56 protein-coding genes and 4 pseudogenes (1 of these 60 cut by a window edge) are annotated in these 55,283 nt (G+C 69.5%); 29 read left to right on the top strand and 31 right to left on the bottom strand.

What is annotated here, in order from left to right; all coding sequences use genetic code 11:
- A protein-coding gene (locus G3I60_RS04345; RefSeq protein WP_343240740.1) for a class I SAM-dependent methyltransferase crosses the window boundary here: on the top strand, positions 1-844 show its 3' portion. 8 nt of this gene lie to the left of the window's left edge; 844 of the gene's 852 nt are visible here — the last part of the coding sequence; its start codon lies off the left edge, out of view; it ends in the stop codon at positions 842-844.
- A gap of 512 nt (positions 845-1,356) precedes the next feature.
- A complete protein-coding gene (locus G3I60_RS04340; protein ID WP_164292156.1) occupies positions 1,357-1,668 on the top strand; it encodes a hypothetical protein in 312 nt (103 codons plus the stop codon).
- A gap of 131 nt (positions 1,669-1,799) precedes the next feature.
- Here the strand turns inward: G3I60_RS04340 and G3I60_RS04335 are convergent, their stop codons facing one another.
- Together G3I60_RS04335 and G3I60_RS04330 are read right to left on the bottom strand one after the other, a co-directional pair.
- Positions 1,800-2,018 (bottom strand): restriction endonuclease, encoded by a 219-nt coding sequence (locus G3I60_RS04335; protein ID WP_164292157.1) that lies wholly within the window; start codon positions 2,016-2,018, stop codon positions 1,800-1,802.
- 18 nt (positions 2,019-2,036) lie between these two features.
- Positions 2,037-2,564, bottom strand: coding sequence for a helix-turn-helix domain-containing protein (locus G3I60_RS04330; RefSeq protein WP_164292158.1), 528 nt, complete (start codon positions 2,562-2,564; stop codon positions 2,037-2,039).
- A gap of 101 nt (positions 2,565-2,665) precedes the next feature.
- Between G3I60_RS04330 and G3I60_RS04325 the strand changes: the two genes are divergently transcribed.
- Positions 2,666-4,072 carry an MFS transporter gene (locus G3I60_RS04325; RefSeq protein WP_343240741.1) on the top strand — a complete coding sequence of 469 codons (1,407 nt, stop codon included), beginning with the start codon at positions 2,666-2,668 and terminating at the stop codon, positions 4,070-4,072.
- Between the two features lie 320 nt (positions 4,073-4,392).
- On the opposite strand, the gene G3I60_RS04320 is transcribed toward G3I60_RS04325, so the two are convergent.
- The 6 genes and pseudogenes from G3I60_RS04320 to G3I60_RS04295 all read right to left on the bottom strand — a co-directional run bounded on the left by G3I60_RS04320 (position 4,393) and on the right by G3I60_RS04295 (position 10,077).
- Positions 4,393-5,085, bottom strand: coding sequence for a hypothetical protein (locus G3I60_RS04320; RefSeq protein WP_164292160.1), 693 nt, complete (start codon positions 5,083-5,085; stop codon positions 4,393-4,395).
- A 516-nt stretch (positions 5,086-5,601) separates the two neighbouring features.
- The gene (locus tag G3I60_RS04315) at positions 5,602-6,069 is read right to left on the bottom strand and encodes a hypothetical protein (protein WP_164292161.1); all 468 of its coding nucleotides are present in this window, start codon (positions 6,067-6,069) and stop codon (positions 5,602-5,604) included.
- A gap of 262 nt (positions 6,070-6,331) precedes the next feature.
- Entirely contained in the window at positions 6,332-7,390 is a 1,059-nt protein-coding gene (locus tag G3I60_RS04310) for a serine/threonine protein kinase (RefSeq protein ID WP_164292823.1), read from the bottom strand.
- 252 nt (positions 7,391-7,642) lie between these two features.
- Positions 7,643-7,873 (bottom strand): annotated as a pseudogene (locus G3I60_RS45070) (ATP-binding protein); the annotation flags it as partial.
- Complete coding sequence (locus G3I60_RS04300; protein ID WP_164292163.1) at positions 7,827-8,246, bottom strand: hypothetical protein; 420 nt, start codon at positions 8,244-8,246, stop codon at positions 7,827-7,829. The gene G3I60_RS04300 and the pseudogene G3I60_RS45070, both read right to left, overlap by 47 nt.
- 358 nt (positions 8,247-8,604) lie before the next feature.
- Positions 8,605-10,077, bottom strand: a complete 1,473-nt coding sequence (locus tag G3I60_RS04295) for a hypothetical protein (RefSeq protein ID WP_164292164.1) — start codon at positions 10,075-10,077, stop codon at positions 8,605-8,607.
- A 1,598-nt stretch (positions 10,078-11,675) separates the two neighbouring features.
- On the opposite strand from G3I60_RS04295, the gene G3I60_RS04290 reads away from it, so the two are divergent.
- The 6 genes and pseudogenes from G3I60_RS04290 (at position 11,676) to G3I60_RS04265 (ending at position 16,068) form a co-directional block, all read left to right on the top strand.
- Complete coding sequence (locus tag G3I60_RS04290; protein WP_138351664.1) at positions 11,676-11,873, top strand: hypothetical protein; 198 nt, start codon at positions 11,676-11,678, stop codon at positions 11,871-11,873.
- Positions 11,874-12,170: 297 nt separating this feature from the next.
- On the top strand, positions 12,171-12,386 hold the full coding sequence (locus tag G3I60_RS04285; protein WP_164292165.1) for a hypothetical protein: 216 nt from the start codon (positions 12,171-12,173) through the stop codon (positions 12,384-12,386).
- A 254-nt stretch (positions 12,387-12,640) separates the two neighbouring features.
- Entirely contained in the window at positions 12,641-13,603 is a 963-nt protein-coding gene (locus G3I60_RS04280) for a hypothetical protein (RefSeq protein ID WP_164606499.1), read from the top strand.
- A 63-nt stretch (positions 13,604-13,666) separates the two neighbouring features.
- Positions 13,667-14,004: pseudogene (locus G3I60_RS04275) on the top strand (transposase family protein); the annotation flags it as partial.
- Between the two features lie 307 nt (positions 14,005-14,311).
- Complete coding sequence (locus tag G3I60_RS04270) at positions 14,312-14,956, top strand: dihydrofolate reductase family protein (RefSeq protein WP_138351666.1); 645 nt, start codon at positions 14,312-14,314, stop codon at positions 14,954-14,956.
- A gap of 419 nt (positions 14,957-15,375) precedes the next feature.
- On the top strand, positions 15,376-16,068 hold the full coding sequence (locus G3I60_RS04265; protein ID WP_138351667.1) for a DUF899 family protein: 693 nt from the start codon (positions 15,376-15,378) through the stop codon (positions 16,066-16,068).
- A gap of 140 nt (positions 16,069-16,208) precedes the next feature.
- On the opposite strand, the gene G3I60_RS04260 is transcribed toward G3I60_RS04265, so the two are convergent.
- Entirely contained in the window at positions 16,209-16,706 is a 498-nt protein-coding gene (locus G3I60_RS04260; protein ID WP_164292167.1) for an NADAR family protein, read from the bottom strand.
- A 54-nt stretch (positions 16,707-16,760) separates the two neighbouring features.
- Between G3I60_RS04260 and G3I60_RS04255 the strand changes: the two genes are divergently transcribed.
- The gene (locus tag G3I60_RS04255; protein ID WP_164292168.1) at positions 16,761-17,792 is read left to right on the top strand and encodes a helix-turn-helix domain-containing protein; all 1,032 of its coding nucleotides are present in this window, start codon (positions 16,761-16,763) and stop codon (positions 17,790-17,792) included.
- A 253-nt stretch (positions 17,793-18,045) separates the two neighbouring features.
- Positions 18,046-18,591: a hypothetical protein gene (locus G3I60_RS04250; protein ID WP_138351670.1), complete on the top strand. Its 546-nt coding sequence runs from the start codon at positions 18,046-18,048 to the stop codon at positions 18,589-18,591.
- A 127-nt stretch (positions 18,592-18,718) separates the two neighbouring features.
- Here G3I60_RS04250 and G3I60_RS04245 read toward each other — a convergent pair whose 3' ends face one another.
- On the bottom strand, positions 18,719-19,114 hold the full coding sequence (locus G3I60_RS04245) for a hypothetical protein (protein WP_164292169.1): 396 nt from the start codon (positions 19,112-19,114) through the stop codon (positions 18,719-18,721).
- Positions 19,115-19,726: 612 nt separating this feature from the next.
- Between G3I60_RS04245 and G3I60_RS04240 the strand changes: the two genes are divergently transcribed.
- Both G3I60_RS04240 and G3I60_RS04235 read left to right on the top strand, forming a co-directional pair.
- A complete protein-coding gene (locus G3I60_RS04240; protein WP_164292170.1) occupies positions 19,727-21,082 on the top strand; it encodes a hypothetical protein in 1,356 nt (451 codons plus the stop codon).
- Positions 21,000-21,869: an amidohydrolase family protein gene (locus G3I60_RS04235; RefSeq protein WP_343241912.1), complete on the top strand. Its 870-nt coding sequence runs from the start codon at positions 21,000-21,002 to the stop codon at positions 21,867-21,869. Before G3I60_RS04240 ends, G3I60_RS04235 begins: the two co-directional genes overlap by 83 nt.
- A 219-nt stretch (positions 21,870-22,088) precedes the next feature.
- Here the strand turns inward: G3I60_RS04235 and G3I60_RS04230 are convergent, their stop codons facing one another.
- Positions 22,089-23,411: a lipase family protein gene (locus G3I60_RS04230; RefSeq protein ID WP_164292172.1), complete on the bottom strand. Its 1,323-nt coding sequence runs from the start codon at positions 23,409-23,411 to the stop codon at positions 22,089-22,091.
- Between the two features lie 531 nt (positions 23,412-23,942).
- Here G3I60_RS04230 and G3I60_RS04225 point away from each other — a divergent pair.
- Positions 23,943-24,245, top strand: coding sequence for a hypothetical protein (locus tag G3I60_RS04225; protein WP_138351674.1), 303 nt, complete (start codon positions 23,943-23,945; stop codon positions 24,243-24,245).
- Positions 24,246-24,400: 155 nt separating this feature from the next.
- Here the strand turns inward: G3I60_RS04225 and G3I60_RS04220 are convergent, their stop codons facing one another.
- The 9 genes from G3I60_RS04220 to G3I60_RS04180 form a co-directional block, all read right to left on the bottom strand.
- On the bottom strand, positions 24,401-25,225 hold the full coding sequence (locus G3I60_RS04220) for an alpha/beta fold hydrolase (RefSeq protein ID WP_138351675.1): 825 nt from the start codon (positions 25,223-25,225) through the stop codon (positions 24,401-24,403).
- A gap of 255 nt (positions 25,226-25,480) precedes the next feature.
- Positions 25,481-26,419: a hypothetical protein gene (locus tag G3I60_RS04215; RefSeq protein WP_239069470.1), complete on the bottom strand. Its 939-nt coding sequence runs from the start codon at positions 26,417-26,419 to the stop codon at positions 25,481-25,483.
- A gap of 37 nt (positions 26,420-26,456) precedes the next feature.
- The gene (locus tag G3I60_RS04210; protein ID WP_164292173.1) at positions 26,457-27,182 is read right to left on the bottom strand and encodes a DUF6882 domain-containing protein; all 726 of its coding nucleotides are present in this window, start codon (positions 27,180-27,182) and stop codon (positions 26,457-26,459) included.
- A gap of 612 nt (positions 27,183-27,794) precedes the next feature.
- A complete protein-coding gene (locus tag G3I60_RS04205) occupies positions 27,795-27,965 on the bottom strand; it encodes a hypothetical protein (RefSeq protein ID WP_164292174.1) in 171 nt (56 codons plus the stop codon).
- Between the two features lie 43 nt (positions 27,966-28,008).
- A complete protein-coding gene (locus tag G3I60_RS04200) occupies positions 28,009-28,503 on the bottom strand; it encodes an OsmC family protein (RefSeq protein WP_164292175.1) in 495 nt (164 codons plus the stop codon).
- A gap of 177 nt (positions 28,504-28,680) precedes the next feature.
- Positions 28,681-29,793 (bottom strand): alpha/beta fold hydrolase, encoded by a 1,113-nt coding sequence (locus G3I60_RS04195; RefSeq protein WP_164292176.1) that lies wholly within the window; start codon positions 29,791-29,793, stop codon positions 28,681-28,683.
- Between the two features lie 139 nt (positions 29,794-29,932).
- On the bottom strand, positions 29,933-30,505 hold the full coding sequence (locus G3I60_RS04190) for an RICIN domain-containing protein (protein ID WP_164292177.1): 573 nt from the start codon (positions 30,503-30,505) through the stop codon (positions 29,933-29,935).
- A gap of 308 nt (positions 30,506-30,813) precedes the next feature.
- Positions 30,814-31,803, bottom strand: coding sequence for a hypothetical protein (locus G3I60_RS04185; RefSeq protein ID WP_164292178.1), 990 nt, complete (start codon positions 31,801-31,803; stop codon positions 30,814-30,816).
- A gap of 7 nt (positions 31,804-31,810) precedes the next feature.
- Entirely contained in the window at positions 31,811-32,839 is a 1,029-nt protein-coding gene (locus G3I60_RS04180; protein WP_164292179.1) for a hypothetical protein, read from the bottom strand.
- Between the two features lie 584 nt (positions 32,840-33,423).
- On the opposite strand from G3I60_RS04180, the gene G3I60_RS04175 reads away from it, so the two are divergent.
- Positions 33,424-33,909, top strand: coding sequence for a hypothetical protein (locus G3I60_RS04175; protein ID WP_138351683.1), 486 nt, complete (start codon positions 33,424-33,426; stop codon positions 33,907-33,909).
- A 191-nt stretch (positions 33,910-34,100) separates the two neighbouring features.
- On the opposite strand, the gene G3I60_RS04170 is transcribed toward G3I60_RS04175, so the two are convergent.
- Positions 34,101-35,501: a PLP-dependent aminotransferase family protein gene (locus tag G3I60_RS04170; protein WP_164292180.1), complete on the bottom strand. Its 1,401-nt coding sequence runs from the start codon at positions 35,499-35,501 to the stop codon at positions 34,101-34,103.
- Positions 35,502-35,548: 47 nt separating this feature from the next.
- Here G3I60_RS04170 and G3I60_RS04165 point away from each other — a divergent pair, with 47 nt between their 5' ends.
- Positions 35,549-36,703 carry an MFS transporter gene (locus tag G3I60_RS04165; protein ID WP_164292181.1) on the top strand — a complete coding sequence of 385 codons (1,155 nt, stop codon included), beginning with the start codon at positions 35,549-35,551 and terminating at the stop codon, positions 36,701-36,703.
- A 110-nt stretch (positions 36,704-36,813) separates the two neighbouring features.
- Here G3I60_RS04165 and G3I60_RS04160 read toward each other — a convergent pair whose 3' ends face one another.
- Positions 36,814-37,416: an RICIN domain-containing protein gene (locus G3I60_RS04160; protein ID WP_138351686.1), complete on the bottom strand. Its 603-nt coding sequence runs from the start codon at positions 37,414-37,416 to the stop codon at positions 36,814-36,816.
- 261 nt (positions 37,417-37,677) lie between these two features.
- Positions 37,678-37,926: a MarR family winged helix-turn-helix transcriptional regulator gene (locus tag G3I60_RS45065; protein WP_239069469.1), complete on the bottom strand. Its 249-nt coding sequence runs from the start codon at positions 37,924-37,926 to the stop codon at positions 37,678-37,680.
- 7 nt (positions 37,927-37,933) lie between these two features.
- On the opposite strand from G3I60_RS45065, the gene G3I60_RS45060 reads away from it, so the two are divergent.
- Complete coding sequence (locus G3I60_RS45060) at positions 37,934-38,422, top strand: hypothetical protein (protein WP_239069468.1); 489 nt, start codon at positions 37,934-37,936, stop codon at positions 38,420-38,422.
- Between the two features lie 136 nt (positions 38,423-38,558).
- On the opposite strand, the gene G3I60_RS04145 is transcribed toward G3I60_RS45060, so the two are convergent.
- Positions 38,559-39,377 carry a MarR family transcriptional regulator gene (locus tag G3I60_RS04145; protein WP_164292183.1) on the bottom strand — a complete coding sequence of 273 codons (819 nt, stop codon included), beginning with the start codon at positions 39,375-39,377 and terminating at the stop codon, positions 38,559-38,561.
- Between the two features lie 129 nt (positions 39,378-39,506).
- Positions 39,507-40,457, bottom strand: a complete 951-nt coding sequence (locus G3I60_RS04140) for an aldo/keto reductase family oxidoreductase (RefSeq protein ID WP_239069543.1) — start codon at positions 40,455-40,457, stop codon at positions 39,507-39,509.
- Between the two features lie 234 nt (positions 40,458-40,691).
- Here G3I60_RS04140 and G3I60_RS04135 point away from each other — a divergent pair, with 234 nt between their 5' ends.
- The 5 genes from G3I60_RS04135 (at position 40,692) to G3I60_RS04115 (ending at position 45,664) form a co-directional block, all read left to right on the top strand.
- On the top strand, positions 40,692-41,969 hold the full coding sequence (locus G3I60_RS04135) for an ABC transporter substrate-binding protein (protein WP_138351688.1): 1,278 nt from the start codon (positions 40,692-40,694) through the stop codon (positions 41,967-41,969).
- Positions 41,966-42,892, top strand: a complete 927-nt coding sequence (locus G3I60_RS04130) for a carbohydrate ABC transporter permease (protein ID WP_164292184.1) — start codon at positions 41,966-41,968, stop codon at positions 42,890-42,892. Before G3I60_RS04135 ends, G3I60_RS04130 begins: the two co-directional genes overlap by 4 nt.
- Positions 42,892-43,722 (top strand): carbohydrate ABC transporter permease, encoded by an 831-nt coding sequence (locus G3I60_RS04125; RefSeq protein WP_164292826.1) that lies wholly within the window; start codon positions 42,892-42,894, stop codon positions 43,720-43,722. Before G3I60_RS04130 ends, G3I60_RS04125 begins: the two co-directional genes overlap by 1 nt.
- Before the next feature lie 34 nt (positions 43,723-43,756).
- The gene (locus tag G3I60_RS04120) at positions 43,757-44,944 is read left to right on the top strand and encodes an ABC transporter ATP-binding protein (protein WP_138351691.1); all 1,188 of its coding nucleotides are present in this window, start codon (positions 43,757-43,759) and stop codon (positions 44,942-44,944) included.
- A gap of 441 nt (positions 44,945-45,385) precedes the next feature.
- The gene (locus G3I60_RS04115) at positions 45,386-45,664 is read left to right on the top strand and encodes an antibiotic biosynthesis monooxygenase (protein ID WP_203672259.1); all 279 of its coding nucleotides are present in this window, start codon (positions 45,386-45,388) and stop codon (positions 45,662-45,664) included.
- 462 nt (positions 45,665-46,126) lie between these two features.
- Here the strand turns inward: G3I60_RS04115 and G3I60_RS46245 are convergent, their stop codons facing one another.
- Positions 46,127-46,249: a hypothetical protein gene (locus G3I60_RS46245; RefSeq protein WP_275405844.1), complete on the bottom strand. Its 123-nt coding sequence runs from the start codon at positions 46,247-46,249 to the stop codon at positions 46,127-46,129.
- 37 nt (positions 46,250-46,286) lie between these two features.
- On the opposite strand from G3I60_RS46245, the gene G3I60_RS46690 reads away from it, so the two are divergent.
- The 5 genes from G3I60_RS46690 to G3I60_RS04095 all read left to right on the top strand — a co-directional run bounded on the left by G3I60_RS46690 (position 46,287) and on the right by G3I60_RS04095 (position 51,309).
- Positions 46,287-46,625 carry a hypothetical protein gene (locus G3I60_RS46690; protein ID WP_164292079.1) on the top strand — a complete coding sequence of 113 codons (339 nt, stop codon included), beginning with the start codon at positions 46,287-46,289 and terminating at the stop codon, positions 46,623-46,625.
- Between the two features lie 104 nt (positions 46,626-46,729).
- Positions 46,730-48,730 carry a LuxR C-terminal-related transcriptional regulator gene (locus G3I60_RS45055; protein WP_343240743.1) on the top strand — a complete coding sequence of 667 codons (2,001 nt, stop codon included), beginning with the start codon at positions 46,730-46,732 and terminating at the stop codon, positions 48,728-48,730.
- Between the two features lie 9 nt (positions 48,731-48,739).
- Positions 48,740-49,693 (top strand): hypothetical protein, encoded by a 954-nt coding sequence (locus G3I60_RS45050; protein WP_239069466.1) that lies wholly within the window; start codon positions 48,740-48,742, stop codon positions 49,691-49,693.
- A 308-nt stretch (positions 49,694-50,001) separates the two neighbouring features.
- The gene (locus G3I60_RS04100) at positions 50,002-50,673 is read left to right on the top strand and encodes an IclR family transcriptional regulator (protein ID WP_164292827.1); all 672 of its coding nucleotides are present in this window, start codon (positions 50,002-50,004) and stop codon (positions 50,671-50,673) included.
- 87 nt (positions 50,674-50,760) lie between these two features.
- Positions 50,761-51,309, top strand: a complete 549-nt coding sequence (locus tag G3I60_RS04095) for a GNAT family N-acetyltransferase (RefSeq protein ID WP_164292186.1) — start codon at positions 50,761-50,763, stop codon at positions 51,307-51,309.
- 108 nt (positions 51,310-51,417) lie between these two features.
- Here G3I60_RS04095 and G3I60_RS45045 read toward each other — a convergent pair.
- The 4 genes and pseudogenes from G3I60_RS45045 to G3I60_RS04080 form a co-directional block, all read right to left on the bottom strand.
- Positions 51,418-51,639 (bottom strand): annotated as a pseudogene (locus tag G3I60_RS45045) (maleylpyruvate isomerase N-terminal domain-containing protein); the annotation flags it as partial.
- Positions 51,640-51,765: 126 nt separating this feature from the next.
- Positions 51,766-52,335: a PhzF family phenazine biosynthesis protein gene (locus G3I60_RS46240; protein ID WP_343240745.1), complete on the bottom strand. Its 570-nt coding sequence runs from the start codon at positions 52,333-52,335 to the stop codon at positions 51,766-51,768.
- Positions 52,336-52,451: 116 nt separating this feature from the next.
- A pseudogene (locus G3I60_RS46685) lies at positions 52,452-52,685 on the bottom strand (hypothetical protein); the annotation flags it as partial.
- 44 nt (positions 52,686-52,729) lie between these two features.
- The gene (locus G3I60_RS04080) at positions 52,730-53,302 is read right to left on the bottom strand and encodes a carboxymuconolactone decarboxylase family protein (RefSeq protein WP_239069465.1); all 573 of its coding nucleotides are present in this window, start codon (positions 53,300-53,302) and stop codon (positions 52,730-52,732) included.
- A gap of 140 nt (positions 53,303-53,442) precedes the next feature.
- On the opposite strand from G3I60_RS04080, the gene G3I60_RS04075 reads away from it, so the two are divergent.
- Positions 53,443-53,799 carry a helix-turn-helix domain-containing protein gene (locus G3I60_RS04075; protein ID WP_164292829.1) on the top strand — a complete coding sequence of 119 codons (357 nt, stop codon included), beginning with the start codon at positions 53,443-53,445 and terminating at the stop codon, positions 53,797-53,799.
- A 130-nt stretch (positions 53,800-53,929) separates the two neighbouring features.
- Entirely contained in the window at positions 53,930-54,412 is a 483-nt protein-coding gene (locus G3I60_RS04070; RefSeq protein WP_138351709.1) for a hypothetical protein, read from the top strand.
- 73 nt (positions 54,413-54,485) lie between these two features.
- Here G3I60_RS04070 and G3I60_RS04065 read toward each other — a convergent pair whose 3' ends face one another.
- Positions 54,486-55,226, bottom strand: coding sequence for a DUF5701 family protein (locus G3I60_RS04065; RefSeq protein ID WP_164292188.1), 741 nt, complete (start codon positions 55,224-55,226; stop codon positions 54,486-54,488).
- Positions 55,227-55,283 lie beyond the last annotated feature (57 nt).

The raw sequence follows: 55,283 nt of genomic DNA, 5'->3' as shown, positions 1-55,283 counted from the left end.
TGAGCAGGAGCGGGTGCAGCCGTCGGGAGTGTGGGCCACGGCGGTGGGGGTGGCCAGGGTCCGGGCGCTGGAGACCGAGCGGGAGAACGCTCTGTTCCGCGACCCACTGGCACAGGCCTTCGCCAGCGCCGGCGCCTTGTGGCCCTCCTCGCCGCCGCTGTCCGATGACGAGGCCGCGCGACGCCGCCGACTGGCCGTGTCGTTCTCCATCGTCATCAGGACGAAGTTCCTCGACGACCTGTTGCAGCAAGCCTCCGCGTCCGGCGTCCGGCAGGTCGTGCTGCTCGGCGCCGGCATGGACAGCCGAGCCTTCCGGATGGACTGGCCCGAGGGCACCCGGCTGTTCGAGGTCGACACCGCCGCACCACTGGACTTCAAGGCCTCGGTGCTGCGCCAGGAGCGGGCCGTCGCACGCTGCGAACGGATCACCGTCGCGGTGGATCTACGTGAGGACTGGCCAGGCGCGCTGGCCGCCGCAGGGCACGAACCGGCCGTGCCGACCGCGTGGATCGCCGAAGGGCTGCTGATCTATCTGCCCGAGGATGCCGTGGAGCTACTGCTGGCCCGGATCAGCACGCAGTCGGCGGCCGGCAGTCGGATGGGGCTGACCTTGGGCTCGCGCGGCGTGATCGAGCGCTTCGGCGCGGACGCCGCGCCGGGATCGGCGGCGTCCATGTGGGTCTCGGAGATGCCCGACGACCCGGTGGGCTGGCTGGCCGCGCACGGCTGGGAGGCCGACAGCCACACCCTGCGCGAGCGCGCTGCCGCCTACGGCCGCCCGATCAGTACCCCGCCGCAGCGCGAGGAGCGGCCCGGCGGACTGATCTCAGCGGTCCGCCGGTAGAGCGCCTCCCGGTTCCCTGGATGAATCGATTCCAAGGGGGGCCTGACGAGTGGGGTCCCGGCCAGGAACCAGCGACATCACGCTGGCGTGCGTTGCCGGGCACCGCGCGGCCGGGGCGCGGCGCCCGTGAAAGAGCCGGTAGCGCCTCCGCGGTTGCCATGCCAACGGCTGGTTCAGAAACCCACCGCACTCGAGCAGCGAAGAGGGACGGCCTTCACCAACGGCAGCTGCCAACTCCCCCTGCCGGGGCCCTCCCGGGGACTTCCCGACGCCCAGGAAGGGCGGCCCGTCGAGGAGTCCAGCCGAGGCTTGTTCATCGTCGCCGCCTCCTCCCGTGCCTGGGGGCACCGGCCGGTGTAGCGCGAGTCGCTCCACGGCACCGCGGTGTGGGCTCGTATCGAAGAGGCCTCACAGGTGCCTACGGAGCCAGTGCTGGGCTGGTCGTCTGGCCGTCTGGGGTCTGCCGGCACTTCCTTGAACCGACGGGAGGGCGGCACGGTACGCTGCGCTGTGTGACGAGCGCCGGTACAGGTAGGGCCCGAGCGAACCGGCGGTGGGGAGACCTGTGCGGCTTCTTCGGGGTTTTCTTCGTGCTGTGGGGGCTGTCCTGGGTCCATGCCAATGTGATCAACGGCAAGTTGGCGAATCACTGCGACGACCTTCACGCGGCCAGTTTCCCCTTCGAGAACTCATGCACGCGTGAGGACGGCACCGTGGAGGGCGCGAACAGCGTGATCTTCGAAGGGATCTTCTTCGTGTCGCTGGCTGCCGCAGTGGTTTCCGTGGGGGCTGTGGTCATGGCCGAGACCGGCCGGCGGAAGTAGTTCATCGCCGCACGGCGTAGCACGGCGTACGACTGGTGTTCCGCGAGAAACCGTGGCATGCCCCCGGCACCCGCCGGGTGGGGCATCCGGGCGCGGACTTGGGCCGGTTGTGGGTGCCGGAGCGGGCGACATCAGCGAAGAACGACGACAGCCGTGATCCCATGCTTCCACCGGCCCAACCTGTCCAGCTCGAGGAGGACCAGCACATCTTTGGCGGCGAATTCACGCCCCGGCTCGGTGAACGGACAGGTCGCGACGAACACCGGGACGTCCGCGCCGTGCTCCTGAGGGGCGGTGCCGTTGAACGTCTGGATGTGCTGCGCATACCGGCGTCGCGGCAACCCCTTCACACCTCATCGCGGCCGAGTTCAGGAGCCTTCGATCGGCCCGGCCCGATCCCATCCTGGCGCCCGCACGTCGATCGTGAGTCGTCCCGACCCGGCCTCCTCACCGCAGGTCCGGCACGTCGACGTGAGATCGAGGTCGTGCTCGGCGTCGTGCTCGGAGCCGGGGCCGCTGCGATGCCGGAAGGCGACCGGTGGTGTGTCCACCGCCCAGCGATCGCCCCAGGCCAACAGCGCGTGCATCACCGGTGCGAGATCGCGGCCGGCTTCCGTGAGGTGGTATTCGAAGCGCAAGGGGCGCTCGCTGTAGGCGCGGCGCTCGACCACGCCCGCCTCTGCCAGTGCGCGCAGTCTGGCGGCGAGGCGGTCGCGGGGGGCGCCGGTGTTGCGGACGATCTGGTCGAAGCGCCGGTTGCCGTAGAAGATCTCGCGGATCGCCAGGAGGGCCCAGCGTTCGCCGACGAGTTGTAGCGCGGCGGCCGCGGAGCACGGCCGGCCGGGCACCTCGGGGTGCGGAACCGAACTCTCGCCCTGCTTTGTGTCGGCGGTCATGTCCCCATCCTCTCCTGCGTCCGTTGCGTTTTCAAACCTACACGGCTAGCCTCCGATCCATGATAGTTGGACTTTCAAACCCACTAAGGGCGTCCCGAGCCGTGTTCGCGACGGTCGCGGCCGCGGTCTTCATGTCGAACCTCGACCTCTTCATTGTCAACGTGGCCCTCCCGGCGATCGGCCGCTCGTTCGACGGCAACGGCCTCGGCTCCCTCTCCTGGGTCCTCAACGGCTACGCGATCGTCTTCGCGGCGCTCCTCGTGGTCGCCGGCCGCGTCGCCGACCGCTCCGGCCACAAGCCGGTCTTCCTGACCGGCTTGGCGGTGTTCACCCTCGCCTCGGTCGGCTGCGCACTCGCTCCCAACGTCGGGACGCTGGTCGCGACACGGCTCGTGCAGGCCGCCGGCGCTGCGCTGCTGATGCCGACGTCACTCGCGCTGCTGCTCGACACGACGGCGCCCGAGAAGCGCGCCGGGGCGGTGCGGGCCTGGGCGTCGATCGGCGGGATCGCCGCCGGACTCGGACCGGTGGCCGGCGGGCTGCTGGTCGAGGCCGGCTGGCGCTGGGTGTTCATCGTCAACGTGCCAGTGGGGATCGCGGCGTTCGCGCTCGGCGTCAAGGTGCTGCCGTCGCCCGCACGCGCCGGGGCGAAGAAGAGTCCGCTGCCGGACCTGTTCGGCGCCGCCCTTCTCACAGGATCGATCGCAACGCTCGCGCTCGGCCTGGTCAAGGCGCCCGACTGGGGTTGGACGAGCGCCGGCACCCTCGGCAGCCTGGCTGCCGCGGTACTGCTCGGCGTTTGCTTCGTCCTGCGCTCGGCCCGCCATCCCGTGCCGATCGTCGAGCTGCCGCTGCTCCGGGTTCCGGCGTTCGCATCCGCCGCGGCCGCCCTGACACTGTTCAGCGTCGCGTTCGCCGGAATGCTGCTCGGCGCGGTGCTGTGGTGCCAGGGTGTGTGGGGCTACTCGGCTCTGGCAACCGGCTTCGCCATCGCTCCGGGTCCCTTGCTGGTCCCACCGGTCGCGTTGCGGATCGGGCCCGCCGTCGCCAGATTCGGTGCGGGCCGCATCGCGCTGGCGGGAAGTGTCCTGTTCGCGGCCGGCATCCTGTGGTGGGCCGCGACGCTCGACACCGGCTCGGCCTACGCGGCCTCGCTCCTGCCCGGCATGATGCTGACCGGCCTCGGCGTCGGCATGACCATCCCGGTCCTGACCGGAGCGTCGGCGGCCGCCCTGCCGCCGGCCCGCTTCGCCACCGGCTCGGCCATCACCTCGATGGGCCGCCAGATCGGCGCGGTCCTCGGCGTCGCGATCCTGATCGGCATTCTCGGCACCCCGGCCCCCGGACACGCTGTCGCCGCGTTCCAGCACGGCTGGTACGCGATCGCCGCGGCGTCCCTGCTCGCCGCGTGCGCGACGCTCCCGCTCGTCCGCAAGCCGCGACCGGCCGCCGCCCAGGCGGCCGATGTCGCAGAGGCCGCGAAAGCCACGAAGGCCGGCGCCGCCTGAGGAGCAAGTCCCGTCCGTCGATGGACGGACGGGACTCGCACTCGCCCGAAGGCCGCCAATGGGGTCCCGAAAGGGGCCGCCGCTGGTAGGCGGTGTGGCGGCAGGGGCGTAGCAGGTGGAGTCGCGCGAGGTGGCCCGGCTCCGCCCGGATCGCCCCGGTTGGCTCCCGACCCTGCTCGACTTGGTCCATGGCGTGGAAAACCGATCCGTTATGGCGGCCGGATGTCCAGGTGGCGTTCAACCGAACTGGGCAGGACGGACGCGCTGGCGCGGTTGTGCAGAACCGGACGACAGAGCTTTACGCGGCCGGGCCCGGGCCATCAGATCTGGGTCGGTGCGCTTCCGCTGGGTGGGGCAGCGACATGGGTGGCCCGGGCCCGCCGCAGCGCTCCCCTCAGCCTGACCAGCGCGGCGGCGGTTCCAGCGCCAACGGGAACGACCGGCCAGTACGCGATGCCGTTCCCGAAGGCCGCGCACACGATGAGCACGAAGATCGCCACCACTCCGACGAGGAACCCGGACCCGCAGGGCCCCAGCCGCTGCTGCCGCTCCAACCGCACCCGGCCGCCGAGGCCGGCCAGGTACGCGGCCGCGGCCGTGGAGAGGGCGATCAGATACCCCATGATCAACGGATACAGCACGACCAGCGCGATGTCCCATCCCCCTGGATGCCAGCCGGGCCACACGTCACATCCGTCGATCTCCACGACCCGCCCGTGCCACAGGCCCGCCTCGACCCGCTGTCCCTTGTGGAGGTCGTTCACGGAATCGTCCGGGACGCCGTCCACCGCCTTCGTTTCGTCACCGACCCGCAGCTCGATCGTGTATTTGGTGGTGAAGGTCCAGTCGCGACTGCCGCCGTCCTGCCCTCCGCCGTTTCTCCCCCTCGTCGTATGGGACGTCAACTTCGTGATGGTGGCCTCGGCCGTGTGCAGCGTTCCGTTCGACCGTGCGTGCGCGACGCCCGTCTCCTCGTAGGTGCGCATGGCGAGCAGCAGGATCAGGGCAGCCATGACCAAACGGAACACCCAGCGCAGCACATGGCCTCGCACTGTCCTGGGCCGCCTCGTGCCCGGTCTCGTTTGCGACGTCGTGTCCCCGGTCTGCTCCTGCGTCATCGGCCCCCCTCGCCTTCCGGTCGGGGACGGACGAAAGCCGCCCCACCGGATCACACGCCGCACCGCCGGCCATGCTTGCGGTCGACCACCCGGCCGTGACCGCGTCACGGATGGTGGATGTCCCCGCCCCGTCGACCCGGTGGGTGAGGGGTTCGGGGTCGACCGGTCTGCGTCGCACTGAGCGGAATCCCGCGACGGGAGCAGCCGGTACGCGCCGATCCGCGCCGAACCGAACCGCACGTCCGGGTCCCGGCGGTGACCAAGTCCCCTGTCCTCCGCGGCAGTTCCCCGGATCTCGCCAGACCCCGCGAATCGGCCTGGGTACCAACGAATGGAAAGCTTCGGAGTGACGAAACGCCGGGTGTGATCGTCAGGCGGGGCATCGTTGGTCCCACGGGCCTTACCGCGTGTTCAATGGACCTGGGCAGCGGCGGCGGCCATAAAGGCGTTGAGGGCATCCTGCAGCTCTTGTTCGCGTTCGGCGAGCTCGGTTCTCGTCGAGGCTCCACGTATCGGGCCCACTGCGTCGAATGCCGAAGTGGCCAGGGCGACGAGCGTGGCGTCTTCGGCGAGGAGTCGGACTCGGAATTGAGCGTTCTCTGTGGCAGCGCCCAGTCGGTCACACTCGGTGAAGGCATCTCGCGCTGCAGGGCTGTCGGAATCTGTCTGCCGATGAAACCAAAGGGCGACGGTCCCTTGCTTAAGTGCGGTCACAGTTCCCGCATAGGCGCTGTACGCCACCAGACGTTCCTGGCGCAGTTGCACGGAGCGGGCGAAATCCTCCGCGCGCGCAGTGGAACGGCGCTGGTAGTCAAAGGTGATGATTGACCCCAACAGCGTTCCAGCGACAGCGATCAAGCTGGCCAGCACAACCTCCATGTCCCCATCTCACCACGCGGCGCGCCCCCACACAGCCCCAGACCGGAACACCGCCCGCTCCGCAGAGAATTCGACGACTTGAGCACGGAATCATCAGCGTTTTCAGAGCCACGAAGGAGCAGGTTGGCGCAGTTGGGTTCTTGCCGATTCAGCCCGCTGCGTCTGGTGCTGTGCATCGCCAGGTTGGCTTCGTAGGTGATGGTTGACGCCACTTGTAGGCCAGTTCTGACTCCACCCAGTGCCTGGGAGGGAACCCACCTGCTCAGCTGCGACGTGACCTGTCCGCATGGAGGGCCCGGCGGAGCGCCTTCAACGGGTACGGCGTCTCCCTGTCTTCGTACTGGATCGCGCCGTAGAATTCCGTCATCACTGCGGCGACCGGTGCATGGCGGGAGAGGATCGCCCTGGCCTCTGGCGGTCCGTCCAGCGGGTCCTCGCCTTCCGCACATGCGCGGATGAGTGCCTCGCGTTCTTTGCGCTCGTATCCGTATAGAGCCGTGATCAGCCAGTTCACCAGCCAGCTGCGCGTGTAGCAGCGATCGTAGGTCCTGTGCCGTTCGAAGAAGCTGGTCTCGGACGGCGACAGATCGAATTGGGAGGATAGGGCGAGACCATAGTCGGCGAAGTAAAGGCGTCGGCCGTCGGTCAGGATGTTCTGGAAATGGGCGTCGAAGTGCAGGAGCCCGCGAGCGTTCATGAAGGACGTGCCGGCCTCCAGCTCGCCCTCCACCAGGGAGCAAGCCCGGTCGGCGGACTCTTCACCAGCCTGTACCTGCTCGGTGAGCCACTCGTGGAGCGTCTGAGGGATGTACTCCAGGAAGAGCACGAGGCTCGCAGAGGACTGTTGAAGAGCCTCGATACGACGGCGTACCTCGGGCCTGCCTCCCCAATAGGCCACCGCCCGCTCCACGTCCGCGAGTTCTTCGGGAAGCGCGGCCGTGTCCGGCAGCATGCGCCAGTGGTACATCATCGGGAACCCTTGGCACTGCCCTCCGAGTACCCAGTTCGTTGTCGTGGTGTGAACGGCGAGCTCCCGCCACGCGCCGAAACCAGGCCCACCGACGCCGTACTGGCAGTAGGTGGGAAGCCCGAACAGGTTGGCCGTGGATCGTACATGCTCCGGCAGCCGCTCCATATCTGTGAGCGGCACCCGCTTCACGAAGACCGGCTTCCCGTCAACCTCAAGCAGCGCAGACTTCCCGCCGGTGCCGGAGCCGAGCGGCACGGCGGCGTCCACGAGCTCGCCCAGTCGGCGATCACTTCGCAGGGCGAGTGAGGTAGAGACTGCGCTGTAGGCGGCCAAGCGCGCGTCATCTGACATATCGGGATGCTCGACCGCTACCTGCATCGGAATGCCGACCTCGTTTCCACCATGCACGCGAGTGCCCACCAGCTGCTGCCTCTGCACTGTAGATGGAGATCGATGAAGCGATCAGCGGAGTCGACGGACTGGGCAGGTTGCAGGGCAGCCCCACCAACTCCCCAAGGATGCGGAGGTCAGGTCCAACTGAAGCGATGCGACGCGCCGGGCCCCGCAGGACGGCGCCGTCTCGTCATCCCGCGGCGACCGCGGCGCGGCCTGCTTTTCGGCGCAGGCGCGGGTGGCGGCCAGACGGTAGGATTCGGTGCCGGTTTCGATGATGTTGCCGCCGAACGTCAACCGGCCCACGATGACCGCGCAGAGCCTTGGATGGATCCGTAAGGGGTTCCAACCTCCAAAGGATTCATTGGAGCCGATCGCCAGAGAATTCCTTTCCTCACGCTCCGTCAAAATCTGGAAGAGCAGCTCCGCCCGGCGACGATCCTTCCAAGAACGCTTCTTGCCCGCACGAAGCGAAGATCTTGTGCACGGCCTTCCCACTGAACGACAGCCTCAGCGAGAACAGGAACACCTTGGTGGACACCCCATCCAGGTGGATCCACACATCCCCGAAGTCGACCTCCGCCTCGTCACCGGGGCGGTGGGTATGCGGCACGAACGCCTGCGGCGGCTCCCGGCCCTCCTCCACGCGGATCTCCGGACGCCGCACGGCGATGTAGGCGCGGACCATCGAATACGGCACGCCCCGGGCGTCATGCTCGTCGATCAGCTGGTCGAAGACCCGCTTGACGGTATGCCGCTGCTTGCGCGGCGCGTCCAGGTCCTCCCGCAGGATCTGGTCGATCGCGCCGGACACACCGACTCCAGCGCCATCGGCACCGTCCTGCGGCCCACCGTGTACGTGGCGGACAAAGCTCTACTGGACAGCCCTTCGTCCCGAGCGTCATGGCGTTCCGCCGCGTGCAACTCAACCTTCGAAAGGGGCACTTGTGCCACGCAGCGCTAGCCGATGCGCCCCGGCTACTCCCGCACAAGCCCCCAGATGGAGTCAGAACTCACCGACATCAACTTTCCACCGACACCGCTGGAGTCAAACCCCACCCACCACTGGCCTCAAAACTGACCTCCAAAGCCACCAGGTGGAGGAAGGCCCGAATACTGGATGTACTCGGGCTTCCGGCAACGCGGCGAGGTGCGGTGCCAGGCGTAGCGGGTCAGGCAAGATCCGAGAGAGACGGCCGGCCGCGACGGCGCTTCCGCTTCGCCCGCAGTCCGTCCAGCAGCTTCCGCGCTGCCGTGTCGCCTCCGTCGGCGGCCTGTTGGGCGAGGCGGTCCGCCTCCTCGTGGTTGCCGGCTTCCTCGCGCATCCTGACGAGCCGGCCCAGCGCGTACGGATCGCCCTCGGCGGCCGCCTCCTCGAACAGTTCCTCGGCCCCGTCACCGCCACACCCAACGGAGGCCCCCTCGCGCATGTCCGCGAGCTCGACCAGGGCTTGGCTGCTGCCGGCCTCTGCCGCCTGTCGCGCAGCCCGTTCGGCGCCGTCGCGGGCCCCGGTCTCCTCGCGCAGGAGGGCGATCTCCTGCAGTGCCCTCGTCCGGACGCTCTCAACCCGGGCCGCGCGCAGAAAGAGCTCCTCGGCCCGGTCCCGGTCCCCCGCCTTCTTCCGCTTCTCGGCCAGTTGGAACAGCGAGTAGGTCATGCCCGCGTCGGCCGCCCGCTGCGCGTAATGCTCGGCGCCATCGTGATCGCCCAGGTCCTCGCGTAGCAAAGCCATCCCGTCCAGGGCCGCGACGCTGCCCGCGTCGGCCGCTTCGCGGAAGAGGTTCTCGGCTGCGACGACGTCGCCGGCTGCTTTGCGCACTGCCGCGAGCCGCCGCAGCGCGTCGGTGTCACCGGCGTCCGCGGCCTGCCGCACGAGCCGTTCCGCTTCGGCCCTGTCCCCCGCCTTCTCCCGCAGTGCGATGAGCGAGTAGAGGGAATAGGTGCAACCGGCGTCGGCCGCCTCACGGAACAGGGCCTCGGCCGTCGTGAGATCGCCGGCGAACTCGCGGTCCATGGCCAGCCGCCGCAACACGCCCGGCTGGTCGCTGTCGGCGGCCAGCCGGGCGAGGACCAGTGCCTCCGCGAGGTCTCCGGCCCGCTCCCGGCTGACGGCGAGCTTTTCGAGGGCGTAGTCGTGACCCGCAGCGGCGGCCTGACGCAGCAGGTCCTCGCACCCGGCGGGGCCTCCCCTTTCCGCGCGCAGCATCGCGAGTTCGTACAGGACGAAGCCGCGGTTCGCATCGATGCCCTGCCGTGCGAAGCGTTCGGCCTCCTCGCATCGCCCGGCCCGTTCGCGTTCCCGGGCCAGCCACAGAAGGCCGTCGCGGCCACCCGCCTCCGCAGCCCGCAGGTACAGAGTTTCGGCTGCCGCCCGGTCCCCCGACTGCTCGAACTGCTCGGCCAGACGGCTCAGGGATTCCGTGCTGCCCGCTTCGACGGCCCTGGCCAGCAGCCGGCGGGCCCAGAGCGCACGGTCGCGGTGGCCGGCGGCCCGGGCCAGGAGGCGCAGTTCGTCGGGGTCGCCGAGGTGCTCGTGCGCGGCCGCCCAGAACGACGTCGGGGGGCACAGCCGTCGGCGCTCGCCGGCTCCATGCTGCTCGAGATAATCCGCCAGTCGACAGGCCGGTGCCGGCGGACCGTTCACCGCCGGTGAACCGCCAGGTCCGCCAGGTCCGTCCGGGCCCTCGCGGACCGTACGGGGGCGGGCCCGGCGCAGGGGGGGCGAGGTTGCCGTGGACGGGCTCGCCCGTATCGGCGAGGGCTTGTTCGAACCAGTGCTCTTCGAGGGCGTCCCGCTCGTCGTCGGTGAGGTAGTCCTCGGCCGCCTCGGCGAGGAACGCCAAGGGAACGTGCAGGCCGACGCCCAGGCGCCGCGCGTCCATGGCCGCTTGCAGCAGTGCGCGCGCCGGAGGCGAGGCGCTGCGATAGCGGCGCAGCAGCTCGGGCGCACCCGCCAGGAACTGGGCCAGCCGCCCGTCGCCCGCGTGTTGCAGGGCATGGGCGAGTTGTTCGTCGCCGGCGGCGGCCAGGGCCTCGGCAGCCTTGATCGACTTCCGGTCGAAGGCATCGGGCAGGACGATCTGCCGATCGGCGAGCAGCTGTCGCGCCTGCGGGTGCGGGTCCGGCCCGACGCTTCCGGGAAGGGCGCAATAGGCCCGGGAGTACGAGGACCACAAGGTGCCCAGGACCAGGACGGGGGTGTGAGCCGGGTCGGTGAGCAGCAGGTGGAGGGCGGCGGCGAGCCGTTCGCCCGTTCCGCTGCCGGCTCCGAGGTAGTGCTGGGCCTCGTTCAGCCACACCACCGTGTGCGGCACAACACGTTCCATCTGTGCCAGTGCCGCCTCAGGATGCGACGGGTAGCGGGGGTCCCACACCAACCAGCCCTGTTCCGCGAGGGGTTGTACAGCTTCCCAGCACGCGCGGGTCTTGCCCGTCGACGAGGAACCGACCAGCACGGCCATCCGGCTGCTGCCGGCTGCCGCGGCGGCGACAAGATCGGCCAGCTCCGCGTCGTGCGGCCGGCGTACGTAGCCGGGCAGCCGGGGTTCCGTCCGCGGCCGGCGGTCGGTCCGGCGTGGCGAGTGGTGGTCACCCGCGTGTCGTGGGGCGTCCACGGCAGGGTGGACACCGAGGTCGTGCGGACGGCACTGCGCGATGGGCCGTCCGACGACGCCGACCACCGGACGTTCGTCGGCGCGGGCGGCCTCGCGTTCGTCGGCATGGTCAGGCTGGTGACCGGCGCGCACCGGCCCTGGGCCGGCCGCCGGGAGCCCGGCCGCCGAGCGTCCAGCCGCCGGGAGCCCGGCCGCCTGCGTCACGCTCGCGGATGGCACCCCCGCCGCACGCGTGGCGAGGGCATGCAGCTCCATGAGGGGGCGGGGCTGGAGCCCGAGGGTCCGCGCCACCACGTACACGGTCTCCGCCGAGGGTGGGGGTGCCGAGCGGCTGAAGGCCGCGCTGACGGTGGTCCGCCCCAAACCCGCAAGCCCGGCGAGCGCCGACTTCGCGAGGCGTTTGGCGATCCGCGCTGCCTCCAGGCGCGCGCGCAACTCGGTCAGCGCGGCGGCCGGTTCCCGGAATTCTTCCGCGCTCACGCCCCCCGACCCGCCCTCGCCATGCCGACTGTTCATCGCTGTTCATCTTCGTCCGGCCGCACACCGCTGAACACGACTTTGCCCATATTGGGCTGCACCGCCAAGTCGGCGGGCGACTTCCACCACCACGCCGAAGGGGACCGCAACCGTGTCCGATCACAGCGCCCTGCTCCTCCTCACATGCGCCCTGACCATCCTGGTCGCCGCACTGACCGGGGCGGCAGCCGGTTACCTGGCCCGCCGGGACCACGCGACCTACCCCGCGGCCCTCACCCGCGGAGCCGCGGCCTTCGGCGCGACCCTCCTCCTGACCGCGACCGTCGCCTCGGCCCTGACACACCGGTGAACCGGTACCCCGCACGACGCCCGCCCCCCGTAGCGCCGGCGGGAGACCGTCGGGCCGGACTGCGGCGGCTACGGCCCGCGCAGCCGCGGCTGGGGAGGGCGTCAGGCTCCGGTCTGATCCAGGCGAGGTTCACGCCCAGCCGGACGTTGTCCCCGTCGTCGGCCCGGGGGTCCGATGGATCGGCCGGCGCCGCAGTCCCAGATCCGTTCGACCGGCCCGACGTGGTGGGTGTGGGGCGGCGCCGGACCCGCACCCGTTGTGGCTCCCCGTCAGCATCGTCGAGAACATCCGCGGACCATGCGCCTTCACCGGCGGCACACCAAACACGCGACCCCGCTCAAGGAAGTCCCGGGGAGGCTCCCCGCGGGCCGGACCATGACCTTCCTGACGTTCGTACTCCCGGAGCGCAACCACCTCCCGATGGACGCCGAGATCAGCCGTGGCGGCCGGGCCGTGTGCTCCAAGGCGTTCGAATCGAGTCCTGTCGAGCACTCAGAGCCGTCCCGTAACTGATGGCTACGGGTGAAGCGGCTGAGCGCCCCTCGAGTTGGCGGGTCGTGCACTCAGTCCCTTCACGTGGCGACGTTGCACTCCTCGTAGGGCTCGCTCACCGCACTGTGCGGGAGGGCTCGTCGTGGTGGTCCTTCGGTACTCAGTTGTCACTCGCCGCCTCCCCCACCCGGGGGAGGCAGATACGTCCGGCGGCGGACGTGGCCGGGCCGGTAAGGCCGGAGGCTGGGATTCCTGCTGATGGAAGGGGAGTTCGGGTGGAACGCTGGGATCGGGTCGGGCGGAACGCGGCGTATGGGGCGGCTCTGGCGCTGTCGCCGTACTTGCTGATCAAAGTCTCGTGGGTGGTCGGCTCCCTAGTGGGGGTGCTGCCGATCGGCAATGGCTTCAGTTTGGCGGAGTGGGTGGTGCTCAACATCGTCACGGTCGGTATGGCGGCGATCGGGATCGCTCTGGCCCTCGCGCTGGTGCGGCCATGGGGGATGCGGATACCGGGGGTGCTCGTCGCGTTCTGTTCCTGGGTGGGGTCGGGATTCCTCGTCTCGGTGCTGCCTTTCGTTCTCTTCAATGCCTTCCTGAGTGTGGGCGGTGACTCGCAGGGTGGCGGTGACGACCCGGCCATGCCGGTCTGGGAGGGCCTACTCGTCCAGTTCAGCTTCGTGGGAATGGGGCTGGGACTGGCTGTCGCCGTCCCGGCGTATCTGCGGCGCCGCTGGCCGGATGCGTTCGCCGGGCGCGTCGGTGACGGTCCGCGTACGCCGCCGCCGTGGGCGGCTGTCGTCGGCGCTGCGGTCGGCCTGGTCTGGCTCTACTGGGCCGCCGGAGGCACCCTGGGAATCACCCACCCGGCCGAGCGGAACACCGACGGCTACGTCTTGGCCGCTGCATGGGGATTCTGGGCCCTGGCCGGATCCGCTGCCGTCTGGACGGTCGCCCGGGCGCGTCCTGCCGGGTTGCCGCGCTGGATCCCGCTGGTGTTCGGGTGGGTCGGATCGGGCTCACTGTTCGCATGGAGCGCCTGGAAGGTACCCCTCATGCTGTACGTAGCGGTGGCCGATCCTGCCGATATCATGCCGCCGGAGAACCCCACCGTCGCGATGGTGCTGAATCTCTGCGCTGTGGTGGCAGGCGCGGGGATGATGCGGACACTCGTCCGCGCGCGTATCCGCGCCCCCGAGTCCCATGCCCTGCCCGAGGTTGTCATTGGGCTCGAGGGCTGAGTGCCTCAGAGGGGCGACCGGCCGCCTCCTGAAGCGCCCGGTCGAGGGTGGGATGATCTTGCTGTGATTGGTGTGATCACGGTATCGGAGCCGTCTTGGACTGCGCCGTTCGGCGGGTTGAGCCCGCGCCTGTTCGGCAGACTGGTGACCGCGCCGCGGCGGAAGGGTGCTGATGCGGTCCGCAAGGGCCGGCCGTGGAGTCTTCCCCTGGAGGACCGGGCACTGCTGGTTACGGCCTACTGGCGCACGAACCTGACGATACGCCAGCTCGCCCAGCTGTTCGGGGTGTCCAAATCGGCAGCGGACCGCACTATTGACCATCTCGGGCCGATACTCGCGCTCCGGCCCGCAAGCGGTTCGCAAGGGCCACTGTGCTCATCGTGGACGGCACCCTGGTCCCCATCGCGTGACCACACCATCGCAGCATGCGTACCCCGTTCCGGAACAAGGATCAACCGCTCCCCGCCAGCCGGACACAGTCCAAGGAAGTGAGTTGAAGAACACCTGCTCAAGCCTCGATGACCAGGTGGACCTTGGAAGGCTCCACCAGGGGACACACCTCACGACGGTGAGCCTGCCCAAACCGCACAAACCTCACAGGTCGGTACGCTGGTGAGCAGAATTTCTGACCGGTCACGAACGTAGCGATGAGTTTGCTTGGCCCGCGGGGTCTCACCACTGTTATCGCCCCCACCACAGGAGGAACCCATGGCGCAGCTCTTGAGAGTCCAGAACTTCGGCGTCTCGAGTGACGGGATCGGTGCCGGTGAGGACCAGACCCTCGAGAGGCCGTTCGGTCATGTCGATCCCGGGAGGCTGTTCGCATGGGCCGGTGCCACGGCGAGCTGGCCCATGCGCACCGACCCCGGGGGGAGCCGGGGCCTGGACGACTACTTCACGCGGGACTTCCCCCGCAACATCGGCGCCGAGATCATGGGCCGCAACAAGTTCGGGCCCCAGCGCGGGCCCTGGCAGGACCATGAGTGGCAGGGCTGGTGGGGTGACGAGCCGCCGTTCCACACCCCGGTATTCGTTCTGACCCACCACACGCGTCCTTCGCTCACCCTGTCCGACACCACGTTCCACTTCGTCGACGGCGACCCTGCCACGGTCCTCGAACAGGCCCGTGAGGCGGCGCAGGGCAAGGACGTCCGACTCGGCGGCGGGGCCACCACCATCCGGCAGTTCCTCGACGCCGACCTCGTCGACACCCTGCACGTGGCGGTCTCACCGGTGAAGCTCGGGTCCGGAGTACGACTCTGGGACTCCCCCGATGAACTGCTCGACCGGTTCCACCTGGAGGTCGTTCCCAGCCCGAGCGGGGTGACGCACCACCTGTTCTGGCGCAAGTGACCGGTCCACCACGACACCCCCTCACAGCTGTGAAAAGGTCCCAGCACGCAGTCGCCAGGGCGGGGTGTGCGGGGTCCTAGGAGAACCTGTCCCGGTCGAAAGGAGCATCCCGCAGGCAGCTCCACAGGTGCCGCGGCGGCAGGGGCGGGGGACAGTGGTCTCTAGTCGGAGGGATTCGGGTGCCGCTCGCGGGCCGCGGTGGCGCTGACCTCGCTCAGGGCTGCTGCCACCAGGTCCCGGGCCCACTCCAGGCGAATGAGCAGATCTTCGGACGACGAACCGACGGGCGACCGGTCGGTTCGTCGTCCGGAGGTGGTGCCAGGGTCCCGGCGGGTCAAAGCGTCGAGGGGCGACCGATGAGTTTTGGCCGGACGGGGAGTCGGTACTTCCAGAAGGGCACCCGACCGCTCGGAGGAACCATGTCCACCAGCAACAACGCCTTGCCCCCCGTCGTCGACGCCTCCGCTTGGGAGAAGGAGCTGGCCGCTCTGCGCGTGCGGGAGAAGGCCGCCACCCGCGAGCTCGACGCCATCGCGGCCCAACGCCGCCGGCTGCCGATGGTGGAGATGCCCAACTACGTGCTGGAGGGGGAGGAGGGCCCCGTCCGGCTCGCCGAGATCTTCGGCGATCACCCGCAGCTGATCATCTACAGCCACATGTGGCATGAGGGCGCTGAGTGGCAGTGCGGGGGCTGCACCGGCTTCACCTCCCAGTTCACCCGGCTCGCGGGCGTCGAGAAGTTCGACGCCCGGTTCGTGATCGTCACCCAGGGTCCGATCGACGAGGCGCTCGCCTACCGGCGCAAGGTGGGTAACACCATGACGTGGTACTCAACGGCGAACAGCACGTTCGGCAGCGATATCGGTGCCCCGCCCAACGGCGGGTTCGCGGTCAACGTGTTCCTGCGCGACGGTGACACGGTCTACCGCACCTGGCACACCGACGGCCGCGGCACCGAGCAGCTGAGCTACCTGTTCGCCCTCGTCGACCTTCTGCCCTACGGCCGCCAGGAGGAGTGGCAGGACTCCCCCGAAGGTTGGCCCCAGTCACCGACCTACAGCCGCTGGGCAACACCGCAAGAGATCGCGGCGGCGTACGGCGGCGACCGCTGAGGCGCCGGGAGTTCAGGACGACGAGGGAGCGCGCGTCATCTTCCGTCGCCCGCCACCGCCATCACCAGTGCTGTCTGCCCTTGATGAGCCGTACCACGGCGACTGTCACGGGGACTGGGAGCGTAAGCATCGCACTCCGGTCACAGTCCCGAGATTCCGGTCCGCCGCGCATGCAGTTCGGAGCGGACGAGTTCGAGGAGGCGGCCCGTCCAGTTGCGGCCCTGGCCGGCGTTGTCGCCCCAGAATGCCGAGTCCGCGTCGTCGTAGATCACGGTTGTGTCGTCCGTTGCCAGGAGGATCTCGGCAAGGTCGGGATGCTGGTCGTACTTGGCGCGCAGCAGGCTGGTCATGACGGCGGTCCGTGCTTGCTCCCAACCCTCTCGGCGCGGTGCCGCGGTCGCGACCTTGCGAGCTGTGGAGAAGGTGTCCGCCGTCACGATCATGGCTCGGGCTTCGGGTTGGGCGACTGACAGAGCCCAATAGGCATGGGCGACGGAGGGGTAACTGATCTCCCCTACGACGATCGAGGCAGGGTAGTCGTTGCAAAGGGCCTGCCTCCCCGGGTCGGCCACCGGTGTCCCATCCGGCCGAAAAGGGGAGCGAGTTCGGCCAAGGAGCCACTGTGGCCGTGGTGCCATTCCCGCGTGGTCGCAAGCTGATGCAGCAGGGACGATCACCGAGACGAGGACGACATGGCCTATGCGGAGATCGACACGGCCGGTCTGCCACCGGAGCACAGGTTCGAATGGTGGCGTGAGGTCGTGGGACAGGGCGTGGCGCCGACGCGGATCAGCAGCGACTGCGGTCCGGACTTCGCCGGTCACGCCGGATTCCTGACGCTCGGCGCTGCCCAAGTGACCACGATGACGTTCTCCCCGCTGAAGTCGCAACGGCCCGCGCAACTCGTCCGGCGCTCCGACCCGCAGACTCTCGAACTCACGCTGATCCTGGAGGGCGCGATGCGCGTCACCCAGGATCGTGGCGAAACGCACCTGTCTGCGGGTGACTTCGCAATGTGGACCTCGTCCCGCCCCTACAGCGGTCATGCCATGGGGAGCCCCGAGGGCGGCGTGTCTCGCGCTCTGATCCTGCACCTGCCCCAAGCACTCGTCCCCCTCCCGCACAGAAGGGTCGGAGAGCTGTTCGCCCGCAGGATGCCCGCAGCGTCAGGGATGGGCCGGGTTCTCGCCCAGTACCTGCAATCCGTCGTCCAGGAGGCATCCGCCCTGGACGAGTCGAGCAGCAAACGGCTCGGTGCGGTAGGCATCGACCTGGCGACGGGCTTTCTGGCCGAGCGGATCGGCGCACAGGAGCGGCTCCCCGTGGAGACGCGGCACCAGCTCCTGCTCTCCGCCATCGACACCTTCATCGACGACAACCTCGCCGACCCACACCTCAGCCTGGGCGCCGTGGCCGCGCGGCACAACATCTCCGTGCGGCTCCTGCACCACCTCTTCCGCAGTCGGCCGGAGTCGGTGTCCGCAAGTATTCGGCGGCGACGGCTCGAACGGTGCCACGCCGACCTTGTCGCACCCGCCCTCCGCTTCCTGCCCGTGCGCGCCGTCGCGGCGAGATGGGGCTTGGTCGACGCGGCGGCGTTCAGCCGCGCATTCCGTACGGCGTACGGCCTGACACCCGGAGAACATCGCAATACCACGCTGCGCGCCAACGCCGCGCGCCGCGCGGATCGCCAGGATCCGGCCGTTGGCAGCGGTGGAAGCTGACCCGGAGCCGCCGTCGAGTCGGACCCGTGCCGGCCATCGGCGTCCGGAGTCCGGCCTGCGCAGACGGTCAACGCTTCCTGCGCAGCAGGCCAATGACGGCCGCGGCACGCCGGGAAACACTGGAGCGAAGCGAAACGCCTGACAGCGCCCCTCAACATTCTCCGTCCGGGGCAGGCCAACCGCCCCGGCACCGAACGCGGCCGGGGCCACGACGAAAGCACAGGTGAGCATGAAGGCATGGCGTAGAACTCTCATGTCCGTCGCTACCGCGTCGCTGGCACTCGGTTCCCTCGTCGGGACAGCGAGCGCCACTACACCGGCGAATCCCGTCAGCAAGAGCCCTGTCAGCACCGTGGCATCCGCGCCGACATCCGCGCCGCCGAACACTTCCGCGCCCCGTCCCGGGAGCCGCATCACGTACAACCCGAAGGCGAAGCCGGGCTCCTGGGCCAACCCGATCATCGCGAAGGAGCGAAGCGGCCTCGCCTCCGGCTGCGGCGACGCGGGCCTGTACTGGTGCAAGGCATGGACGGCGGGTCCGGGCTGGTTCAAACTCGGCACGGCACTGGGCTCCGACCACCACGAGTGGGCCTTCACCCAGGGAATCTCCCAGCACTACTACGAGGTCTACATGGACCGCACTTGGGATGGCGGCACCCATTGGGACGGTCGGCTGAGCGTCGTCACCAATGAGCTCAGATGGTCCGACGCGATCTTCGACGGTCCGCCCTTCAAGACGCGAGCCTGCCTGTGGGACATGACCGACGTGATCCTCTACTGCAGTCCTTCCTGGCACTGACCCAGCCCTCGTGTGCCGGTTCCACAGACTGTTCGTCCGCAAGGGACGAAATCGATGGGCGGCCCGCAGCCCAGAGCTGTTCACGGGGTCGCCCGCCGCACTGGTGCCCCAGGTCGTCGCGTAGTGGCTACTCGTCCGGGCCGACGCTCCAGGCCCAGTCGTGGATCAGGCCGAGCGCCCTTTCGGCGTCGAACAGGGCGGGAGGCGCGTATGCGTCCCGGTCCTGGTTCAGGATTGCGTGCGTGAATTCGTGGGTCGGGGCAAGGATCCGTACGCACTCCTCCATTGGCCGCGCAAGGTCGGGGACGCCGCTGCGCGCGGCGTCGCGCAGTGCGTCCAGGCCCGTTCGCAGCTTCGCCAGTCGCTCGGTGAGGGCGGCGTCGTCCACCTCGTCGCTGGGGTCCTCGGGCCAGCGGGTCGACCGGTACAGCGCCCGGACCACGGCGATATCGGCCGGGGCGAGGCTCTGCCGTAGCGCGCGCGAACCCTGTGGGAGCACGGCCAGCGCGACGGCCTCGGCCATCGGCCGTGGATGCTGGGCCAGGGCGCGGCCGGCCAGTGCCCGATGTACTGGGCGAGCGTGGGGTTCCCCACGGCGTCGTCGTCGATGCTGGTGAAGTCCCGGTTGATCGTAATCCACCGGTCCTCGTCGCCCTCCCCCAGCAACTCGACGGGGTGGTAGACATGTTCAGCGAGAAACTTCCACACTGCCTGGGTGATGGGGATGTCGTCCTAACACAACCTCCCGGGGAGGAAGAGCCGACGCGGCTCAGCACTTCGCCAGAACATCCCGATCGTGAGCACGAGCTTGCAACGGAAACACACAAGATCCGCCGAATCAGACATGGATGGCCCCCAAGGTGTCGCGTCACCGGCCCCTGACCGGCCCGCCGCATTCAAGCAGCGCCAGAGCCACCCCGGCCACCGGTTACTGACCCGGGAATGCCTTGTCTTTGTGCAAGTCGGGTGCTGGCTGCGGCTCCTGGTGGTCGGTGACGCGGTCGCCGTATTAGCCGTCGAGGGTGTTGATGGCTTCTTTGCCAACGGCTCGCAGCACCGATCGCCCGGACACCACCACGATCACGGCCTGTCGGGCTGCCTGCCGGGCCACCACCGTCCGCTCACGGAGGCAGCAATGGCCGCAGCATCCTTGTCACCGGCGCGAAGGGCCCTACGCGCCCTGGTGCTTCCCGGCGTTGTCTGCTGCCTGCTGGGACTGTCCGGATGCGGTAGCAGCAGCGACGGCGGTAAGCCGTCCCCGGCCCCGGCAACCTCCCGGCCCGCCACCCACACCACCACGGCGCAACCGCAGGCCGCGGTCTTCGATCCGCCCCGGACCTTCGAGGAGGTCACGCGCAACTCCCTCAGTGAGCGGGGCATCGGGAACATCATGCTGGCCGGCCCCTACGCGTACTCCCTCGCACCGGACGCCCTGGACGCGGTCAGGATCAATGACGGGGCGGACGCCGGCCACATCCGGCCGAAGGACGAGCAGCCCCAAACCCGACAGGGAACCGGGCGAGCCACCGGAGCCCCCTCCCTGATCCGTATCGGGTCGGCCACCGCCGCTGTCGGCGCCTTCATCACCCTGCCACCCGTCACCGGAACCCAGACGAGCACGCTGGCCGTCGAGGTACTGGCCCTGGACGCGTCGACCGCCCGCACCACCTGGTCGGCCACCTGGCCACTGGCCGACACCGACCTGCCCGACGGATTCCGCAGCTCGGGTGCCGGCGCGCCCACCGCGGAAGTAGCCGGAGCTGACACCGGCACCGTGGTGGTCGTCGTGCGGGCGGGAGGTGTCCCGATCACCTACGGAATCGGGATCAGCGAACGCACGGTCCGCTGGAAGCAGAAGAACTTCGCCGCCGTGCACGTCGAGGACCAAACCGCCGTCGGGTTCGCTTCCGCGAGCGGAACCTGGGTGGGCGCGACAGACCTGGGCGTCAGTGCCCGTGACAGCTCCACCGGTACCCAGCGCTGGTCCTGGGACGGCTTCGGCGGCGGGGAAGAGGCGCAGATGTCCGCCTTCGGGCCCGGCCGGATGCTGGTCGCGCGGGCCAACGACCATGACGAGCGGGAACCCGAATTCCTCCTGACCCTCGCCGGCGGCAAGCGCGCCGCCCTTCCCGGCTCCGACGCCTACTTCACCAGTGCCGGCTCCTGCGTCTACGACCAGCGGTCGGTCACCGTATGCACCGCGTCCAATACCGAAGGCGGCTGGATCGCCGGGTACGACACCGCCACCACCCGCCAACTGTGGAAGATCCCCCGCACCGGGGCCTCCGGCACCCGCGTGCTCCACGACGCCACCGGCGCCTGGCACGGCACCGTCTACGGCACTACTGCCCCGGACACCGATGTGGCCCTCGAGGCCCGCACCGGACAGGACCGCACCCCCGCACCCGGTGCCGCCCCCCGGCTCGTCAACCAGTACGGCGGCGCCGCCGGAGGCGGCGACCACGTCACCCTGCTCCGCGCCACCAGCTGACCGGCACCCGGCCGGACCACCGGATGCGCCTCCAGGCCGGCTGCTGCCGGAGCGCGGACTCGTGGTCGTCGCGCACATCCACTCCGTGGCCGGGGTGCGCGAGGTCGTGTCCGCGGGCATCGACGTCGTTGCGCATGTGCCCGTGGACGGCGAACTGGACAGAGCCCTGGCCGAGCGGATCGCCGAGGCCGGAATCGCGGTCGTCCCGACGCTGGCCACCATCGAGAACGTCCTGGGCGAACCGGGTGGCGCCGCTGTCGTCGGAGACCCGCGACTCGCCGAGGCACTTGGGGACGCACAGGCGCGGCGGCTGACCTCTGGCGCATCGAGCTCGCGTGGGCAGGGAATGCCGCCCTACTCCCGTGCTGAGGAGAATGTCCGCCGCCTGGTCGACGCGGGCGTCACGATCCTGGCCGGCACCGACGCCCCGAACCCGGGAACCGTGTTCGGGGCAAGTCTGCACCGGGAGCTGGAACTGCTCGGCCGCTGCGGCATGACGCCCGCTCAGGCGCTGAACGCCGCGACCGCCGCTCCGGCACGAGTGTTCAACCTTGCCGACCGCGGGCACGCCGCACCCGGTCAGCGCGCGGACCTGATGCTCGTATCCGGCGACCCGTTGACCGACATCACCGCGACCCGAGCCATCGAACGGATTTGGCGGGCAGGCGTCCTCTGTGACCGACGTGCGTTCGTCGCCAACGCGGCCGAGACGGCAGAACTTGACGCCTTCGACGCCCGGGTTGCCAAGGTCGTGGCGGCCGTCCGAGAACGCCGGTACGGCCGATGACGATCTGGTGGTCAGCGCGGGTGGCAGTGGCTTGGCGGCCCGCGGCCGACGCCGCGCATACGTTGCAGGCCGTCCCAACTCTCGCATCGGCCGGTCTCCTGACCGTCTCCGCACCGGTGTGCGGGGGTCGCTGACCCCGGGCACTCGCCCTTGACGTACGAAGGCTCCCGGCCGGTGTGATCCACCGGCCGGGAGCCTTCGTCGTTACGTCGCTTGGTGTCAGGCGCAGTTGGACGGAGCGGGACGGCCCGCGAAGCGGTCCGCGATCCAGGCCAGGTACTCCGGCTCCGCGACGTTGGGGATCGTCTGGTGCGTCGCCCCCTGGTACTTCGTGTACTCGACCGGCTTGTCGAAGCTGCAGGCCCGCTTCACGTACTCGTCGGTCGAGTTCGGGTTGATGACGGTGTCCGCCGTCCCCTGCATCACCAGGATCGGTGCCACCGAGGCGACCAGGCCCGCGGTGTTCTCGCTGAAGCGCTGGTGCCAGACCTCCGGCACCACCGTCAGCGGCTGGAACAGGGTGTCGAGCTGGCCGACGTTGCCGACGTTGTTCTGGATCACGTCCGCGAAGTGCTCGATGCACGCCACAGCGTCACCGCCCAGCGCTTGCAGACCGGCCGGCTTCAGCACGTCCGTGGCCTTCAGCTCGGGGTAGGCCGCCAGGAAGCCCCGGTAGACGTTGGTGCGCAGCGCCGCGTTGTGGGAGGCGGAGGTGGCGTCGGTCGGGCCGGGGAGCACCAGGCCGCGGAAGTCAGGTCCCAGGTTGGCCGCGGGTGCCAGGGCCGCGATGCCGACCATCTGGGTCTCGGGGGTGTACGCGCGGTAGTTCTGGGCGATGAACGCCGCCGCGCCGCCGCCCTGCGACCAGCCCAGGACGGCCGCCTTGCGGTTCGCGTGGGTGGCGGTGATCTGGCGGGCCGCCCGGACGGAGTCCAGGACGTTGTTCGTCTCGGTGACGGCGACGGTGTACTGGTGCACGCCGGGGGTACCCAGGCCCTGGTAGTCGGTGCCGACCACGACGTCACCGGAGCGCAGGAACTGCGTCAGGGCCGGCACGCCGACGTCGATGCCCCAGGGGCTGTCGTAGGTGTAGTAGCCCACCAGGTCGGTGGCCGGGTTCGGCACCGCGGAGGGCGCGCACTGCCGCGGTCCGCCCACGGTCCCGTGGGCCCAGGCCACGACGTTACGGCCGGCGCGCGACGCGGGGGCATCGGGCCAGGCCACGATGCCCGAGACGGCCACGGGCTTACCGGTCTGGAGAGTCGAGCGGTACAGGATCCGGCAGGCGCTCGCACCCTTGGGGGCATCGACGCGGCGGGCCCAGATCAGGTCGCCGTGGTTGCCCTTGGGCAGCGGCGACGGCGGGTCGTAGAACTTCTCGCCCTCCGGGCCGATCGGTACGCCCGGGGCACACAGGCCCTTCGCTGCCTTGCCGCCATCCGGGTTCGTGCTCGCGGTGGTGGCGGTGGCAACGGTGCCACAGCCCAGCGCGATCACCGCGGCCACACCGGCCGCAGTGATCGCCGATAGCCGTTGTCTCATGCTCAAGTCCCTTCACTCGATGCCGGACGAGAGACTAGAGAGAAGAAAGCATAATGTCACCAACTGTTACTATTAATACCTTTTGTGTCGCATTGACCCTGACCATCGACCCGGCACCCAGCCACACCTTCGGACGTGCTCCCTCACACCCAGCACCAACGCGGCGGCGCGCCCACCTGGGCACCTGGCTCAGCGCCGGGCACGGCCACGGCCGGGAAACAGTGCGGCGACAGTCGCTGCCACCACCACCCCGAACAACAACCCGCCCCAGGACAGTGCCCCGACAGGCCGGTGCGCGACCAACCCATACGCCAGCATGCCCAGAGCACCGCCCACGAGGAAGAACCCACCACTACGCATCGCAACCCGCCACCGCGGGTGAACCATCCCTGACGTCACGACACACATCATCCACCCCGGCAGCGCGCCATCTCCGACCGCAGGGCCGGCCACCCTCGGCGCCCGGGAACCTGGCATGATCATGCCCCGACGTGCACGTCGGTTCAGGGTCGGGGAAGGACCGGTATGCGCGTGGCTCTTTGGGTTCTGCTCGGCGTGGTGACGCTCCTGGAATGCGGCTGCGGCATCGCCGCTCTCACCACCGGCCGTATATGGGTCCCCTGGGCGCGGCACCGGGTCCTGCGGCCGAAACCCTGGGGATGGGCACAGCTCCTCGGAGCCGCCATGCTGAGCATCTACCCCCTGCACTTCGGCCTGGGGGTGAACATCCCGGTGATGGCTGTTCTGGCCTTCTCGCTGATCCTCATGGTCGCCTCCACCGTGCTGAACCACTTCGCCCTCAAAGCTCCCCGCACTCCACCGCCTCCCGCCTGAGCCAAACGGCCCATCGACCGGGAGAACAGCGGCTTGGCACCACGTTCCGCGGCCGAGCATCACCGCAGACAAGCCGGCAGCAACTCCCACTCATCCGATCGTGCCGCTGGTGGTGTCCGCCGAGCGCTCGGCGGACACCGCCAGCGGCACGGCGGTCAGGACTGCAGGAAGGCCAGCAGGTCGGCGTTGATGGTCTCGGCCTGGGTGGTGGGCATTCCGTGGGGGAATCCGGGGTACGTCTTCAGGGTGCCGTTCTGCACGAGCTTCGCGGACAGTGGCCCGGAGTCGGCGTAAGGGACGATCTGGTCGTCATCGCCGTGCATCACGAGGACCGGAACCGTGATCTTCTTCAGGTCCTCGGTGAAGTCGGTCTGGGAGAAGGCGACGATGCCGTCGTAATGTGCCTTCGCGCCACCCATCATTCCCTGGCGCCACCAATTCGCGATGATCGCCTCCGAGGGCTCCGCACCGGGCCGGTTGAAGCCGTAGAAGGGCCCCGACGGCAGCGCCCGGTAGAACTCCGAACGGTTGGCGGCCAGCTGAGCCTGCAGGTCGTCGAAGACGCTCTTGGGCAGTCCGCCGGGATTGGCGTCGGTCCGCACCATCAGCGGGGGCACCGCGCTGATCAGCACCGCCTTGGCGACCCGGCTCTCGCCGTGCCGGGCGATGTAGTGCGCGACCTCACCCCCGCCGGTGGAGTGCCCGACATGCACGGCGTCATGCAGATCGAGGTGCGCGGTCACGGCGGCGAGGTCGTCGGCGTAGTGGTCCATGTCGTGGCCGTCACCGCTCTGGGTGGAGCGTCCGTGCCCACGGCGGTCATGGGCGATGACCCGATAGCCTCGCCCCAGGAAGAACAGCATCTGAGCGTCCCAGTCGTCCGCTGACAACGGCCAACCGTGACTGAAGACGATGGGCTGCCCGGTACCCCAGTCCTTGAAGAAGATCTCGATGCCGTCAGGTGTCGTGACCGTGCCCATGCTTCGCCTCCGCGGATTCCACGATGTGGTGAGGTGCCGGAACATCATCTGACTGTGGTGCCATATCGATCCTGGGCCATGGGTCCGGATCCCGCGAACGCTGCTCGTCCCATAGTGGTCACGGGGATGACCAGATCCTCCCCGTGCAAGCGGGGAGCAGGGGCTGCGGTGAGCTTGTGCTCGACGGCGTCCCACAGGGCTACCCGGCTTCCCTGCCGCACGGTCCAGCCTGGCCCGGCTTCGCTGAGTACCAGATCAGGCCCACCCCACCAGCAGGGCCTCGCCGACGACGAGGTGCTCCTGTGCGTCGCGGGCCTGCGGGAAGCTCTGTGGCCTGAGCTGCAGGCCGGCACCTGCGAGCGCTGCGAGCACCCGCGCCGCGAGTTCCGTGCGCTCGATCTCCGGGATGGTGCTGAGGTTGAAGAACACGTAGGTCCGTGTGTCGTCGTCCGGGGAGACCACGACCGGTCCCTTCGGACCATCGCAGGGGATCCCCGCGCCGGTGATCGCCCGGATCGTCCGGCTGAGGACCTCCGCCGCGCTCTTCACGTCGACTGCGCGTGCCGCGGTGTGGATCGCGACGCAGAGTTCGGTGGCGGCCGGTATCGCCGCGCTGACCGGGACGGTGAACGGCCCCGTCGTGACGGTGTCGGTTGCTGCTTCGTACCGAAAGCTCCAGAGGTCGCGGGCCACGTCACGCGGCGCGCCGAACTTGCGGGCTGCGGCCTGTGCTTTGCCGCCCTTACGGTGTGCCCAGTCCTCGAAGTGGGTCAGCCCGTCACGGACGTGCCTGACGTCGGGCAGGGCGGCCTCATAACGCTGTTGGGCCTGTTCAAGGGCATCGACGACATCCGGACTCATTCCGAGATCCTTCAGGGCGATCTGTTCGAGCTCCGCCACCCCGAGCAACTGGCGCAGCGCGACGATCAGCGTGCGTGCGTCGATCTGGCGAGAGCTGAACCAGCCGGTCGGCTGGTCATCGCTGTGCATGCGCTGGACAGTCAGGACGACGGTGGCCTTCAGCCAGCCCGCCTCCGACGCCACGATCGCGTACGGGTTGTCTGCTGGAGACCAGTCGTCCGGAAGGCTGTCGCTCATGGCAACAGTCTGAGCCCCCTCAACCATCGGCCGCTGCGCTGATTCAACTGGAGCGTCGCTGATCAGGGACCAGCGGGTGTACGCGTCCTGACGCACGGCGCGTCGTGGTGCGTCGCTGACAACCACACACCCTTCAGCCCGCCGGCGGCCTCCCCACCGAGACCGCCGCCAACAACCCCTCCTCGGTGAACCGCACAGCCACGGTCATTCCGTCCTGCCCCTCCGCATGCAAGGACCCGTCCGCCACGGCCTCACGGACCGTGAAACCGTGCCGTGCGAGATACCCGGTCACAGTCTGCCGCGGGTCATACGGAAACTGCCGAACGGCCACATCGAACATCCCGGTCACCACCCGCCGGTCGAACCCGGCCTCGGGCACAGCCGCGTCGTCCACGACCACGAACGCCCGCGCGCCGTTGTCCAACGGGCAACTCGCGAATCCGCGCGTGCGCAACGCACCGAGGGCGACTGTCGCCAGCCGCTCCGCCGCGGCCAACGGGTCCGCAAACGCGGCCAGCTCGAGCCGCGGTTCGACGAACTCGTAGATGCCATTGCGCTCCCCGAAATCCCGCAACCACACAGCCAGGCCCAGCCGTGACACCCCCGGCGGATGCGTGCGCTCGTTGCCCCACGCCCACAGCCAACTGCCGTCATGTCCCAACGAGCCCAGCGGCGACTGGTGCACGGTCACTTCGCCGATCCGCAGCATGCTCGTGTCGTAGCTCAGCGACCATGCCCCGCCGGGGGGCTGATACCGCGTATAGGTCGCCTGCTGCTCAAGCGCCGCAGCGGCGTAGTACGCGCCCGCGTCCTCAAACGCGCGACTGAACACATCGTCCGGCTTCAGCGGCATCGGCATCAAACGCACCCACTCTCAAATCCACGACATCGCGTCTCAACCTACCCACCGATCGCGCCCGCGGTCGGGCCCATCAACCCAGCACCGGCCCCTCACCGACCCTGCGGCGGGCCCGAACCCCCGGTACCCGCCAGGCGGGCCGCACCTGGGGCAGTTCACGTGGTTCAGCCCACCGGCCAGAGCGGCAGATCCGCGTGCCGGACTCGGACCCCACCCTTCGTGACGGGGCGAAGGCGGCAGGTGCCATGCAGGACCCCACTGAATCCATGTGCTCGACAGCGCCAGTGGTCCAGTTCACCCCCTCGTCCCAGGAGAAACCCACCCGGTCCCGCGATGCCTTCCCGGGCTTGTCCACGCCGCCGTCATAAACGCTCAAGCCCAACCGCTTCCCCACCCGGTCCGGACCTCCGGCACTCACCTTGGTGATAACCGCCGTCAGGCTCGCGCTGCCGGGCGCGGTCACCAGGCAGTCGACCGCGCCTTCCGCGGTGTAGGTGATGTCCCGCTGCGCCGAGTAGTGGGAGATCTTCACCGTGCCGCGCGCATCGGTCGGCAGTCCGCCGGGCACACCGGGGATCGGTCTGCTGAAAGGGACGGCGTACGAGTTGAACGTCAGTGGGCGAAGGTCTCGAACCACATGATCGTGAAATGGATCAGCAGCGGCAGCGCGATCCGCACAGCGTCCCGGTCCTGCGATGCCCCGCCCTCGCGGTTGAGGCCGGTGACGACGGCGATGCCGTGCGAACCGTACGGGATCTCCGTATCCCGCCATCCGCTCGCCAACGCCCAGGCAACCTCATCAGAACTCAGGTGAACTCACGGGGCGTCAGCCACTCGTCGCCGTGCTGAACGTTGCCTGCACCGGTACTGGTTTGACGAGCGCCAGATAGACCGGGCAGCGCTCCTGCCAGATCTCGAAGAGCCCCTGCAACCTGTCCGCAGGCTCGGGTGAGACAACATGGATCTCGATCGTGACGTCGCCCAGATCCGGGAGGGCACCCGCCATCCCCAGCAGTCCTCGCGCATCCACGCTACAACGGGCAACGGCGCTCACCTCGTCGAGCTGAAGACCGAGCTCGGGCGCGAGCGTGTCGTGTACGAAGACCACGGCGCACCCTGCGAGCGCGCCAAGAAGGTAGGCGGTGGGACTGGGTGAGAGGTTTCTTCCGCCGACCGCGGGTGGCAGATCGGCGTCCCAGTTGAAGGGCCCCGCTGAGAGGCGTGCATGCCCGTTGGCCAGCGACGCCGTCACAGCCGGAGTTGACTGCGCCGCGCTCGGCTCTGCCCGAAAGCGCTCCTTGCTGGCTTCGATCACCTGCATTGACATGATCCACCTTCCCTCTGGCCCGTAGCTGGCAGCTTTCTGCTTCGCACGGTAGAAGCTGGGCCGTTCAGTGGGCATCCGAGCTGGCACGCACCGTCGTCCGTGCCCGCACCGGCGGGGGGCCGGTATGCACGTAGGACAGCTCCCGCGAATGCCCCGCCCGTGCTGCAGCGTTCACGCCAGGCCGCGGCGAACCAGATCCGCGACGGCAGCCGTCCGCCCCGCCCTGCCGCTGACGCCGAGTTTGAGATAGGCGTTGGACAGGTGCCGTTCGACGGTACGGACGCTCAGCGCCAGGGACCCGGCGATCCCGGAGTTGTCCAGCCCTGCCGCTGCCAGCCGGAGGACCTCGAACTCGCGCTCGGTCAGATTGGGCAGCGGAGCCGGAGACACCGTGGCCGGCACAGCCTCTCGATCGGGCTCGGCGAAGGCGGCTACCTCCTGTAAGAAGACGTGCCAGGCCGGCTCGTCAGCCAGCAGAATATGATTGCGGCTCTCCAGCGGTACCAACCTTGCGCCAGGAATCGACGACGCGATGATCCGGGCCTCGTCGAAGCCGGCCATCGCGTCGTCGCGCGAATGAAGAACCAGCGTGGGTGCAGCGACCGCGGGAAGCAGATCGTTGACGTCGACCTTCTGACGCTCCGCGCACAGTGCGGCCGCGTTCTCCGTCGAGGTGGACATCCGCTGCAGCGCGTCGACCCAGCGCATCTGCTCCTCGGACGCCCCGGGGATCAACATGTTGGTGAACACCCGGCGGAACAGGGAATCCGGCCTGGCCCAGCCCACTCGGATCATGCTCACGAGCGTCTCGAGAAGCTCCACGTCCTCCGGTGTCCGCGCGGCGGACGCCCACGTTCCGGACAGGATCAGCCGGGTCACCCGATCGGGACGCCCGGCGGTGTACGTGATCGCGACGGGGCCACCCTGCGACATCCCGACCAGGGCGAAGCGGTCGAGGCCGGCCGCCTCGACCACGGCCTCCAGGTCGGCGACGCGGGCCTCGAGCGAATAGTCCTCGATCTCCCAGTCGGACAGACCGTAACCGCGTTCGTCGAACCGGATGACGGTGAAGAGCGCGCCGAGGTCCTTGAGGAAGTGGCGCCAGACGGGGCTCTGCCAGTCGAACTGTAAGTGGCTCAGCCAGCACGCGTCGATGACCAGCGGCGGGCCCTGTCCGTGAGTCGCATAGGCGAGCCGGACCCCGTCCGGCGCGCGACAGAACCGGATCTCCTGCCCGCCTCCGCCGCCGGGAGGCGCCCCCAGATTGCCCGCTTGGCGTGGCATGGGCGAATCGTACCCCGACCCCGTGCCGCTCCGAACAGGTTGTCGACCGCCTCGCCGCTACGCCGGCGCACAAGGCCGAGCGGCCCGCCGGGCAGGCCGGCGGGCCGTCAGAAAAGGCCGAGGTCAGCGCCCTGCGGTCCTACTCCTGGGTCCATTTCTGGCTCTTGGAGCCGTTGCAGTCCCACACGACGATCTGTGTCCGGTTCCCGCCCTTGCCGCGGGTGTCGAGGCACTTGCCCTTCACCTGATTGGCCACGATCACAGCGCGAGGTTCGTTGGGCGAGACGATGACCTGCCACCGCTCGGAGCCGATGGAGTCGGGGTAGCAGAAATACTGCTGGATCGTCGTCCCGTTCACCACCTCGTCATCGTTGCCGGCATACAGATCCAGACATAGATTGCTGTTGAGGTTGCGCAGCGAGTACCAGCCCGGCGCCGAAGTCACCTGTTCCATGAGCCAGTTCTGGTTGGGATCGTGTGAGTCGCAGCCCCACTGGTACACCGAACCGGGCTCCTTCGACTGCCTCGCGTCCAGGCAGTTGTCAGTGACCTTGTTCTTGAGCGCGAACGCCGCCCCGATACTGCTCGGCCCAGGGGTCCTGGCGTCGCTCTTGACCGCACCGGCCGCCTGGGCGGCTCCCCCCGGAGCCATTCCGGCCGCGGTTGCGATCAGGCCGGCCAGAACAAGACCGGCCGCTCTCTGCTTTCGCATGTCCCCTCCTGTGTCCTGCGTACAGCCCTCACTGGGAGCTGCGATGCGTCTCACGGTAGGGACCGGGCCGTTCGCAGGGATCCGCGCGGGCACCCAGCCTGGCCACTGCCGGCGGCGGCCAGGTGTCGGGATACACGCAGTAGGCGCAGTAGCTGCCGTCGGCACCACGGAGTTCCGGCTCCCCGCCGCGGCGAACGAGCACGTAGCGGCGGAGCTGTCCGCCCCCACAAGTCATCAGGCGCAAGATCAACAGATACGCCGCGGACCCGGCCGACCCACCATCCAACTGCCAGGCCAACACGCCGATCTCATTCGGACGCGATCAGTTGGACGCGTTGGCGGCGCAGTGCGATCTCGACGGCGGGATTCGCGGGAATCGGCGGTCCCGTGAAGGACGCTGTGATGTCACACTTGAACGGAGCGCCCGCCACGGTCACCCAATAGATGACGTGGTAGGCGCTGTCCCAGTGGATGCGCACCAGCTCGGATCCGGTGCCGAATTCGGCGTCCAAATCGCGACGGGACACCGTGGGCGCGGCGGGCGTGATCCTCACGGCGAACAGCCCGTCGTACCAGTCGCCCGCCGTGACGCGCGACGTGCCCGCCGGTGCGGGCTCCAGCGCGGGCTCTCCGATCGTCTCGACCAGCTCGCCATGGAGCCCGATCGCGGTCAGCACCGTCGCGCTGTCCACGGCCGCCACCATGCACAGTCCCTGCGCCCAGGCGCGCAGTGTCTGGCAGTCGACCGCCACCAGGTCCTCCCCCTCATCCGGCTCCGCCGCAGTGCCCACAGCGGTGCCGGCCACGGACTCTTCCGCCGGTTCCATCGCCACGATGAGCTGGGCCCCGGCAGCGACATACACGCGGTAGGTGACGCCCGCGCCGACATGCCAGAAGGCGACCGGAAGGTGGAACGACCGCTCCTGCACAGTGATCCACCAACCGGAGCGGCCCCTTGTCGCCACGCGTACCGGCCCCTCAAGGCATTCCACGACGCCGGAGCGCACGGCCCTGAGCAGGTTCCGTGCGGCGACGACGCCCAGCGCGAGACCGGCGGCGATGATCAGCACGATGAGGATCCACTGAATCGCCCGCAGCGGACGCGACGCGGCGAAATAGACGATGGCCACGAACGTCGCGACGAGCCCGACGCTGAGCATCAGGTTCAGGACGATCCCGCGGCGCATCCGGCGGCCCTGTCCGCTGCCGAGTCGGCCGGCACGGTTCGCCTCGATGTCCTGCGGGCCGTTCTTGAACGCCCGCAGCAGCTCCAGCCGGTGCCGCTCCCAGTCGGTCATCGGCGCGTCAGGACCATCTGTTGAGCTCGTCCACCTTGCGGGCGAAGTCCCGCAGGGTCATGACGTCGGGAAATTGGGTGTAGTACTTCCATTCGAACCTCTCGTGACGTATGTCGACCGCATCCATCCGGCCCTCCCGGGAGGTGTCGCACAGCGTCTCCAGCACCGCGAGGTCGAAGGGCTCCTTGCCGCGATCACACGCGTCGGATCGTGCCTTGGCCAAGCGCTTGTTGTGTGCCCATCGCGACTTGGCGCCAGTCCGCGCCAAGTATTCCATCGTCTCTCGTTCGGAGAGTGTCCCTGGGACGGCGGGCCGATCGCGTTCGAGGGGAGAAATCCAGTCGTGGATGGTGTCCAGCAGCTCCAGAACGGGTTCGCTGGTCGCCCGCTCGAAAGCCGCCTCCACCGCGCGCGTGGCCGGGCCGCCGCCGATCCATGTGAGCACCTGACGGTAGGCCACACTTTCGCCGTTCCAGAAGGCGTTGGTCAGCTGCGGATCCGGTGACCAGTCGACATCGGTGGCCAGGAAGTCGTACAGATGCCTGATGGAGTCGTCGCCGTCCAGTGGGCTCCACGCCCGGAGGTAGGGATCCAGATCGATTCCGGCTGCCGCAATGCTGCACAGAACAGTGCCGACGGGCTGAGGGGCCGGGTACTGCTCGAGGGTCGTCTCCCACCACGCGTGGAGGAAGTCATCGATCGCCCGGGCTTCCTCGGCAGGCCAGTGGTGCCAGTCGGCCAGCGCGAGCTTGCCGAGGACGATCTCGGGGTCGGGGAAATCCGCGGCGCCGGCAACCACGCACTCCAGCATCCGGGGCAGCAGATAGCGCAGGTCTCCGGCCCCGCCCCAGGTGGTGATGGCCTTGGCTGCGTAGCCGGCCAGGTCGGCCGCCGCGATGGCGGAGACGGGTTCTTTCAGCAGGGAACAGCCCAGGTCCGCGTCGGAACAGTGCGGGCAGACCTCGATCCGCTCCGGGCGCGCCACCTGACCGAAGACCTCGTACAGCCGTCGCTGGGCGGCGTCCGTCATGGTCATCCCCCACTCCGGGCCGCGGGACAGATCGAGCTCAGGACTTCAGTGAAACGTATGTGCGGCACGGGCCGCAGGCTTCTTTCCCGACATGACGCGAACAACCCGCCCCGGGACCTGCCCGTCACACGGGTAACAGGCCGCAAACCCACCGGCAGGCACGCACCTTCTGACCGCGGACCTGACCGCAAGCGCTCAGCTTCTGCCCGTGATCTTCCGCGCGCGGCGTGGCCCCAGCCGCCCGCCACCGCTTGATCCCCAGCGCGGCTCACCCCGAAGACGTCACGGTCATCCGGGCCTCCAGCTCGGCTCGGCGAACCACGCAATGCTGCACCACTCCCCCTGGATCGGGTCCGTAGCGGCTGCGACCTGGCCCCAAGGGTGGCCGGTCACCGAAGTTCGACAAGGCCGACCACAGAGAACGTCACGCGGTCGATTGCGGCATCAACTGTCGCGCGGGCAGGGCTCCGTCCGGGCGCTCCGCAGGGCCGACGCTTTGGCTGGAGCCAAAGCGACACCCGCTCCACCCACCGGCCGCCCCAAGCTGCTCCTGAGGGCAACACAGCGATACACAAGAGGAGTTCCATCACATGCGTATACGTTCGCTTCTCGGTGCGGCCGCCACGGCGGTCCTGCTGATCACAGGCCTCACCACCACGGCCGTCGCCCAGGTCCCGGAGACCTCCGGCAGCGGTCGGACCATGGTCATGCCCGCAGCCCCTCTCGACGCGGGCCCGCGGGCCGTGGCGGCAGCCTCGCCGTCGGTGTCGCCGTACGCTCCGTCCCAGCACTATCCGGCAGGCACCACCGGCGTCCCGTGCTCGAGCGGAAACTTCTGCACCGCGGTGTGGGACTACTCGACAGGAAGCTGGGAGGTGTTCCGTTTCGACCCGTGCGCCACCTACTCGGTGTCGAGCTGGGACGGCAACGGGTCCTACTGGAACCAGCAGACCGGTAGCCGTGCCACCGCAACGTTCTACGGCCAGAGCGGCAACCTGCTGGCGAGCGCTCCCATCAGCGCCACTCCCGCCGGCTACGACTGGTCTCCGGTCTATTCGATCCGCAACTGCTACTGATCCGCCTTGGTGACCGCTGGGGGCGGCCACCAAGGACAGGTACGTGGCCGCCCCGGTCCTGGTCCGGGCCATGACGGTCCAGGTGGGCGGTCAACTCCTCACGGACCGCAGTCGGCTTTCAGGTGCCGTACTTCAGTAGGGTCGGGGACTGGCGCGGTGGCTGACGCTCCGCTTCCAGTCCCCGCCAGTGGTCAGGGCAGCAGGTCGCCGACGGCGGCGATCCCTTCCGTGATGGCCCGCTCGTTGACGTTGCCGAAACCCAGGACGAGTCGGGGTGGCGAAGTCGTCGGTGAGGCATGGTGGGCGCTCATGCCGTACAGGCCCACCCGGCGGGTCCGGGCCGCGGCGATGAGGATCTCCTCATCGCCGCCGGTACCGAGGTGGAGGACGGCGTGGAAGCCGGCTGCGAGTCCGGTCAGTTGTGCGCCGGGCGCGTGCTCGGCGAGCGCGGTCACCAGCGCCGCACGGCGGGCCGCGTACGTGCCCCGCATGCGGCGCAGGTGCCGGTCGTAGCGCCCGGACTCCACGAGTCGGGCCAGGGCGAATTGGTCCAGGGCGGGGGAACCCCGGTCGGCGAGCTGCTTGTTCGCCGCGATGCCTGCGGTCAGCGCGGGCGGGCACAGCACCCAGCCGATGCGCATGGCGGGCGCGAGGGACTTGCTGACGGTGCCGATGGAGATGACCCGGTCCGCGGCCAGGCCCTGGAGCGCGCCCACCGGCTCGCGGTCGTAGCGGAATTCGGCGTCGTAGTCGTCCTCGATGACGAAGGCGTTGTGCCGTTCGGCCCAGTCGATCAGGGCCAGGCGCCGCTCGGCGGCCATGACGACGCCGGTCGGCCACTGGTGAGCGGGTGTGACCAGTACCGCGCGGGCGCCGGTCGCTTCGAGCGCCCGGACATCGATGCCGTACTCGTCGACGGGTACGGGCACGGAGGTCAGGCCCGCGTGCGACGCGGCGGCGGAGGTCAGCGCGGGCGAGCCCGGGTCCTCGTAGGCCAGGGTGTGCAGGCCGGTGGCGGCCAGGGTGCGCAGGGCGAGGGCGAACCCCTGGGCGTAGCCGGAGCAGATCACCATGTGCTCAGGTTCCGCAGCCGCGGCACGGACCCGACGCAGATATCCGGCCAGCACCTCGCGCGGCTGTGAGGGGCCGCGCGGGTCACCGTAGTCCAGGGCGTCGGTGGGCATCGCACGGCCCGCCTCGCGCACCGCCGACAGCCAGTCCCTCAGGGGGAAGGACGACAGGTCCGGAACGCCGGAGCGGAAGTCGGCGAGCAACCGGGGTGCAGCGGGCTGCGGTGGCCTGGGGACGGGCGTTGGGCAGGCGCCGGCCGCGACGGTGGTGGCCGCTCCGACGCGGGTCACGAGGTAGCCCTCGGCCTGGAGCTGGGCATAGCAGTCCTGGACCAGGCCGCGGGACAGGCTCAACCGGGCAGAGAGCTCCCGGGAGGACGGCAGGCGCTCACCGACGCTCAGGCGCCCGGTGCGAATGGCGTCCCTGATCTGACGCTTCAGTTGGGAGCGCAGGCCCTCAGCGCTTTCCCGGTCGACGATGAGCAACAGTTCCGGCGACAAACCGGACCACTCCAGCGGCATGGAAATGGAGCTTACCGGCGATCCGGTGGGATCCTAGCGTTGACGGCATGACCACCACCACACCCGTACGGACCCCCGCCGCCCGGCCACCGCTGGTGACCCGGCCGCTGCTGCTGCGCTTCGTGACCATGATCGGTGCGTCGGCGAGCTTCTTCCTGCTGCTGTCCGTCGTCCCGCTCTACGCCCAGGCGTCCGGCGGCGACGCGGGCCTCGCTACCGGGGCGCTGATGCTGGCCACCGTCTGCGGTGAACTGGCCACTCCGCGTCTCGTCGCGCGGTTCGGCTACCGGGTGGCATTGATGCTGGGGCTGGTGCTGCTGGGCGCGCCTGCGCTGGTATTGACCGCCTCCGACAGCTTCGGCTGGATCGTGGCGGTCTGCTTCGTGCGCGGGCTGGGCTTCGCGCTGACGGTGGTCGCAGGTGGCGCGCTGACCGCGGCCCTGATCCCGGCCGAGCGCCGCGGCGAAGGGCTGGCGCTGGCCGGGATCGTGTCGGGGGTGCCATCACTGGTGGCCCTGCCGCTGGGCGTCTGGCTGGCCGACAGCGTCGGTTTCACCCCGGTCTGCGTGGCCGGCGGACTGGTGGCGCTCGCCTCCGCCGTGGTGGTGCCGGGGCTGCCAGGACGACAGCTCTCTGCCGACCATGCGGTCGGAGTGGTCGCGGGCCTGCGCACAGGCGCCCTGGCACGGCCCGCCGTCGTGTTCGCGACGACCGCGCTGGGGGCCGGCATCATCGTCACCTTCCTGCCGCTGGCCGTACCGACGTCGATGTCCGGACTGGTCACCGCGGTGCTGTTCATCCAGCCGGCCGCAGCCACGGTGGCGCGGTGGTTCGCCGGACGGATCGGGGACCGTCACGGGGCCGCCGGGCTGGTCCTGCCAGGCCTGCTCCTCTCGGCGGTCGGACTGCTCGTCACCGCGCTGACCGGCAGCGCGGTGGCGGTACTGGCCGGAGTGACGCTGTTCGGTATCGGGTTCGGCATCGCGCAGAACGCCACGCTCACGTTGATGTACGCACGGGTGCCCGAGTCCGGCTACGCCACCGTGAGCGCGCTGTGGAACTTCGCCTACGACGCCGGGATGGGAGTCGGCGCCGTCGGCTACGGCGCGATCGCCGCACACACCGGGTACCCGGCGGCGTTCGCCCTGATCGCCGCGGTGATGCTGCTCGCTTTGTGGCCCGCGTGCCAGGACCGTCGATGAGCCTGGGCGATCACTGACACGGCGATGCCAGCGGGCCCTGGGCGAGGCGGACGGCACCGCGTCCGACGGCGGCCCAGGATCCGGTTGCGTCAGGCCGGGCTCGGCCGGACTTAGTGAGTTGTCCAAGCCTGGTTGGTGAAGCCGTTGCAGGCCCACAGCTGCACCCTGGCCCCGTTCGCCGGGATCTGCGTGGCGTCCCCGTCCAGACACTGACCACCGTTGACGTTGGTCAGCGTGGAGCCGTGCCAGGCCCAGATCTGGTTGGTGAAGCCGTTGCAGGCCCAGAGTTGCACCCTGGCCCCGTTGGCCGGGATCTGGGTGACGTCCCCGTCCAGACACTGGTTACGGTCGGCGTTCTGGATGGTGTAGAAGCCGGCCGGCCGCCCGACAGCGGGCGTCCAGAGCCAGGTCTGATTGCTCCGGCCGTTACAGGCCCACAGTTGCACCCTGGCCCCGTTGGCCGGGATCTGGGTGGCGTCCCCGTCCAGGCACTGGCCGCCCTTGTTGTTGGTCATGGTCAGCCGGAAGACCAGGTGAGGCTGCACCGCGTCGGCAACGCCGCTCCGCGCCGTCGGGATCTGCGCCACCGACGTCACATCGACGACACGCGGTCCGGCCGAGGCGGTGTCGGTGCGGGCGGACGCGGCACCGGACGTCACCAGTCCGGTGGCGGCCGTGGCTGCCAGCACCGCGAACAGGAATCGCTTACGCATGTCATTTCCCCCGTCCCCGGGCGAGCCCGGGACCACGTTCCGCCACCGTGTGCCGCGGAACACCAGCAGCCAGGCCGCCTCCCGTTCCCCGGGTGGTGCCGGACCGCAGGTAACAGCGTCAAACGCCAGGGGCGGTCTGTCGACGTCTGTTCCACTCAGCGGACCCGGGTGCACAATGCCTGACCCCAAACCCGTCGAAATCGCGGAAGCTACCTCCCAGGCCTCCTCCTCCGCGCCTCGATGACCATGGAGCGTCGGCGTTCACTGAGCCGCCTCACCGCTCGGGGCGGCGTTCAGGAGTTTTGCGGTCAGGGTGCGGATCTGGGTGTGCTCGGTGGCCGTCAATGACGCGGTCAGTGCCGCGAGTTGGTGGTCCATCTCGGCGGTGCACTGGTCGGTGAGTTGCCGGCCGGGCGCGGTGCGGCTGACCAGGACGGCGCGGCCGTCGTCGGGCGAGGGCAGGCGCTGGACCAGACCGCGTTTCTCGGCGCGGGTGACCAGGCCGGTCATGGAGGTCTTGTCCAGGCCCAGGGTGGCGGGCGAGTTCGAGCATGCCGGATCGGCGGTCGCGCAGGATGCCGAGGAGGCGGACCTGAATGAGGGAGAGGTCGTGATCGGACGCGATGCGCGTGAGGGCACCCTGCACCAGGAACGACAGCTGGACCAGAGCGTCCACGGTGTCCTGCGGCCTGCCGGACCACTGGTCGTCCGCCGGGTCCGGGGTGTGGCTGGGCCACTGGCCTGGATCCAGATCGGCTCCATGGCCGGAGCGGACATCACCCTGCCCTCCCACCTGCTGCGCGCGGCGAACCTGCAGATCATGGGGAGCGGCAAGGGCTCGCTCACCAGGCCGGGAATCCTCGCCGAACTGCCCTCCCTCGCCGCCGAGATCGCCTCCGGCACCTTCGCCGTCAACCCCCTCGCCCTCCCCCTCGCCCAGGTCGAGCAGGCGTGGAGCATCCCCACCACCCTCGGCCAACGCATCGTGCTCGCCCCCGCCAACTGACCATCCCCTCCTGCGGTAGGTAGGCAGTCCCTGCGGCCCGCTGTACGGGGGCAGCAGGCGACATCACTCCCCCGGTGATGACCCTCGGATTCGCCGTTCCGGACGGCGGACTCCTCGTGCCGTCAGTGGCTGCTCGTCACGGCGACCCCGCGGCCACCAGCGTCGCGGTGATGGGTTCGAGCTCGGCGACCAGCTCGGCGGGAGACAGGGCGTCGTACGGCGGGGCGGCGAGCTCGTCGGTCAGGGCTTCGACGCGTTGCTGGGCCTCGCGGCCGGCCTCGGTGAACCGGCCGTCGGTGTCGACGAGCCCGCGCTCGCGCAAGCCGTCCATGACCGCGGCCAGCCGCTCCTTCGGCAGGTGGTGGATGCGCCCGAACGACTCCGGCGGGTGGATGCCCTGCGCCAGCGCGGACAGCACGTGGGCCTCGGTGCCGCCGATGCGGGCGCCGACGAGAGCGGCGATGTGCCCGTCACCGCGGTGCTCGCGCAGCATCGTTGCGGAATGCCACAGCCGGGCGACCGCGTCGCTCGGCACCGCGAGGGTACGCATCCCGGCGTACATCACCCGGCCTTCTGTGGGCGCGTTCGTCGCGGCTTTGGTGGTCAGGTCGGCGGCGCGCGCCAGGCCCGGGGAGTCGGACAGCTCGTCGCCGAGGATCCGCCGTAGGGAGGCCGCGCTGCCCCGCTCCCGCGCGGCGACGGACGCCTCGGGCGGGATCGTCTCCCACGCGCTGGGGATGTGCCGCGCGGCCTCCCCGTCGGCGAAGCTGTAGAAGGCCGCGTGCACGACCTGCGCCGGCACCCGCCCCAGCGGCGCGGCGCGGCTGGCGAAGTAGCCGTCCCAGTAGGTGCGGTGACCGAGTGCGGCCAACTCCTCGTTGCACTCGTCGGCGAGGAAGGTGACCAGGCAGATCGGCTCCAGGAGCTCGAACATGCGGCGGGCGGTATGAGTCATGGCCAACATCATGCCCGCGGTCACCCCCGTGGAGCACAGTACGGACCGCGGGATCAGCTCCTGGGTGCGGCACTGACATGATGCTCGGACCACGCAAGGCTTGACCACTCCAGGCGGCCACCCGACGCTCTACGGCAGCGGCGCTCCGCGGGCGGTGAGCCACAGGTCGTACCATTCCTCGGGGCTGAGCTGCGGCTCCCCCGTTGCGGCGTCGCGGCAGGCCCGGATGCGTTCGGGACGGACGGTGCCGACGACCGGTACCACGCCGGCGGGGTGTCGTTGCAGCCACCACAGCAGGATCGTCTCGGCACTCGTGTCCTTCTCCTTCGCCAACGCCTCGACGAGCCGCGCGGTCGCCTGCTCGTCCGGGGTCTCCTGACGACCGCTGTAGCGCCCTTGGGCGAGGGACCCCCAAGCCTGGACCTGCACTCCGTTGGCGCGGCAGTACTCGAGCGTTCCCAGCGGGAACCCGACAGCGGCTGCCTGCGGTGTGTTCACCACGACGCCCGCTTCGACCCAGCCCCGCTGCTGCAGACTCATCTCCAACTGGTTGGCGACCAGCGGCAGCTCCAGCGACCCCTGCAGATGCGCGATCTGCGCGGCGCTCATGTTCGAGGCGCCGAAACGCCGCACAAGGCCCTGCCGATGCAGTGAGGTCAGTGCCTCGGCGACATCATCGGGGTCCGCCAGCGGGTCCGGCCTGTGCAGCAGCAGGACATCGAGAACGTCGGTGCGCAGCCGGGCAAGACTCGCTTCCACGCGCTCCACGATGGTGGTGCCGCGCAGGTCGTAGATCCCCGGGCGGTCCCCGTCCTGGAGGCGGATACCGCACTTGGTCTGCACGACGATGCGTTTGCGCAGCTCCGGGTCGCGGCCGAGGATCTCGCCGAACACCGCTTCGGCCTTGCCGCTCCGGTAGATGTCCGCGTGGTCGAACGTGTTGATGCCACTGTCCAGGGCCGCTTCCACGGCGGCTTCCGCGACCGCGATGTCCTGCGCGGTGTAGGGCTCGTCGCCCCAGCTGCCGCCCAGCCCCATGCACCCATAGATGAGCCGACCGGTATCCGTCTGTTCCGCCATCTTCGTCACAGCGCCACCCTACGACCGGACCATCGTGAGGCCGCGGCGGTCGCTGTCCAGGGTCGTCAAGCGCAACGTCCTGCCTGCCGAGGTCGGCAGTCGGGCGCCACGAAGGCACGGGCGCTGCGCCATCCGGTCGGTTCGGACAGAAACTTCGGAAGTGTCACCGGCCGAATGCCGATCGTCTCCCTACCGTGAGAACCCCAGGAGGGTTCCCCACAGCAGGAGTGTGAGATGCGTAGGCGCCGGACCTTGCGCGCGCGGTGGCCGGCCGCCATCGCCGCCCTTCCGCTACTCGCCTCCGCTCTCGCGGGGTGCGGAAGCAGCAGCAGCGGCGGTCCGGTGACGATGAACTGGTACAACTTCCCCGACGATTCCGGCGCGTTGCAACAGGCGGCCGAGCGGTGCAGCCAGGCCTCGAAGGGTCAGTACCAGATCCGGTACAACAAACTGCCGCGGACGGCGGACGGGCAGCGGCAGCAGTTGGTGCGGCGATTGGCCGCCCACGACGCCGGGGTCGACATCATGGGCCTCGACGTCACCTGGCCCGCGGAGTTCGCCGAGGCGGGCTGGGTCCGGGAGTGGACGGGAGCGTTGAAGGCACGGGCGACCGCGGACACCCTGAAGGCCGCGGTGCAGACCGCGACCTGGAAGGACCGGCTGTACGCCGTCCCCTACAACTCCAACACCCAGCTCCTGTGGTACCGCGACGACCTGGTGCCGGTGCCTCCGAAGAGCTGGGCCGAGATGCTCGCCCAGGCCGACGCTCTGGCGAAGGCGGGCAAGCCGCACTACGTCGAGATCCAAGGTGCCCAGTACGAGGGACTGACGGTCTGGTTCAACACCCTGGTCACCAGCGCGGGCGGGTCGATCCTCACCCCGGACGCCCAGGCGCCCTCGCTCGGCCCGCCGGCCGTCGTCGCCGCCGGAATCATGCGCGCCACCGCCCGCTCCGCCGCCGCGGACCCGTCACTGTCCAACCAGATGGAGGACGAGAACCGGCTCGCCATGGAGTCCGGAACGGCCGCCTTCGAACTCAACTACCCCTTCGTCTACCCGTCGATGAAGGCCAACCAGCCGAAGCTCTTCCAACACTTCAGGTGGGCCCCCTACCCCGGCGTGACCGCCGGCCGGCCGGCCACCGTGACCATCGGCGGCATCGACCTCGCCGTCGGCGCCTACAGCAAGCACCCCGATCTCGCGTTCCAGGCCACGCTGTGCCTGCGCAACCGCGACAACCAGCTCACCAACGCCCTCAAGGGCGGCCTGCCGCCCTCGCTGCGCAGTCTCTACCAGGCGGCCGAACTGACGAAGAGCTATCCCTTCGCCGCCGACGTGCTGAACGCGCTGGACACGGCGAGCGTGCGACCGCGGACCCCCGCCTACCAGAACGTGTCGATCGCCCTCGCGCACACCCTCTCGCCACCGGCCGGGATCCAGCCCGAGAGCACCGTCTCCGACCTCCGGGGCCAGATCGAGGACGCCCTCGGTTCCAAGGGGTTGATTCCGTGAGCACATCCACGAAGGCCGCCGCCGGGCACGGCCGCGCCGAACTGTCCGAGGGCGCCCGCCAGGAGCGCCGGCTCGGCCTGCTGCTCTGCGCGCCGGCGGTGACCGTGATGGTCGCCGTCACCGCCTACCCGATCGCCTACGCGGTCTACCTCTCGCTCCAGCGCTACGACCTGCGGTTCCCCGCGCAGGCCAAGTGGGTCGGGTTCGGCAACTACGGAGCTGTGCTGTCCTCGCCGTTCTGGTGGCAGGCCCTGTGGGTGACCGCCCTCATCACGGTGGTGTCGGTGGCGATCGAGCTGGTCCTCGGCATGGCGCTGGCGCTGGTGATGCACCGGGCCGTCTTCGGCCGGGGCACCGTCCGTACCGCCGTCCTGATCCCGTACGGCATCGTCACCGTCGTCGCCGCGTACTCGTGGCAGTACGCGTGGACCCCCGGGACCGGCTACCTCGCGGCGCTGCTGCCCGCGGGCAGCGCGCCGCTGACCGACCAGTGGCAGGCCATCGGACTGATCATCCTGGCCGAGGTGTGGAAGACCACGCCGTTCATGGCGCTGCTGCTGCTCGCCGGCCTGGCGCTCGTCCCGGGTGAGACGGTCAGGGCCGCGATGGTCGACGGTGCCACCTTCTGGCAACGGCTGCGGCTGGTGATCCTGCCGCTGATGAAGCCGGCCATCCTGGTCGCCCTGCTGTTCCGCACCCTGGACGCGTTCCGGATCTTCGACAACATCTACGTCCTGACGGGCGGCTCGAACGACACCGGATCGGTCTCGATCCTCGGCTACGACAACCTGTTCACCGCCCTCAACCTCGGCATCGGGTCGGCGATCTCGGTGCTGATCTTCCTGTGCGTGGCGGTGCTCGCCTTCATCTTCATCAAGATCTTCGGCGCCGCGGCGCCGGGCGGCGAACCGGAGCGGCGATGATGTCCCACCGCGGGAAGACCCTGACCAGCTGGAGCGTCGTCAACCTCATCGTGGTGCTGTATGCGCTGTTCCCGGTCTGGTGGATCGTGGCGCTCTCGTTCAAGGACCCGAGCACCCTCAGCGACAGCAACTTCATCCCGCGCAAATGGACCTGGGCGAACTACCGTGGCATCTTCCAGACGTCGGAGTTCACCCGGGCGCTGATCAACTCGATCGGCATCGCCCTGATCGCCACCACGATCGCGGTCGTCCTCGGCACGATGGCCGCCTACGCGGTCGCCCGGCTCCGATTCCCCGGCAAACGGCTGCTGATCGGGATGTCGCTGCTGATCGCGATGTTCCCACCGATCTCGCTGGTCTCGCCGCTGTTCAACATCGAGCGGGTGCTCGGGATCTTCGACACCTGGCCGGGACTGATCATCCCCTACATGACCTTCTCCCTGCCGCTGGCGATCTACACGCTGTCCGCGTTCTTCCGGGAGATCCCCTGGGACCTGGAGAAGGCCGCCAAGATGGACGGCGCCACCCCGGCCCAGGCGTTCCGCCTGGTGATCGCACCGCTCGCCGCGCCCGGCGTGTTCACCACCGCGATCCTGGTCTTCATCTTCTGCTGGAACGACTTCCTGTTCGCGATCTCGCTGACCTCCACCACCGCCGCCCGCACCGTCCCGGCGGCGATCGCCTTCTTCACCGGTAGTTCGCAGTTCCAGCAGCCCGCCGGGTCCATCGCCGCGGCGGCCGTGGTGATCACCGTACCCATCGTGATCTTCGTGTTGCTGTTCCAACGCCGCATCGTCGCCGGCCTCACCGCCGGCGCAGTCAAGGGATAACCGGCCCACCCGGGCGGGACCAGGAAGGCAGACCGTGGCCGAGATCGTCCTCGACGGCATCACCAAGCGCTACCCCGACGGCGCCCTTGCCGTGAACGACTTCAACCTCACCATCGCCGAAGGGGAGTTCGTCATCCTGGTCGGCCCCTCCGGCTGCGGCAAGTCCACCACCCTCAACATGATCGCGGGCCTGGAGGACATCACCGAGGGCACCCTGCGGATCGACGGGCAGGTCGTCAACGACCGCGCCCCCAAGGACCGCGACATCGCCATGGTGTTCCAGAGCTACGCCCTCTACCCGCACATGAACGTCCGCGAGAACATGGGCTTCGCGCTCAGACTCGCCAAGACCGACAAGGCCGTCGTCAACGCCAAGGTGGAGGAGGCCGCCCGTATCCTCGACCTCACCCAGCATCTGGACCGCAAACCCGCCAACCTCTCCGGCGGCCAGCGCCAGCGGGTCGCGATGGGCCGCGCCATCGTCCGCGACCCCAAGGCCTTCCTGATGGACGAGCCGCTCTCCAACCTCGACGCCAAGCTCCGGGTCCAGATGCGCACGCAGATCGCCGCCCTGCAGCGCCGCCTCGGCACCACCACCGTCTACGTCACCCACGACCAGGTCGAGGCCATGACCCTGGGCGACCGTGTCGTGGTGATGCGCGGCGGCCTCGTCCAGCAGGTCGGCACGCCGCAGCACCTCTACGACGCACCGGTCAACCTCTTCGTCGCCGGCTTCATCGGCTCCCCCGGCATGAATTTCCTCGGTGCCACCCTGGGGAACGGTGTCCTGCGGACCTCGCTCGGTGACCTCCCGCTCGAGGACCGGGCGCGGCGCGTGCTGGAACAGGGGAACGTCTCCCGGGACCTCATCGTCGGCATCCGCCCCGAGGACTTCGAGGACGCCGCCCTGACCGAGCAGCGGGGGGCCGGGCTGGTGTGTACCGCCACCGTCGAGGTGCGTGAGTCGGTCGGCTCCGACGTCTACGTCCACTTCACCGAGGAGGGCGGGCCCGCCGGCTCCGCCGAACTCGCCGAGCTCGCCGCGGACTCCGGCCGCGCGGACACCGGCATGCAGGGACACCAGATCGTCGCCCGCCTCAGCCCCGCCACCCGCGCTGCCGAGGGCGAGCCCTTGGAGCTGTGGATCAACACCCCTCGGATCCACGTGTTCGACCCCGCCACCGGGACCAACCTGACCCACCCCGAACGAGCGGAGGCCTGACCGGCGGCGGCGAGGCATCGGCGTGCGGCACTGGAGTTCCTGGGTGGGCCCCCGGTCCCGAGCCCGCGCCAAGCCATGGCTGAGCGAACACCATGAACACAAAGATCACCCGAACTTCCACCCGGACTCCTACGCCTCACGGGTCAATGCACGGCCGGGCGGACGCCACTGGCCGGCCATGACCGCCGCCCAGGAGAAGCGCTGGAGCCGCATCGACGGCGTCGGCATTGCTCCCTGAGGTCTCCGAGGCCGGAGCCATGAGCAGCGTCTACCAGGCCCGTTGGATCACCTGCACATCCGAGGCAGCACCTGTGCGCGGCTACTACTTCCCTGGAAACGAAGCGCATCCACCATGGAGCGCCCCCGTTCATGTGAGGATCGATCACGAGTCATTCCACCAGCCGACGTACCGTCGGGGAACGCAGGGAGAGCTTCGTGAAGATGGGCATGGTAGCCAGCCACTATCCGCATCCTTCGCACCGCGAAGAGTTCGTCTTACGCGTCCAGCGAGTCGCCGAGGAATTTGGGCGGACACCGGGATGCCTCTCAGCTGACTGCTGGGTGTCCGCCGACGGCGAGGCGGTGGTGTCGATTGTGCAATGGGAGTCCGAGGAGGCATTCGCTACATCGTTCGCAGCGGTCAAAGCGGCAGGGCTGGACATCGCCTACGACGAGCGCGAATCGCGCCCGCGCGAGATCGTCCGACTCATGGCGCCGTAACCCCGGTCCCCTGGGTCGCTGTTCCAGAAGAGCAGTCGGGGCGGCTCGGAGTGGCCGGCTACCGGTCAGCGGTGAGCCTCCGAAGCGTTTGGACGACACCGGGGACCTCCTGTTCGGGAGCCCCCGCGGGGGTGCATCCGCGAGCCGCGCGGCGGGTTCATACCGAGACTGGCCGGGCAGGCGAAATGACACGTTCCGGATACTGCGGATGGGAGTGGCGAGGCGGATGCACAGGGGATCGCGCCCACAGTGGGAAAGGCAGTACCCCGCGCGCCGCAGCTTCCTCGGATACCCGAACTGCCTCAGCCGGCCATGCCATCGGCCACCAGCCCCATCGGCGGGCGCCTTTGATGCTCCCCGTACCATGACTGGTCGTTCACTCGCCGCTGGGCCATCCTGTGGCGCCTTCCCACAGTCCAAGGCGCACAAGGCGGCGCTGACGGTATCGCTCGTACAGTCCGGTCAGAGGTACCGCTCGCGCTGCTCGCTCTCGTTGGCCTGGCCGGACTCCGTGTCTGGGGACGAGAACACCGAGGCAGTTCTCGCGGTGGGGTACACCACGAACAGATGTGCTTTCCCATCCATCCCAACGCGACCTTCGCCCTGTATACCGCCGGGACTGGTGGAGACCCCGAGCAGCGACATGGAGATTCAGCTCAACCTGCTGACTGCCTCCCTGCACCGCGCCTTCACCGTCACCGCCAACCTGGATGAGATTGCGGACCTCGTGGTCCGTGGGCTGTTGCCGGACACCGCCGCCTACGCCGACGACGTGACCCTGCTCCTGGTCAGCTTCCCCGCCGCCCCTTGGGCAACGTCGCACGGGAACTGGCTTGCGAGCGCCTCTCGGCTCCCACCGCACGAGACGCGGGAAACGGACGTGGACAGGATCACCGAACCGCCAACGACAGGAGCCCAAAAGGCCGGCGTGCCGGTGTCCCCGTCCAGTGCGGCGGCGTAGGCAGCCTCGATATCGGTCCCACCCCGCCACCAGTTGTTGGTGTCGAGAAGGTCGGGCGGCCGGTCCAGCGCGACGTAGGTGATGGCGACCGCGGCGCACACCGGGTGTCGGCCGGATTTCGGTGCACCGCATGCTCGCTCTGGCCGAACCCCTGCGTCATTCGCCCCACCCATGTGCACAATCTGAACGTGGCCAATCAGGGGACACCTCCCGAGGTAGGCGTCTCGGCCCGTGAGGCCGAGGTCCTTGCCGCGCTCGGCGAACATCTGACCAACGCCGAGATCGCGGCTCGGCTGTTCATCTCCGTCCGTACCGTCGAGAGTCATGTCTCCTCGTTGCTGCGCAAGTTTCAGGTGGACGATCGCCGCGCCCTGGCCGCCGTATCCGCGAACCAGCACTCCGGAACGGCGGGCACGCGCACCGCAGTCGCCGCACTGCCGTCACCGTTGACATCGTTCGTGGGACGGGTGGCCGAGCGTGCGGCGCTCTCCCGAGCGCTGTACGAGCATCGACTGGTCACAGCGGTCGGGCCGGGCGGGGTCGGCAAGACCCGCCTGGCCCTGAGCGTCGCTGCTGACGCGAACGACCGCTTCGCCGACGGCGTGTGGTACGTCAACCTGGTTCCGACGGTTGACCCCTTGATGATCGCGTCGGCGATTGCGGACGCGCTCGGCCTCGGGGAGAGTCAGGGCCTCTCGGCGACGGACCACGTCGTCGGCTGGATGGCCGGCCGGGAAACGCTGCTCGTGCTGGACAACTGCGAGCACCTGCTGGAGGGTGTGGCGGTTCTGCTGGAGCGGCTGCTCGCCGCCGGCCCCCGGATGACGGTGCTCGCCACCAGCCGCGCCAGGTTGCTGGTGCCCTTCGAACGGGTCTTTCCGGTGCCCGGGCTGTCCATCGAGGCCGCCGACGGCGGCCCGGGTGACGCGGTCGAGCTGTTTCTCGGGCGGGCTGCGGCCGGCGGGAGCCTGCCGGTGTCCGTCGACAAGAAGCGCATCGCCGCTGTGTGTCGGAGCCTCGACGGCATGGCGCTGGCGATCGAACTGGCCGCTGCCCGGTACGCCTCGCTCGGGCTCGACGGGCTCGAAACCGGGCTGGCCGACCGGCTGCGGCTGCTGACCGGCGGACCACGGATCGATGACCGGCACCGTTCGTTGCGCTTGACGCTCGACTGGAGTTACGTGCTGCTGGCCGACCCCGATCAGGCGGTGTTGCGCCGGATCTCGGTATTCACCGGCCCGTTCACCGCCGGCGCCGCGGCAACGGTACTGGCCGGTTGGCCGCCGGTGTCGGCCGGCGCCATGGCAACCGTCCTGGCCGGGCTCGCGGACCAGAGCTTGCTGATCGCCATCGCCGAGCCCGGTGGGACGCGCTACCGCGCCTTGGAAACGATCCGTCAGTACGGTGCGGAGCGGCTCGACGAGGCAGGCGAGTCGGTCGAGGCGCTCTCACGCCACCTCCAGTGGTGTCTGGACGAAAGCACGGAGCTCCAGGTCACCTCCCACGAGCCCGTCACCTCCTGGCGCGTTGCCTACGATCTGGTCGCCGACGAACTGCGGAGTGCCCTGGCCTGGGCAGCAGGCAATACCGAATACCACCCCGACGCATACCGGTTGGCCATCGGATTGGCCGAACTGAGCTTCATCCGGGGTCTGCCCGGTGAGTCGCAGCGGCGCTACCAGCAGGCGGCCGAACTTGCCGCGGACGACCTGGCCACCGCCGATGCCTTGCGCGGCGCCGCGGGTGCCGCCGAGTCACGACATGCCGGCAACGAGGCACTGCGGTTGCGCAGGGCCGCGGCCGACGCGGCCCTGCGCGCCGGCGACCGGGCCGGCGCAGCCGGTGACCTCGCCCGGAACGCCGAGCTGATCAACCGCGTCCCCGGGCTCATGGCAACCGGGCCCGCGGTCGGGGAGGTGGAAGCGCTGATCGCCGAGGGGTGGTCGCTGGCCGGCGACGACCTGGCCGCGCAGGTCCGGCTGCTCACCGCTGAGGCATGTAACAGCTCACCGGCCGATCCGGTCACCGCCGAGCTGATCGAGCGCGCGCTCACACTGGCCCGCCGCGTCGACGACCCGCTGATCCAGAGCGCCGTGTTCGACTAGCTCACGACCGTGCGGCTGGTTCGCGGCGACGTCGGTGGCGCGGCGGCCGGCGCGTTGCACCGCACCGAACTGCTGGCCCCGATGCCCGTGACGGCCGCATCTGCGTTGGAGCTCTTCGACGCGCTCGGCATGGCCTGCAACTGCGCCGTCGCTGCCGGTGACCTACGAGCCGCAAGAGCCCATGCCGAGCGCCTGCGGGATCTGCCGTTCTACCGCGAGGAGGGACACCTGGCGACACGGCGGCTGATCGTCGTCACAGCACTCGCGGGCGACTGGGACGAGACGGTCACACTGGCGCAGCGATTCCGCGAGGGATGGGAGCGAGCCGGTCGGCCTCGTGCCGGCAACCTCAGCGGTCCCGCGTACGCGGCGGCGACGGTCCACGGGCTGCGTGGGAACGACGACGCCCGGGCTGAGTGGCTGGACATCGTGAACACCCTCAGGACGCCCGGCTCGACGGCGGAACTTCATCGCTGCGGAGAAGTCTTCGACGCCTTGGTCCTGCTGCACCGCGGCCTCCCCCAGCAGGCGGTGCAGGTGTTGGACACGCCCCCGGAGGACTTGAACCATTGGGCCGACAGCGTGTGGCGCACCTGGTACGCCGCCCTGTGGGCCGAGTCCGCCGTCATGTCCGGGAACGAGGACGCCGCAGCCCGCATCCAGCGCGCACGCCCGGCCACAGCCGGCAACGCGATCGCGGCCGCCATCGTCGACCGTGCGGCGGCCGTGAACGGGCGCGACGGCGGCCGCGACGCATTGGCCATCTCGGCCACAGCCCTTGCCGATGCCGGGTGCCGCTACCAGTGGGCCCGCACGCTCGTTCTCCTCGGCGGAGAGCAGCAGGCACAGGGCGAGGCCGTGCTGGCAACGATGGGCGCGACGGCGACGGCCCGGCCTCCAACCGGTCCGGCTTCCGGGGCCGGCCCACGGGATGCGGGGAAGACCGTCGACAGGCCGTCATAGGTTCGTCCGTCCCGGTGCCGGGGCACAGCGCTCGGCGGTTCCGGTTGTTGTGATCATTCGCGTCTCCGCTCTTCGGCGCAGGTCCCCGATCCACCTGTGTGCGGGAGCGTGCGTCCCCACGTACGAGGCGGGCGTCCGTGGCCACCACGGAATCCTCGGTCCGTGGCGGCCACGGATGTCGGGTGACCGGATCCGACTCAGGGTGGATCCGGCGAGACGATGACGAAAACGGGGGCCCATCGGTGAGGCAGTCGAACGATTTCCTGGACAGACCGGCTCCATCGCCGCCGGAGGACGGCGGGCGGGGCGTGCTGCAGGGCGCCTTCGGGCTGTTGGAGGCGGTGGACCGGGCCGGGGAGGCGCGGCTGACCCAGTTGGCAGCGCAGAGCGGCCTGCCCAAGTCGACCACGTACCGGCTTCTGGAGCAGTTGATCGAACTGGGCGCCGTCCAGCGCTGCGGCTCGGGGTACCGCATGGGTCCGCGGATGTTCCGGTTGGGGCAGGAATGGCAGCCGCATCCCGGACTGCGGGCCGCGGCGAGGGAGCCGGTCCGCCGCCTGGCGGCAGTCACCAGCACGACAGTGGGGATCAGCGTGCTGTGGGAAGGACAGACCCTCGTCATGCACTGGGCCTCCGGCGGGGACAATGCCCTGGCTCCGCCCCGAAGGGGTACGCCCCTGCCGTGGTTCACCGCGGCGGGAAAGGTCCTTGTGTCCGGAGCACACCCCGCCCTCCCGCTCGACCCGCTCCCTGCGGCCTGGCGCCGGGAGGCGGCGGAGATCCGGGACCACGGTGTCGCGTTCGACCGGGAGGAGGTGACCGCGGGGGTGTGCTGTGTGGCCGTGCCTCTGCACAGCGCGGGCGGTGTCCCGGTGGCCTCCTTGTGCGTCCTGACCGATCCCGCACAGAACCTGGAACACCTTGCCGACGCCGTCCGCCTGACCGGCAGGGCGATCAGCGCCGGTCTGCGCGGCCGGTGAGAACCGACAGCGCAGCGACCCTCGGCGGTCCTGAGCCCGAACGACCTCGACTATGAGCTCGCAGGCGTGAGGTCCTAACATTGGCCCATGTCCAATATGCCGTCACGGGTTGAACTGTGCCCGCTCACCCTCTCCGACGAGGATGAGTTCTGCTCGCTCGTGCGGGCCAGCACCGACCTCCATTCGCCGTGGATGCAACTGCCCGCGACCGCAGAGGAGTTCCAGGGCTGGATGCACCGTTTCAGCGACGGCACAAACCTGGGCTTGGTGATCCGCGTTCAGGAGACCGGTGCAGCTGCCGGCATGGTCAACATCAACTCGATCATCCGGGGCCGCTACCAGGGCGCGTCCCTCGGCTATGCGGCTTTCGCCCCGTCTGCGGGACGGGGTTACATGACCGAAGGGCTCACCCTGGCCCTGCAGCACGCCTTCAACGACCTGCGGCTCCACCGGCTGGAGGCGAGCATCCAGCCGGCGAACAAGGCGTCTTTGTCCTTGGTCCAGCGCCTGGGCTTTCGTTACGAAGGTCTGTCGCCCGCCTATCTCTACATCGACGGAGCCTGGCGCGACCACGAACGCTGGTCCGTCACCGCACCATCTCCCTGGACGCCCGATCCTTCCCTTCCCGAGGTCTAGGCATTCCTTCCGTGGTCACAGCCCTCAGCCCGGGCTGAGCGCACCCAGGTCCTGTGGTCCTCCGTCAGTGTGGCCCGAGATGTGAAACGGCCTTGGTGACGGTGTCACCGCGTCGAACGCGCCGGGCGTACGCAGGACGACCAGCACGTTCGCATCCGCCGCGCGGAGGTGAGCGATCTGGTGCGCGATCGTCCGGCCCACGGCCGGCGTGGGCCGGGTCCAGTCGCCCCCGGCGGCCACCAGGGCGTCGAGCTGGTCCCCTTCGGCAGTCAGGTCCGACAGCACGAGGTCGTAGTCCACGTCGGAGACATCGATGTTGTAGTTCAGCATTCGCGGCTCCCCCTTCATCATGGCGTCGGTTCAGGGAAGTTGATCGTATTGCGTCGGAGAAGGCGACGGCTTCGCCCCTACGTCGGGCCACGGTGCGGTGGTCGTCACGGGGACGGGCTTTGGGGTTCAGGGCCGGACTGTTCGCCCGCCGGGAGGAACCAACCGTTCCGGCAATCGGAGCACATGCCCGATCCTTGCGGTGCCCCTGACCTCGACCATCGGGCCCGACGAAGTGCGGCGTGCGGCGGCGGTGACGGTGGAGGGACGGCCCAGCGCATCGCCCATGTCGACGGTGATCCCGGTGGTGCCCTGACGGCCGAGCAGGTGGGCGGCCAGGCAGGCGGAGCTGTTCACGTTGACGATGTCCTCCGGTACGCCGATCGATGGGGCGAACATGCGGGCCGCGACCCGCCCCGAGGGCGATATCGGGGCGTGGACGAACGCGCCCAGCAGGCCCAGGCGATCACAAGCGGCGGCGAGCCGGTCGAGGTCCGGGCTCAGGACGGCGAGAGCGGAGCGGGTGGGAAGAGGCAGGAGGAGCCGCGGACGTCCCAGCGTGGCGATGCACGCTCCGGAGGCGACCGCCGTGCGGAGTCCCAGAGCGGGCAGGAGCAGCGCGAGTTCACCTGATGTGGGCTCACGCAGGCCGACCGGCCCCGCCTCGAAGGCGGCCTCGACAGATGACGCCCCGCACACTGCGCGACCCTCGACGACGCGCCGGCCACGCGCAGGGCTGCCTGGTACTCCCTGCCCCCCGCGCGCTGAGCGAGGAAGGCCAAGGCGGCCACGGTGCCGTGACCGCACGCGGGCAACTCCCCCTCAGCGGTGAAGAAACGCACGGTGACCACGGGCCGGTCGTCCCCGCTCCCGGCCGCCCGTTCGCCGTCCTGCGAGAGGAAAGCCGCGTGGGAGGTGCCGGCCAGGGCGGGTACCGCGCGGCGCTCGTCATCGGTCAACAGGTGGCCGGACGGAGATGATGATGCCTCGTCCACAACCGCGGTCGGGCTTCCGCCACCGCCCTCGCGCAGGCACGCGTGCACGGTCATGGCCGGCAGACCCGTGCGGGCCGCCGGTGGACGGGAAGGGCTGCTCATCGGGTGCGGGGGACGACGTCGGCGAAGCGTGGCGCGCCGGGTTCGTGCGGCAGGCGCGCCGCCCGCGCGGCGAAGCTGATGGCGTGGTACCAGCCGCACAGCAGGAGCAGGTCCATCAACTGGAGGTCGTCGAAGGCCGATGCGAGCCGAGCCCACAACGCGTCGTCGATGTCGGAGCGCTCGTGCAGGCTGTCGACGGCGAGGATGAGCAGCCGTTCCCGCTCGGACGCCCAGCACGCGTCGGTGGCTCCGCCGTGGACGAGGGACGCCGTCTGCTCACGGGTGAGGCCGACCCGGTCGGCGTACGTCATCACGTGCACGCCCCACTCGTACTCGCAGCCGCACCGCGCGCACGTCCGGTCGATGACGATCTCCCGCTCCCGCAAGCTCAACGTCAGCTGCCTGCTCAGCTCGTAGCGGCCCCATCCATGCATGGCGCCGGTCATCGGCGGATTCCTGGCGAACATCCGGAACAGCCCGATCGGCGGAGCACCCGCAGGCATCATGCGCCCGAGTTGTGCGCCGACCTCATCGGTGTACGGCGGCTCCAGCGGCTCGATCCGTGCCATCGGTCCTCCCGTTGTGCTGATCCGGATGCAGAAGCAGGGGTGGACGATGCTAGTGTTTCGAATAACGAAACACAAGGAGCTTCATGCCGACACCCCGCCCGGGCGGACCGGTCCGCGGTTCGTCGACCGGCCGGCCGATCATGGCCGCGATGGACCTGTTCGGGCGCCGCTGGGCGCTGCGCATCCTCTGGGAACTGCGCGCGGGCCCGATCGGCGCCCGCGCCCTGCTCGCGCAGTGCGAAGGCCTGTCCTCCAGCGTCCTGTACCAGCGACTGCGCGAGCTCACGTCCAGCGGGATCATCACCCCCTCGGCCGACGGCTACGAACTCACCCCCACCGGAGCAGACCTCGGCCGCGCCCTCGCCCCGCTCGACCAGTGGGCGAACACCTGGGCGCAGAAGCAGAAACAGAAACACGACCAGGACCAGAACCAGGACCAGGACCAGGACCAGGATGAGCGGGTCGACCACACGGGCCGGCCGCCGGAGAGAGACTGAGAGCCCGCCCACCCCGAAGGCATGGCCAAGGCAAAGCCTTTCGCGAGCTGTTGATCCCCGCGTCGCGAACCCGACACTGTGTTCCTTGCGCACCCACATCGGGGCGTGCGACGGAGGGGGCTGCAGGGACATGAACAGACCGATACCAGGCACCGTGGAAGTCGCGGTGCGCCACATCCTCAGTGACCGGACGACCGGCTTTCTCACCCGGACCCGCAGGATCACCTGGCAGGACAGCCTGAACCGGGTGCGCCGGCCGGCGTCGGGCAAGCAGAGCGTCGAGCTGACCTGCCCCGTGTGCGACGCCTCCCTGCTGGCCGAGGTCCGCACGGAGGCCCGTACCCGCCGAACCAGCGCTGTCCTGCTGGTCCTGGCCGCCCTGAGCGTCATCGTCTTCTTCGCGGCGTTCGGTTACGCCATCCACGAGGGCGGCCGCACCCTGCCCGAGGGCCAGTCGCTCCCGGTCCTGTTCCCCGTCAGCGTCGCCTCGATCTTCGTCACGTTCGTCGCCGCTCCCGTGCTCTTCGTCCAGGGCCGCCGCTACAACGGTGTCACCATGCTGGACGCCCCCAAACCCCGACGGCTCCACGGAATCATGCCGGTACGCGGCTGAGGGCTGAGTACAGGGGACCCCGACGAGGGCGCCCGGCGAGCACCGGGCGCCCCCACTCACGCCGCTTCGCGCGTCAACGTCGGGCACCTCCCGCGGAATCGTGATGGATCAGGACCCGATACGGGCCCTGGACCCGGGCTGTTGCGGAGGCGAAGCCCAACCAGGTGTGCCGGTTGCCCGCCCAACACCAGCCGACCTTGGGGGCGTTACGGCGCTCGCGGCCGTCCCGCCCGGTGCCGTTGCTGATCCAGACAGCCGGGGTACGGGCGTCCAGGGCGCCGTTGGATTTACGCAGCCGCGAGCCGATGGTCATGAAGCAGTGATTGCGCTCCAGGACGGCGGGCTGCTGCATCACCCAGTGGATGCCCTCAGTGAGCACCAGCGGGGTGCGGGCCTGTTCGGTGAGGGCGGGCAGCGCCTCGTTCGGGCTCCAGTTGACCATCCGGTCACCGCGGTCGAGGCCCGTGAGGAGGTAGAGGGGAGCGTCGGGCACTGCGACCGTCTCCAGCGGGGTGAAGAAGTCGACGTCGGGCATGTCGGTGACGACGAAACCCGGCTTGCCGTCGCGGCCGAGCAGCGGCGCCAGGGCGGAGGCAGGGGCTTGGTGCGGATGAACCGCGAGTAGGGCGCCATCGCCGGACGCAGCACCCTCGGCGGCTTCGGCTGCCCCCGCTGCCTCCGCGAACATACGAAGCTCGGCGGCGGGCAGCCCAGCGATCTCATGCACCCCCAGCTCGATCAGACGCTCGGCCTGCACGCTCAAGGGCGGCAGTACCGGGAGAACGGTGGAGGTGACGGGGATGGTTTCGGGCACGATGCTCCCAGGGATAGCGACGTGGACGAGCCCAGGGTGAACGAGGCGGCCCGCCGG

Source organism: Streptomyces sp. SID13666 (assembly GCF_010548325.1).
Lineage (GTDB): Bacteria > Actinomycetota > Actinomycetes > Streptomycetales > Streptomycetaceae > Actinacidiphila > Actinacidiphila fildesensis.
The sequence above is the reverse complement of the archived record's forward strand: the minus strand, read 5'-3'. Positions and strand labels throughout refer to the sequence as shown.

Excerpts from the sequence above, each read along its gene's own strand:
- G3I60_RS04330 (WP_164292158.1), bottom strand. The coding sequence starts at position 2,564 with ATGACCGCCGACACAAAGCAGGGCGAGAGTTCGGTTCCGCACCCCGAG.
- G3I60_RS04320 (WP_164292160.1), bottom strand. The coding sequence starts at position 5,085 with ATGGCTGCCCTGATCCTGCTGCTCGCCATGCGCACCTACGAGGAGACG.
- G3I60_RS04315 (WP_164292161.1), bottom strand. The coding sequence starts at position 6,069 with ATGGAGGTTGTGCTGGCCAGCTTGATCGCTGTCGCTGGAACGCTGTTG.
- G3I60_RS04310 (WP_164292823.1), bottom strand. The coding sequence starts at position 7,390 with ATGTCAGATGACGCGCGCTTGGCCGCCTACAGCGCAGTCTCTACCTCA.
- G3I60_RS04285 (WP_164292165.1), top strand. The coding sequence starts at position 12,171 with ATGCGCCTTCACCGGCGGCACACCAAACACGCGACCCCGCTCAAGGAA.
- G3I60_RS04270 (WP_138351666.1), top strand. The coding sequence starts at position 14,312 with ATGGCGCAGCTCTTGAGAGTCCAGAACTTCGGCGTCTCGAGTGACGGG.
- G3I60_RS04265 (WP_138351667.1), top strand. The coding sequence starts at position 15,376 with ATGTCCACCAGCAACAACGCCTTGCCCCCCGTCGTCGACGCCTCCGCT.
- G3I60_RS04260 (WP_164292167.1), bottom strand. The coding sequence starts at position 16,706 with ATGGCACCACGGCCACAGTGGCTCCTTGGCCGAACTCGCTCCCCTTTT.
- G3I60_RS04255 (WP_164292168.1), top strand. The coding sequence starts at position 16,761 with ATGGCCTATGCGGAGATCGACACGGCCGGTCTGCCACCGGAGCACAGG.
- G3I60_RS04250 (WP_138351670.1), top strand. The coding sequence starts at position 18,046 with ATGTCCGTCGCTACCGCGTCGCTGGCACTCGGTTCCCTCGTCGGGACA.
- G3I60_RS04245 (WP_164292169.1), bottom strand. The coding sequence starts at position 19,114 with ATGGCCGAGGCCGTCGCGCTGGCCGTGCTCCCACAGGGTTCGCGCGCG.
- G3I60_RS04240 (WP_164292170.1), top strand. The coding sequence starts at position 19,727 with ATGGCCGCAGCATCCTTGTCACCGGCGCGAAGGGCCCTACGCGCCCTG.
- G3I60_RS04230 (WP_164292172.1), bottom strand. The coding sequence starts at position 23,411 with ATGAGACAACGGCTATCGGCGATCACTGCGGCCGGTGTGGCCGCGGTG.
- G3I60_RS04220 (WP_138351675.1), bottom strand. The coding sequence starts at position 25,225 with ATGGGCACGGTCACGACACCTGACGGCATCGAGATCTTCTTCAAGGAC.
- G3I60_RS04210 (WP_164292173.1), bottom strand. The coding sequence starts at position 27,182 with ATGCCGATGCCGCTGAAGCCGGACGATGTGTTCAGTCGCGCGTTTGAG.
- G3I60_RS04200 (WP_164292175.1), bottom strand. The coding sequence starts at position 28,503 with ATGCAGGTGATCGAAGCCAGCAAGGAGCGCTTTCGGGCAGAGCCGAGC.
- G3I60_RS04195 (WP_164292176.1), bottom strand. The coding sequence starts at position 29,793 with ATGCCACGCCAAGCGGGCAATCTGGGGGCGCCTCCCGGCGGCGGAGGC.
- G3I60_RS04190 (WP_164292177.1), bottom strand. The coding sequence starts at position 30,505 with ATGCGAAAGCAGAGAGCGGCCGGTCTTGTTCTGGCCGGCCTGATCGCA.
- G3I60_RS04185 (WP_164292178.1), bottom strand. The coding sequence starts at position 31,803 with ATGACCGACTGGGAGCGGCACCGGCTGGAGCTGCTGCGGGCGTTCAAG.
- G3I60_RS04180 (WP_164292179.1), bottom strand. The coding sequence starts at position 32,839 with ATGACCATGACGGACGCCGCCCAGCGACGGCTGTACGAGGTCTTCGGT.
- G3I60_RS04175 (WP_138351683.1), top strand. The coding sequence starts at position 33,424 with ATGCGTATACGTTCGCTTCTCGGTGCGGCCGCCACGGCGGTCCTGCTG.
- G3I60_RS04170 (WP_164292180.1), bottom strand. The coding sequence starts at position 35,501 with ATGCCGCTGGAGTGGTCCGGTTTGTCGCCGGAACTGTTGCTCATCGTC.
- G3I60_RS04165 (WP_164292181.1), top strand. The coding sequence starts at position 35,549 with ATGACCACCACCACACCCGTACGGACCCCCGCCGCCCGGCCACCGCTG.
- G3I60_RS04160 (WP_138351686.1), bottom strand. The coding sequence starts at position 37,416 with ATGCGTAAGCGATTCCTGTTCGCGGTGCTGGCAGCCACGGCCGCCACC.
- G3I60_RS45065 (WP_239069469.1), bottom strand. The coding sequence starts at position 37,926 with ATGACCGGCCTGGTCACCCGCGCCGAGAAACGCGGTCTGGTCCAGCGC.
- G3I60_RS04145 (WP_164292183.1), bottom strand. The coding sequence starts at position 39,377 with ATGACTCATACCGCCCGCCGCATGTTCGAGCTCCTGGAGCCGATCTGC.
- G3I60_RS04140 (WP_239069543.1), bottom strand. The coding sequence starts at position 40,457 with ATGGCGGAACAGACGGATACCGGTCGGCTCATCTATGGGTGCATGGGG.
- G3I60_RS04135 (WP_138351688.1), top strand. The coding sequence starts at position 40,692 with ATGCGTAGGCGCCGGACCTTGCGCGCGCGGTGGCCGGCCGCCATCGCC.
- G3I60_RS04125 (WP_164292826.1), top strand. The coding sequence starts at position 42,892 with ATGTCCCACCGCGGGAAGACCCTGACCAGCTGGAGCGTCGTCAACCTC.
- G3I60_RS04115 (WP_203672259.1), top strand. The coding sequence starts at position 45,386 with ATGGGCATGGTAGCCAGCCACTATCCGCATCCTTCGCACCGCGAAGAG.
- G3I60_RS46245 (WP_275405844.1), bottom strand. The coding sequence starts at position 46,249 with ATGGATGGGAAAGCACATCTGTTCGTGGTGTACCCCACCGCGAGAACT.
- G3I60_RS04095 (WP_164292186.1), top strand. The coding sequence starts at position 50,761 with ATGTCCAATATGCCGTCACGGGTTGAACTGTGCCCGCTCACCCTCTCC.
- G3I60_RS04080 (WP_239069465.1), bottom strand. The coding sequence starts at position 53,302 with ATGGCACGGATCGAGCCGCTGGAGCCGCCGTACACCGATGAGGTCGGC.
- G3I60_RS04075 (WP_164292829.1), top strand. The coding sequence starts at position 53,443 with ATGGCCGCGATGGACCTGTTCGGGCGCCGCTGGGCGCTGCGCATCCTC.
- G3I60_RS04070 (WP_138351709.1), top strand. The coding sequence starts at position 53,930 with ATGAACAGACCGATACCAGGCACCGTGGAAGTCGCGGTGCGCCACATC.